Annotated in this window: 43 protein-coding genes and 2 pseudogenes (1 of these 45 only partly in view); 25 read left to right on the top strand and 20 right to left on the bottom strand. The window is 59.8% G+C overall.

Features of this window, described 5'->3' with window-relative positions:
* Positions 1-127, top strand: a pseudogene (locus NIM86_RS10945) (fructose-6-phosphate aldolase); the annotation flags it as partial.
* A gap of 28 nt (positions 128-155) precedes the next feature.
* On the opposite strand, the gene NIM86_RS10940 reads toward NIM86_RS10945, so the two are convergent.
* The gene (locus NIM86_RS10940) at positions 156-1,136 is read right to left on the bottom strand and encodes an aldose epimerase family protein (RefSeq protein ID WP_253381947.1); all 981 of its coding nucleotides are present in this window, start codon (positions 1,134-1,136) and stop codon (positions 156-158) included.
* Between the two features lie 224 nt (positions 1,137-1,360).
* Between NIM86_RS10940 and NIM86_RS10935 the strand changes: the two genes are divergently transcribed.
* The 6 genes from NIM86_RS10935 (at position 1,361) to NIM86_RS10910 (ending at position 7,409) form a co-directional block, all read left to right on the top strand.
* Positions 1,361-2,398, top strand: coding sequence for a LacI family DNA-binding transcriptional regulator (locus tag NIM86_RS10935; RefSeq protein ID WP_253381945.1), 1,038 nt, complete (start codon positions 1,361-1,363; stop codon positions 2,396-2,398).
* 106 nt (positions 2,399-2,504) lie between these two features.
* Positions 2,505-3,821 carry a sugar ABC transporter substrate-binding protein gene (locus NIM86_RS10930; protein WP_253381943.1) on the top strand — a complete coding sequence of 439 codons (1,317 nt, stop codon included), beginning with the start codon at positions 2,505-2,507 and terminating at the stop codon, positions 3,819-3,821.
* An 88-nt stretch (positions 3,822-3,909) separates the two neighbouring features.
* The gene (locus tag NIM86_RS10925) at positions 3,910-4,782 is read left to right on the top strand and encodes a carbohydrate ABC transporter permease (RefSeq protein WP_253381941.1); all 873 of its coding nucleotides are present in this window, start codon (positions 3,910-3,912) and stop codon (positions 4,780-4,782) included.
* A 10-nt stretch (positions 4,783-4,792) separates the two neighbouring features.
* Positions 4,793-5,623, top strand: a complete 831-nt coding sequence (locus NIM86_RS10920) for a carbohydrate ABC transporter permease (protein ID WP_253381939.1) — start codon at positions 4,793-4,795, stop codon at positions 5,621-5,623.
* An 11-nt stretch (positions 5,624-5,634) separates the two neighbouring features.
* The gene (locus NIM86_RS10915; protein WP_253381937.1) at positions 5,635-6,639 is read left to right on the top strand and encodes an ABC transporter ATP-binding protein; all 1,005 of its coding nucleotides are present in this window, start codon (positions 5,635-5,637) and stop codon (positions 6,637-6,639) included.
* Complete coding sequence (locus NIM86_RS10910; RefSeq protein ID WP_253381935.1) at positions 6,636-7,409, top strand: L-iditol 2-dehydrogenase; 774 nt, start codon at positions 6,636-6,638, stop codon at positions 7,407-7,409. The genes NIM86_RS10915 and NIM86_RS10910 overlap by 4 nt, the downstream gene beginning before the upstream one ends.
* 136 nt (positions 7,410-7,545) lie before the next feature.
* Here NIM86_RS10910 and NIM86_RS10905 read toward each other — a convergent pair whose 3' ends face one another.
* Positions 7,546-7,923, bottom strand: a complete 378-nt coding sequence (locus NIM86_RS10905; RefSeq protein WP_253381933.1) for a flagellar export protein FliJ — start codon at positions 7,921-7,923, stop codon at positions 7,546-7,548.
* Positions 7,924-8,371: 448 nt separating this feature from the next.
* Between NIM86_RS10905 and ctrA the strand changes: the two genes are divergently transcribed.
* A complete protein-coding gene (ctrA, locus tag NIM86_RS10900; RefSeq protein ID WP_094077414.1) occupies positions 8,372-9,067 on the top strand; it encodes a response regulator transcription factor CtrA in 696 nt (231 codons plus the stop codon).
* Positions 9,068-9,311: 244 nt separating this feature from the next.
* On the opposite strand, the gene NIM86_RS10895 is transcribed toward ctrA, so the two are convergent.
* Positions 9,312-9,722 carry a response regulator gene (locus tag NIM86_RS10895; protein WP_253381931.1) on the bottom strand — a complete coding sequence of 137 codons (411 nt, stop codon included), beginning with the start codon at positions 9,720-9,722 and terminating at the stop codon, positions 9,312-9,314.
* Between the two features lie 131 nt (positions 9,723-9,853).
* A complete protein-coding gene (gene chpT, locus NIM86_RS10890) occupies positions 9,854-10,483 on the bottom strand; it encodes a histidine phosphotransferase ChpT (protein WP_253381929.1) in 630 nt (209 codons plus the stop codon).
* 271 nt (positions 10,484-10,754) lie between these two features.
* Here chpT and NIM86_RS10885 point away from each other — a divergent pair, with 271 nt between their 5' ends.
* Positions 10,755-11,342, top strand: coding sequence for a DUF1134 domain-containing protein (locus tag NIM86_RS10885; RefSeq protein ID WP_253381927.1), 588 nt, complete (start codon positions 10,755-10,757; stop codon positions 11,340-11,342).
* A gap of 116 nt (positions 11,343-11,458) precedes the next feature.
* Complete coding sequence (locus NIM86_RS10880) at positions 11,459-12,523, top strand: hypothetical protein (protein ID WP_253381925.1); 1,065 nt, start codon at positions 11,459-11,461, stop codon at positions 12,521-12,523.
* 17 nt (positions 12,524-12,540) lie between these two features.
* Here NIM86_RS10880 and NIM86_RS10875 read toward each other — a convergent pair whose 3' ends face one another.
* From NIM86_RS10875 to NIM86_RS10865, 3 genes are all read right to left on the bottom strand, one after another.
* Entirely contained in the window at positions 12,541-13,338 is a 798-nt protein-coding gene (locus NIM86_RS10875) for an RNA methyltransferase (protein ID WP_253381923.1), read from the bottom strand.
* A 33-nt stretch (positions 13,339-13,371) separates the two neighbouring features.
* On the bottom strand, positions 13,372-13,686 hold the full coding sequence (locus tag NIM86_RS10870) for a helix-turn-helix transcriptional regulator (protein ID WP_253382045.1): 315 nt from the start codon (positions 13,684-13,686) through the stop codon (positions 13,372-13,374).
* A 199-nt stretch (positions 13,687-13,885) separates the two neighbouring features.
* The gene (locus tag NIM86_RS10865; RefSeq protein WP_253381921.1) at positions 13,886-16,069 is read right to left on the bottom strand and encodes an anthranilate synthase; all 2,184 of its coding nucleotides are present in this window, start codon (positions 16,067-16,069) and stop codon (positions 13,886-13,888) included.
* 539 nt (positions 16,070-16,608) lie between these two features.
* On the opposite strand from NIM86_RS10865, the gene NIM86_RS10860 reads away from it, so the two are divergent.
* From NIM86_RS10860 to NIM86_RS10850, 3 genes are read left to right on the top strand one after another with little or no spacing between them, the layout of a single operon-like run.
* A complete protein-coding gene (locus tag NIM86_RS10860) occupies positions 16,609-17,577 on the top strand; it encodes a L,D-transpeptidase (RefSeq protein ID WP_253381919.1) in 969 nt (322 codons plus the stop codon).
* Positions 17,578-17,585: 8 nt separating this feature from the next.
* Positions 17,586-18,536, top strand: a complete 951-nt coding sequence (locus tag NIM86_RS10855) for an extensin family protein (RefSeq protein ID WP_253381917.1) — start codon at positions 17,586-17,588, stop codon at positions 18,534-18,536.
* Positions 18,537-18,575: 39 nt separating this feature from the next.
* Positions 18,576-19,523, top strand: coding sequence for a cation diffusion facilitator family transporter (locus NIM86_RS10850; RefSeq protein ID WP_305884460.1), 948 nt, complete (start codon positions 18,576-18,578; stop codon positions 19,521-19,523).
* Positions 19,524-19,535: 12 nt separating this feature from the next.
* Here NIM86_RS10850 and NIM86_RS10845 read toward each other — a convergent pair whose 3' ends face one another.
* Positions 19,536-20,210, bottom strand: coding sequence for a DUF998 domain-containing protein (locus NIM86_RS10845; RefSeq protein WP_253381915.1), 675 nt, complete (start codon positions 20,208-20,210; stop codon positions 19,536-19,538).
* Positions 20,211-20,558: 348 nt separating this feature from the next.
* Between NIM86_RS10845 and leuA the strand changes: the two genes are divergently transcribed.
* The 3 genes from leuA to NIM86_RS10830 all read left to right on the top strand — a co-directional run bounded on the left by leuA (position 20,559) and on the right by NIM86_RS10830 (position 23,852).
* Positions 20,559-22,244 carry a 2-isopropylmalate synthase gene (gene leuA, locus NIM86_RS10840; RefSeq protein ID WP_253382041.1) on the top strand — a complete coding sequence of 562 codons (1,686 nt, stop codon included), beginning with the start codon at positions 20,559-20,561 and terminating at the stop codon, positions 22,242-22,244.
* Entirely contained in the window at positions 22,244-23,029 is a 786-nt protein-coding gene (locus NIM86_RS10835; protein WP_253381913.1) for an alpha/beta fold hydrolase, read from the top strand. Before leuA ends, NIM86_RS10835 begins: the two co-directional genes overlap by 1 nt.
* Before the next feature lie 100 nt (positions 23,030-23,129).
* Positions 23,130-23,852: a hypothetical protein gene (locus NIM86_RS10830; RefSeq protein ID WP_253381911.1), complete on the top strand. Its 723-nt coding sequence runs from the start codon at positions 23,130-23,132 to the stop codon at positions 23,850-23,852.
* Positions 23,853-23,860: 8 nt separating this feature from the next.
* On the opposite strand, the gene NIM86_RS10825 is transcribed toward NIM86_RS10830, so the two are convergent.
* The gene (locus NIM86_RS10825) at positions 23,861-24,829 is read right to left on the bottom strand and encodes a metallophosphoesterase (RefSeq protein ID WP_253381909.1); all 969 of its coding nucleotides are present in this window, start codon (positions 24,827-24,829) and stop codon (positions 23,861-23,863) included.
* A 51-nt stretch (positions 24,830-24,880) separates the two neighbouring features.
* Here NIM86_RS10825 and NIM86_RS10820 point away from each other — a divergent pair, with 51 nt between their 5' ends.
* Complete coding sequence (locus tag NIM86_RS10820; protein ID WP_253381907.1) at positions 24,881-25,354, top strand: NUDIX domain-containing protein; 474 nt, start codon at positions 24,881-24,883, stop codon at positions 25,352-25,354.
* A gap of 12 nt (positions 25,355-25,366) precedes the next feature.
* Here NIM86_RS10820 and NIM86_RS10815 read toward each other — a convergent pair whose 3' ends face one another.
* The gene (locus NIM86_RS10815; RefSeq protein ID WP_253381905.1) at positions 25,367-26,335 is read right to left on the bottom strand and encodes a glutathione S-transferase family protein; all 969 of its coding nucleotides are present in this window, start codon (positions 26,333-26,335) and stop codon (positions 25,367-25,369) included.
* A 286-nt stretch (positions 26,336-26,621) separates the two neighbouring features.
* Between NIM86_RS10815 and NIM86_RS17260 the strand changes: the two are divergent.
* Together NIM86_RS17260 and NIM86_RS10805 are read left to right on the top strand one after the other, a co-directional pair.
* Positions 26,622-26,963 (top strand): annotated as a pseudogene (locus tag NIM86_RS17260) (GNAT family N-acetyltransferase); the annotation flags it as partial.
* Between the two features lie 223 nt (positions 26,964-27,186).
* Positions 27,187-27,840, top strand: coding sequence for a metallophosphoesterase (locus NIM86_RS10805; RefSeq protein WP_253381901.1), 654 nt, complete (start codon positions 27,187-27,189; stop codon positions 27,838-27,840).
* A gap of 9 nt (positions 27,841-27,849) precedes the next feature.
* Here NIM86_RS10805 and NIM86_RS10800 read toward each other — a convergent pair whose 3' ends face one another.
* The 5 genes from NIM86_RS10800 to NIM86_RS10780 form a co-directional block, all read right to left on the bottom strand.
* Complete coding sequence (locus NIM86_RS10800; RefSeq protein WP_253381899.1) at positions 27,850-28,404, bottom strand: tetratricopeptide repeat protein; 555 nt, start codon at positions 28,402-28,404, stop codon at positions 27,850-27,852.
* 88 nt (positions 28,405-28,492) lie between these two features.
* Positions 28,493-30,577, bottom strand: coding sequence for a hypothetical protein (locus tag NIM86_RS10795; protein WP_253381897.1), 2,085 nt, complete (start codon positions 30,575-30,577; stop codon positions 28,493-28,495).
* Positions 30,574-33,435: a DUF4159 domain-containing protein gene (locus NIM86_RS10790; protein ID WP_253381896.1), complete on the bottom strand. Its 2,862-nt coding sequence runs from the start codon at positions 33,433-33,435 to the stop codon at positions 30,574-30,576. The genes NIM86_RS10795 and NIM86_RS10790 overlap by 4 nt, the downstream gene beginning before the upstream one ends.
* Complete coding sequence (locus NIM86_RS10785; RefSeq protein WP_253381895.1) at positions 33,435-34,337, bottom strand: DUF58 domain-containing protein; 903 nt, start codon at positions 34,335-34,337, stop codon at positions 33,435-33,437. The genes NIM86_RS10790 and NIM86_RS10785 overlap by 1 nt, the downstream gene beginning before the upstream one ends.
* 9 nt (positions 34,338-34,346) lie before the next feature.
* Positions 34,347-35,354, bottom strand: a complete 1,008-nt coding sequence (locus NIM86_RS10780; RefSeq protein WP_253381894.1) for a MoxR family ATPase — start codon at positions 35,352-35,354, stop codon at positions 34,347-34,349.
* Between the two features lie 142 nt (positions 35,355-35,496).
* Between NIM86_RS10780 and NIM86_RS10775 the strand changes: the two genes are divergently transcribed.
* From NIM86_RS10775 to NIM86_RS10760, 4 genes are all read left to right on the top strand, one after another.
* Positions 35,497-36,090 (top strand): DUF1285 domain-containing protein, encoded by a 594-nt coding sequence (locus NIM86_RS10775; RefSeq protein WP_253381893.1) that lies wholly within the window; start codon positions 35,497-35,499, stop codon positions 36,088-36,090.
* On the top strand, positions 36,087-36,737 hold the full coding sequence (locus tag NIM86_RS10770; protein WP_253381892.1) for a CoA pyrophosphatase: 651 nt from the start codon (positions 36,087-36,089) through the stop codon (positions 36,735-36,737). The genes NIM86_RS10775 and NIM86_RS10770 overlap by 4 nt, the downstream gene beginning before the upstream one ends.
* Positions 36,734-37,993 (top strand): CCA tRNA nucleotidyltransferase, encoded by a 1,260-nt coding sequence (locus tag NIM86_RS10765; RefSeq protein WP_253381891.1) that lies wholly within the window; start codon positions 36,734-36,736, stop codon positions 37,991-37,993. Before NIM86_RS10770 ends, NIM86_RS10765 begins: the two co-directional genes overlap by 4 nt.
* A gap of 115 nt (positions 37,994-38,108) precedes the next feature.
* Positions 38,109-39,365: an MFS transporter gene (locus tag NIM86_RS10760; RefSeq protein WP_253381890.1), complete on the top strand. Its 1,257-nt coding sequence runs from the start codon at positions 38,109-38,111 to the stop codon at positions 39,363-39,365.
* A gap of 54 nt (positions 39,366-39,419) precedes the next feature.
* Here the strand turns inward: NIM86_RS10760 and NIM86_RS10755 are convergent, their stop codons facing one another.
* On the bottom strand, positions 39,420-39,602 hold the full coding sequence (locus NIM86_RS10755; RefSeq protein ID WP_253381889.1) for a DUF1059 domain-containing protein: 183 nt from the start codon (positions 39,600-39,602) through the stop codon (positions 39,420-39,422).
* A 79-nt stretch (positions 39,603-39,681) separates the two neighbouring features.
* On the bottom strand, positions 39,682-40,599 hold the full coding sequence (hemF, locus tag NIM86_RS10750; protein ID WP_253381888.1) for an oxygen-dependent coproporphyrinogen oxidase: 918 nt from the start codon (positions 40,597-40,599) through the stop codon (positions 39,682-39,684).
* Positions 40,600-40,743: 144 nt separating this feature from the next.
* Between hemF and NIM86_RS10745 the strand changes: the two genes are divergently transcribed.
* Complete coding sequence (locus NIM86_RS10745) at positions 40,744-40,992, top strand: hypothetical protein (RefSeq protein WP_253382039.1); 249 nt, start codon at positions 40,744-40,746, stop codon at positions 40,990-40,992.
* On the opposite strand, the gene NIM86_RS10740 is transcribed toward NIM86_RS10745, so the two are convergent.
* The 3 genes from NIM86_RS10740 to NIM86_RS10730 all read right to left on the bottom strand — a co-directional run bounded on the left by NIM86_RS10740 (position 40,989) and on the right by NIM86_RS10730 (position 42,108).
* Positions 40,989-41,357, bottom strand: coding sequence for a PIN domain-containing protein (locus NIM86_RS10740; RefSeq protein WP_256478431.1), 369 nt, complete (start codon positions 41,355-41,357; stop codon positions 40,989-40,991). The two genes, NIM86_RS10745 and NIM86_RS10740, sit on opposite strands and share 4 nt — an antisense overlap.
* Complete coding sequence (locus tag NIM86_RS10735) at positions 41,354-41,551, bottom strand: type II toxin-antitoxin system VapB family antitoxin (RefSeq protein WP_253381886.1); 198 nt, start codon at positions 41,549-41,551, stop codon at positions 41,354-41,356. The genes NIM86_RS10740 and NIM86_RS10735 overlap by 4 nt, the downstream gene beginning before the upstream one ends.
* Before the next feature lie 71 nt (positions 41,552-41,622).
* Positions 41,623-42,108, bottom strand: a complete 486-nt coding sequence (locus tag NIM86_RS10730; RefSeq protein ID WP_253381885.1) for a tRNA (cytidine(34)-2'-O)-methyltransferase — start codon at positions 42,106-42,108, stop codon at positions 41,623-41,625.
* Between the two features lie 142 nt (positions 42,109-42,250).
* On the opposite strand from NIM86_RS10730, the gene NIM86_RS10725 reads away from it, so the two are divergent.
* A protein-coding gene (locus NIM86_RS10725; protein ID WP_253381884.1) for an ABC transporter ATP-binding protein crosses the window boundary here: on the top strand, positions 42,251-43,286 show its 5' portion. Its footprint extends 839 nt past the window's final position; the window shows 1,036 of its 1,875 coding nt (coding positions 1-1,036); it begins with the start codon at positions 42,251-42,253; its stop codon lies beyond the right edge, outside the window.

Here is a 43,286-nt window from a genome sequence, read left to right as displayed (position 1 = left end):
GATCGGCGCCGATGTGGCGACCGTGCCGCCCTCCACGCTCCACACCCTCGTCAAGCATCCGCTGACCGACAAGGGCCTCGACGCCTTCACCGCTGACTGGAAAAAAACCGGACAGAGCATCCTTTGAAAGGCCGAGGCGGCGAGACAAATTCTCTTTACGCCGTCTCGAACCGAAACGTGTGGCGAGCTTCGTAGCGCTCGCCAGGTCTGAGTTCGGCCTGACGGCGCCAGGGCCAGTTCGGCGCATCGATCCAACGATGCGGCTCCAGCGCAATGCCAGAGTTGGAGCCGTAATCGCGCCCATTCAGGCCAAGCCCTTCTATGGCAAGGCCCGCGCCGCCGTAGATTTGCAGCCCCGGTTCAGTCGAATGAAGGTCGAGGCGTAGCTTGCTGGCCTGCAGAATGGCGATGGGGCGCAGCTCTGTGACCTCCGGGCTCAGGCACAGATGATGATCGATAGAGGGTGGCACCGGCTTCGCGATACGGAAATCGAAAGGCGTTCCATCGACGGGTTCAGGACCGCTTATGGGCCACAATCGGTCATCGACCGGAATGAAATGATCGGCCTCGATCTGCAGGCGATGATCTGCGATGTCCGCACGTCCATCGAGATTGAAATAGAAATGCGGCGCAAAGCTGCAGAAGGTCGCGCGATCGCACTGGGCTATGATGGCGACCGATATCGCGTCATCCACAATCCGATAGGTGGTATCCACGGTCAGCCGACCGGGAAATCCCATATGCCCGTCTGGCAGCACGTCGCGGAGCTCGACTGACGAAGTGTCGTGTTCGACCACAGTCCAATTGCGATGGCTGGTCCCGTTTTTCCCACCATGAAGCGTCGTTCGCCCTTCCTCGTTCTTGTCCAGCTCATATGTATGGCCGCCGATGATGGCGCGGCCCATGGCGATGCGGTTGGCAACGCGCCCGACTATCGCTCCGAGATAGGAGGGATTAGCGAGGTAATCGCCGGGGTCGGACAAGCCGAGAACGAGCGGATGCGCCACGCCCGCCATGCGCAAATCCTGCAAGGCTGCGCCAAAGGTCAAAATTCGGGCATTCAAAACCGCACTGGCAATGTCGATGGCCTGAATGGGGCGGCCATCCTTATCCGTTCCCACTATCGATAAGGCCATCGTTCCTCCCGAAACTGACGTAGCCGCCGGTTCATTTCTTCAATGACAATAAGGACATCTGTCCTATGCATAACAAGCTTTCCCTAAGCACAAAATGGCTAACAGCACCGATGCAGCGACACAACTTTGACTCGTGTAAAATTTGGGCGGCATATTGTCGCTGATTTGACAGGCTCACTTTCGATGTAAAGGTACACAAAAAAGCGCGGAAATCTGGACGTGTCATGAAGAAGCAGAAAATCGATACGATGAAGGAATTGTCGGTGGCGATTGGCGTCTCCCGACCCACTCTTTCGCGCTATTTCCAGGACCCGTCGAGCGTGCGCCGCTCAACAGCGGCAAGAATTCAGCGCGAGCTGGAAAAAATCGAATATGTGCCGAATTTCTTCGCCACCCGGATGAACCGTAAAACCACCGGTCTGATCGGCGTTGTCATTCCGTACCTGAACGACCTCTTCTTCACCAAGCTGCTGCAGGCGATTGAAATCGCCGCCATGGATGCGGGCTTCACCGTCATCATGCAGTGTTCGCATTTCGATCCGGCCATCGAGGCGCGGGCCGCCGAAACCTTTATGTCGATGAGCGTGGACGGCGCATTGGTCGTGCCGCTGGGCAATCAGAGCGACCTAAGGGCCTATGAGAGACTGAAGGAGAGGCTTCCTTTCGTTCTGGTCGATTCGCGGCCTGCCACGATGCCGGACGTCGATTTTGTCGGCAGCGATCATCTTCAGAGCACAAGCCTGATAACGGAATATCTCTGCCGTGTCGGCGAGCCGCCGGTGTTTCTTGCCATGCCACGCGTGAACTTCAACGCGATGGAGCGTGAGCATGCCTATATCGATTGCATGCGAAAACTCGGCCATGAGCCGGAGATCATCGGTACCGAGCTGATCGAGGATTTCTGGTATTTCGAGGAGCATGGCGAGGCGGTTATGAACGCAGCGTTCGGCGGCGGAGAACTGACGGAACGCTCCATTCTGTGCGTCAACGATCGGGTTGCTATCGGCGCTTTGCGGGCGGCGTTTCGTCACGGACTCGTTCCCGGTCGGGGGGCGAAAGGCGGCTTACGCATCGCGGGTCATGACGATTATCCGCTGTGCCCCTTCACCGCGCCATCGCTGACAACGGTTGCCCAGAATGTCGACGAAATTGGCGAGGCAGCCGTGTCGCGCCTGGTCAAAAAAATGAGTGGCAATGTCGAGCCTGACCAGCCTGAAATCCAGCTTTTCAACGGCGCTCTGAAGTTGCGCGAGTCGGCCTAGGGCAGAGGACTCGTCGCAGCGGAGTGGCGCGGCCGCTGATTTACGGTTGACGCGCCACAATTTTCCTCCTTATATTTGTCCCGTGTAAAGTTTCTGGGAGGATACTATGATTTCGAAGCACACCCTACTCGGTTCTGCCGTGGGTTTCGGCCTTATCGCAGGCTTCGCGACAACGGCGATGGCCGAGACCATCACAATCGCGACAGTGAACAATGGCGACATGATCAAAATGCAGGGTCTCTCTCCCAAGTGGGAAGAAGAAACCGGCAACTCGATCAACTGGGTCGTTCTTGAAGAGAACGTACTTCGTCAGCGCGTGACGCAGGATATCGCGACCGGCGGCGGCCAGTTCGATATTCTGACCATCGGCACCTATGAGGTTCCGATCTGGGCGAAGCAGGATTGGCTGGTCGCGTTGGACGATCTCGGCGACGATTACGATGTCGACGATCTGCTTCCCGCAGTGCGTGAAGCTCTTTCTGTGGACGGCAAGCTCTACGCCGCACCGTTCTACGGTGAATCGGCGATGGTGATGTACCGCACCGATCTGGCCGAAAAAGCCGGTGTCGACATTCCCTCGCAGCCGACCTGGACCGATATCATGGCTGCCGCAAAGGCCATGACCGACAAGGACAACGAGGTTTACGGCATCTGCCTGCGCGGCAAGCCCGGCTGGGGTGAAAACATGGCGTTCATCAGCGCTATGGCGAACTCTTACGGCGCGCGCTGGTTCGACCCGGAGTGGAAGGCTCAGTTCGATAGTCCGGAATGGAAGGCGACGCTGAACGACTACCTGACCATGATGAACGAATATGGTCCTCCCGGCGCGTCCTCCAACGGCTTCAACGAAAATCTGTCGCTCTTCCAGCAGGGCAAGTGCGGCATGTGGATCGATGCGACCGTTGCAGCGGGCTTCGTGACCAATCCGGACGACAGTCAGGTGGCGGATAATGTCGGCTTCGCGCAGTTCCCTAACAAGGAAGGCGTGGACAATCACGGCAACTGGCTGTGGGCATGGAGTCTGGCCATTCCTTCTTCTTCGGAATCGCAGGACGCCGCCAAGGACTTCATCTCCTGGGCCACGAGCAAGGGTTACACCGAGATTGTCGCCGGTGAATCCGGCTGGCGGTCGGTTCCGCCCGGCACCCGTACCTCGCTTTATGAAAACGAGCAGTACACATCCGAAGCGCCATTTGCGGAAATGACGCTGAACTCGATGAATGCGGTCAATACGCAGAAGCCATCGGTTCAGGACATTCCCTACACGGGCGCCCAGTTCGTTGCGATCCCCGAATTCCAGGGTATCGGCACGGCGGTCGGTCAGCAGTTTTCGGCGGCGCTCGCCGGGCAGTCCTCGGCCGATCAGGCTCTGACAAATGCCCAGCAGGTCACCCAGCGTGAAATTGATCGCGCCGGATACTGACTCTATAAGAGCGATGGGATAAAAATCCGGAGCCGGCTACGGCCGGCTCCGGGCTGTTATTTGCCAGCCGGGGGAGGGAGGAGCCGCCATGGCGACCCAGCATTCCAAGGCCGCCGCGCGGCTGATGATTTCGCCTGCCGTCATCGTCCTTCTGCTATGGATGATCGTCCCGCTGGCGCTGACACTCTATTTCTCGACACTACGCTACAATCTGCTCATGCCGGGCGGCACGCCGTTTGTCGGGCTTGAGAATTACGAATATTTCTTCACCGATCCGGCATTCACCACTGCGCTTCTCAATACGCTGCTTCTGGTCGGGGGGGTGCTGCTGATTACCGTTGTCGGCGGGACGCTGCTGGCGCTGCTGCTCGACCAGCCGATGTTCGGACAGGGGATCGTCCGCCTGCTTGTGATTGCTCCGTTCTTTGTGATGCCCACCGTGTCGGCACTGGTGTGGAAGAACATGTTCATGAACCCGGTAAACGGGCTTTTCGCCTACATCGCCCGGTTTCTTGGGATGCAGCCTTTCGACTTCCTGGCCGTGGCGCCGCTGGCCTCGATCATTTTGATCGTCGCCTGGCAATGGCTGCCTTTCGCCACGCTGATCCTGCTCACCGCCATGCAGTCGCTCGATAGCGAGCAGATCGAGGCGGCGGAAATGGATGGCGCGAGCGCCTTCTCTCGCTTTTTCTATATCGTGGTCCCGCATCTTTCCCGAGCGGCGACGGTCGTCATTCTGATCCAGACGATCTTCCTTCTGTCGATCTTTGCGGAAATTCTTGTGACGACGGCTGGCGGACCGGGCGTCGCGTCAACAAACCTGACCTATCTTGTCTATATCCAGTCGCTTCTGCAATTCGATGTCGGGCTTGGCTCGGCCGGCGGTGTGGTCGCCATTATCCTAGCCAATATTGTCGCGATCTTCCTGATGCGGATGATCGGCAAGAACCTCGACGCTTGAGGAGGACACGATGGCACGCTCCGTTACCAACTCACGCAAGGTCTGGAACACAGCGATCGCATGGGCGATCGGCCTGGTCATCTTCTTCCCGATCCTCTGGACGTTCCTGACGAGCTTCAAGACCGAGGCGGAGGCGATCGCTTCGCCGCCCTCCATGTTCTTCTTCGACTGGACATTCGAAAATTACGAGGCGGTTCAGGAACGGTCGAACTATTTCCGGCACTTCTGGAATTCGGTCGTCATTTCCGTCGGATCGACTGTGCTCGGTCTGATTATCGCGGTCCCAGCAGCATGGGCCATGGCTTTTGTGCCCGGCAAGCAGACCCGCAACATTCTTATGTGGATGCTGTCGACCAAGATGCTGCCGGCTGTCGGCGTTCTGGTTCCGATCTACCTGCTGTTTCGGGATATGGGCCTGCTGGATACCCGCACCGGGCTGGTTGCGGTGCTGATGCTCATCAACCTGCCGATCATCGTGTGGATGCTGTACACCTATTTCAAGGAGATCCCCGGCGAAATTCTGGAGGCGGCGCGCATGGACGGGGCGACTCTTCGCTCCGAAGTTACCTATGTGCTTTTGCCGATGGCCGTTCCTGGTATCGCATCGACCTTGCTGCTCAACATCATTCTGGCTTGGAATGAGGCTTTCTGGACGCTCAATCTGACAGCATCGAACGCCGCTCCGCTAACGGCGTTCATCGCCAGTTACTCATCGCCGGAAGGCCTGTTTTACGCCAAGCTGTCGGCAGCTTCGACCATGGCCATCGCCCCGATCCTCATCATGGGCTGGTTCAGCCAGAAACAGTTGGTCCGCGGCCTGACCTTCGGCGCGGTGAAATAAGGAGACCTCCCATGGGACGCATTACCCTTGAGAACGTTCAGAAGAAGTTCGGCGATGTGGAGGTCATCCCGCCGCTCGACCTGACTATCGAAGACGGCGAGTTCGTTGTCTTCGTCGGGCCATCCGGCTGCGGCAAATCCACCCTTTTGCGTTTGATCGCGGGGCTGGAGGACGTCTCCGGCGGCGAAATCCGCATCGACGGTCAGCCCGCCACCGATCTGCCGCCGGCCAAGCGCGGTCTGGCGATGGTCTTCCAGAGTTACGCTCTTTATCCGCATATGTCGGTGCGCAAGAACATCGCCTTTCCCATGAAGATGGCGAAGGTGCCGGAGGACGAACAGAACAGGCGCATCGAGAACGCCGCCCGTGCGCTGAACCTGACCGATTATCTGGACCGGCGTCCGGGACAGCTTTCGGGCGGTCAGCGCCAGCGTGTGGCGATTGGCCGGGCGATCGTTCGGGAACCGGCAGCCTTCCTTTTCGATGAGCCGCTATCAAATCTCGATGCGGCCTTGCGCGTCGGTATGCGCCTTGAAATTTCCGAACTGCATTCACGGCTCGAAACCACCATGATCTACGTGACGCACGATCAGGTGGAAGCAATGACGATGGCCGACAAAATCGTCGTGCTGAGAGCGGGAAATATCGAGCAGGTCGGCAGCCCGCTGGAGCTCTACCGGACACCGCGCAACGTCTTTGTCGCCGGATTCATCGGATCGCCCAGAATGAATCTGATCGACGGTGCGGAGGCCGCCGAACACGATGCCCATACCATCGGCATCCGGCCCGAACATATCGACGTTTCGACCGAAGCGGGCCTCTGGAACGGCGTGATTGGCGTGGCCGAACATCTCGGTTCCGATACGTTCTTCCACGTGCACGAGACCGGCCTTGCCGAGACCATCACCATTCGTGCCGATGGCGAAATCGGGCTGCATCACGGGGACAGAGTGTATCTCACCCCGCAGGCCGACAAGCTTCATCGGTTCAACGATAAAGGTCTTCGGATCGCATGAAACGCCTGGAGGGCAAATCGGCCCTCATCACCGGGGCGGCACGCGGTATCGGCAAGGGTTTTGCGGAAGCCTACGTCCGAGAGGGTGCGACCGTCGCCATCGGCGATATCAATCTGGATGCCGCAGAAGCGGCAGCGGCAGCAATCGGTGAGGGGGCCTACGCGGTCGAACTCGATGTCACCCGTCAGGACAGCATCGATGCGGCTATCGCGACAGTCGTCGAAAGAACCGGCACACTCGATATTCTCGTTAACAATGCCGCGCTTTTCGATGCGGCTCCCATCGTCGACATCAGCCGCGAAAGTTACGAAAAGCTCTATGCGGTGAATGTCGCCGGCACGCTATTCACAATGCAGGCTGCCGCCAGGCAGATGATTGCGCAGGGCAATGGCGGCAAGATTATCAATATGGCGAGCCAAGCGGGCCGGAGAGGTGAAAGTCTTGTTGCCGTCTATTGTTCGACCAAGGCGGCTGTGATTTCGCTGACCCAATCGGCTGGGCTCAATCTCATCCGGCACGGCATCAATGTGAATGCCATCGCGCCCGGCGTTGTGGACGGCGAGCACTGGAAGCATGTGGATTCGATGTTCGCCAAGCTCGAGGGCAAGCCAATTGGGCAGAAGAAGGCCGAAGTCGAGGCCGGTGTGCCGGCGGGCCGTTTCGCGACGCCTGACGATCTGACCGGGATGGCCGTCTTTCTGGCGTCAGCCGAAGCAGATTACATCGTATCGCAGTGCTATAATGTCGACGGCGGGCAGTGGATGAGTTGATCGCGGGCACGGTCTCTTGTGTTTGTTCCTGCCCCGTCGCAACGCGCCTAAATCATTCGCCGGATAAGGCAAGCGCTGCCGGGCTTCGGTCAGGACGAAGCGCCGGCAGCAATTTCGCTGTGTCTGGAGACTGGCGTCAGCCGATCATATGGCGCCGATCGACCGCTTCTACGGGACGGACGCGCGCTTCACGGGCATCCAGCATCTCGGCGCGGGAAAGCTCTGCTTCTGCTTCGGCTAGTGCGGCTTCGGCGGCATCCCGCTGAATTTTCAGCTCGGCCTGCGATGTCAGCAGGTTTTCGCGGCGGACGCGCGCTGCTTTGGCGAAGGTTGGATAGGCGAAATGATCGACATCGGTGATATTCGCCTTCTTCTCTTCGGACTCGATCTGAAGCTCCAGCTCGGCGGCTTTGCGGGTAAACTCCGCCATCATGGTCTCAAGCTGGTCCAGCTGGCGCCGCTTTTCGTTGACGTGAAACTGGTTCAGACGGACAAGGTTATCCCTCGATTTCATCGGTGTACTCCTGACACTCAAACGCGATGCACCCGGCGAAACTAGCTCCGGGGACCCGTTTTTTCCGTCTTTCCGTCCCTTCGAACCGACCTTAAAAAAAGGTTGCGATTGGCAGGCTTTGGTAAGACTTCGTTTACGGGCGTCGTTAATCATAGTGGCTGGTCATTAAGGCGCGGTAAAAAAAATCGAACAGCGACGAAATGACCCGGAAGGCGAGTCCGAAGAATCACTTGAAGGCGTTTCTTCGTGTGGGGCCATGTGGCCTTTAACCTCAATTTCTGTTGTAGGATCATTGCGTTACGATAAGGTTTTCAGAGGTTCAGGGCAGGCTTGCCATCCCAATTCGGACTTTGTTAACCATCTTCGTGGCAGGCTCTACGCCAAGGCAAATCAGCTGTCGCCCGATGGGCAGGCTCAGGACCTCGGCGGCGAAAGAGGGGAAGACTGAATGCGCGTTCTGCTCATTGAAGACGATAGTGCGGTGGCACAGAGCATTGAATTGATGCTCAAGTCCGAAAGCTTTTATGTCGATACGACCGATCTTGGTGAAGAGGGTGTCGATCTAGGCAAGCTTTACGATTACGACATCATCCTGCTGGACTTGAACCTGCCGGACATGAGCGGTTACGAGGTGCTGCGCACCCTTCGCCTCTCCAAGGTCAAAACGCCAATCCTTATTCTCTCTGGCATGGCCGGTATCGAGGACAAGGTTCGAGGCCTCGGTTTCGGCGCAGACGATTATATGACCAAGCCCTTCCACAAGGATGAATTGGTCGCCCGTATCCACGCCATCGTCCGCCGTTCCAAGGGCCACGCCCAGTCGATTATCACGACCGGCGATCTGGTGGTGAACCTCGATACCAAGACGGTTGAGGTCGGCGGCCAGCGTGTGCATCTGACCGCCAAGGAATACCAGATGCTTGAGCTGCTGAGCCTGCGCAAAGGCACCACGCTCACCAAGGAAATGTTCCTCAACCATCTCTATGGCGGCATGGACGAGCCAGAGCTGAAGATCATTGACGTCTTCATCTGCAAGCTGCGCAAGAAGCTCGATATGGCGTCGGGTGGACAGTCTTACATCGAAACCGTCTGGGGTCGCGGCTATGTGCTGCGCGAGCCGGAAGAGGTTCGCGCCAGCGCCTGATAGGGCGTCATTCGCCACAATCGAAAATTTTGCAGAAAAGCCCGGTCGCGAATGCGCCGGGCTTTTTTGTTGCCTTGTCGGCGGGAAATTGCGCCAAGTCTTGTCGGATTAGAAGATCAGACAGAAGCTTGTTTGCCTTATCGCGAAACGCAGCAGGCAAACGTCGGACCGTATTGGCTCGACGATCTCGCCAACTCGATTGCCTGGATAAGGATTGTGGATGCCGTCGTTGGCTAACCTGGGTTTAGGCTGCCTGGACCTTCGCCGCGTTCTCTTCGCGTCGACGCATAGCCTTCTCGACGTTCTTTTCGATGGCTGACATCAGCAGCGGGCGATCGAAGGGTTTCAGTATCCAGCCTTCGGCGCCGGCGCGCTTGGCGCGCATGATCGGCACGGGATCGACCTCCACCACCATCAGAAAGACCATCGGCATCTGACCGCCGGTCATGCTTTGAAGACTTTGCAGAAAATCGACGCTGCGCATATCGGGCAGCCAGTCATCCAAGAGGATGATATCGGGGCGCATGTCGTTGAAAATGCTCAGCGCAGCGCTCGCGCTGTCGGCTACCTCCACTTCCATGCCCTCAGAGGACAGAATGCGCGAGGCGACTTTCCGGACGACCGGAGCATCGTCGATGACAAGACATCGGTTCATCACCTGTTGGGACCCTTACTTCTTCCCCAAATGCAACGCTCCAACATGCGCCGCACAGGAAGACTATCGTCCGCGGGTTAAAGAACCTGAAATGGTCTGTCTTTCATTTGATCCAGATTGAAATGAGTAGTCTATCGCGCCGTCAGCGTGACCGAATCGCCCGTCGTGGAAATGCCTATCTCCATCTTCGCTTCCGCAGCCATAAGGATGGTGTAGTAAGCTTGGATCGAGTGGGCATTGATCGGTTCGTCACCGACCGAACCGCCGTGCAATTCCAGAAAATGCGGGGGGACACGGATCATCCGCCCGGTGGCCTTGATGGTGAAAACGGGTGCGGTTTCCAGCGAGTCGAGTGAGACTTTGATTTCACCGCCGCGCGGAATAGCGGCATTGGCGATCAGTATCAGATTGAGCAGCAGCTTGACCTTCTGCTTGGGCAGAAGAGCCCGCTGGCCTTCCCAGATCAATTCCGGCTTTTCGTTGGCGATGAAGCTTTCTGCCACGGCTTGTGCATCGCCGGTATCGATCTGCGAGCCCGCGGAGCCGGCGGCGCCGAATGCGATGCGCGCGAATTGCAGCCGCGCCGACGCATTGGTGGCCGACGCACGGATCAGCATCATCGCGTCCTCGTCCGCGCCGCCTTCATCGAGCAATTCCAGGCCGTTATTGATGGCTCCGACAGGGGAGATGATGTCGTGGCAGACCTTTGAACACAAAAGCGCAGCCAGATCGCTCGCCGATAGGGTGAGAACATTTGCCATGGTTTAAAATCCCCGTCCTGAAGCCTGACACGCGCTGCACCTTTAACGAATCGCGTGCTCTTGCGTGGAGAACGGTTACCGCGTCGGAGGCGACCGGGGCAAGCGACAGCACTTCGATCAGAGTCGTGCTGTTCATTTGTCACAAAGCCGCCGCAAGCCTTTCATCGTCTATTAAACTTAAGAAAAGGATTATCGGCGATCATCATGGCAAATCGCTCCCAATCCCGGCGGGAAGGGAGATCTGCCGACAAGATGTCAGGAGTTTGCGGCTATGTTGAACCGGCTCGCCCTTACCGTTCTAACCCGAATTCTCGCGCCTTTTATCGTTGTATTGTCGTTTGCCATTGCCGTGGCTGGCCCTGTGCAGGCGGCGGGCAATGACTACAGCGCGCAGGAAATTGTCGATAACGGCCATCGTTTCTTCGGTTCCACATCGGGCGGCCTGGCGCAGGCCATTGAGACGATCTTCTCCAAATACGGCCAACCCAATGGTTATGTCTTGGGCGAGGAGGGATCGGGAGCCTTCATTGGCGGGCTGACCTATGGCGAGGGTGTGCTCTATACCAAGAATGCTGGCGATCACCCGGTCTTCTGGCAGGGACCGTCCCTCGGTTTCGACTTTGGCGGTCAGGGATCGAGGCTCATGATGCTGGTCTATAATCTGGACAGCGTGAATTCGCTCTATACACGCTATGGCGGCGTGGCAGGGGCGGCTTACGTGCTGGCTGGCGTCGGCATCAACGTTCTGGAGCGCAACAATGTCCTGCTTGTTCCAGTGCGCACCGGCATCGGCGCGCGTCTTGGCGTGAATGTCGGCTATCTGAAGCTGACGCCGGCGCCGACCTGGAACCCGTTCTGAGCGAGCGGCAAACTCTCTTTCCCTTTTTCGGGCTGCACAGAACGGCTCTCTTGCGTTAAACCGACGCTTGAGGGCCGTTCCGTCTTTCAGATGGCGGAAAAGAGAGTGAGTAGGCTGTGATCGAATTTGGTCTGATTTTTGCGGCGGGCTTTCTGTCGGCCCTTCTTCTGGCGCTTTTGCTGGCGCCGTTTTTCTGGAATCGCGCCGTTACGTTGACTGGCAAGCGGATCGCCGCTTCAGTGCCGACGACCGTGGCAGAGGCGCGTGCGGAAAAAGATCAGATTCGTGCCGATTACGCCATGCGCATGCGCAAGCTGGAGATTGGCATGGCGCGGGCGCGCGATAAGGTCGCGCTTACGGAAGCCTCGATCGGACGCATCCGCGAAGAGAACCGCCAGATCGTTCGCGACAACGGCCAGCATACTGAAACCATCGAAACGCTGGAAAGCGAAATTTGCGAGCGCAATCAGGCGGTCGCGGTTCGTGACCAGAGCATCGAGGAAATGAAAGGTAAGATCGCCGTTCTAGAAAAGCGTCTCGCCAAAAGCGAGTCCAGCCTCAAGAAGTCGCAGCAGTCGCTGGAGAAGCTGGAAGCTGAGCGGGACGATCTGCGTTCCGACCTCGATGTCGACCGCGTTCGTGTGGAGGCCGGGCGGCGTGAACGAGAACGGCTTGCAGAACGTCTGGCGTTACAGGACGGAGAATTGCAGAGCCTTCTGGACCGGTTGTCCACCGGCACACGCGAATTGAACCGTGAACGAGAGCGTCGCTCCGCACTGGAAGAGCGGCTCGAAGCGCTCGGCGAGACTGTCGATCGCTATGAGCCGGTTGCAGAGTCCGACGCTGCCGTTCCTGCTACTGATCCCAAACCATTGCCGTTGGAAGCAGAGAAATCTGTGGAGCCTGAAGAAAGCGATGCCACGGCCTATGCCAGCGCCTTGCGGGCAGAAAACGAATTGCTGCGCAGCCAGCTCGATCAGCTTCGTTCGATGAATGGATCGGGCGGAACGGAACAGATGGACGCTCTTCGCGAGGCGCTCGATCGCTTTGCCGAAGAGACGGTGGCTGCCGCTGCTGCGAAAGAGGGTGAGGGCGGCGCAATTCACCAATTGCTAGCGGATGAACAGGACAGCGCCGGCTTGTCCGGCCGCTTCGCGGCACGGCTCTCCGGAGAGCGCTGATACTGACCGAGTGATCTTCAGTCCGGCGTTTTTCGGAAGTGATGGAGCGCGATGGCCGAAGCAGCCGCGACGTTCAAACTGTCGAAGTCGTCCGACATTCCGATGCGGAGCCCTTCGGTTTGCGCCAAAATATCGTCGGGCAGCCCATCGCCCTCTGCGCCGAAGAGAAGAGCGATGCGTTCCGGACGCGTCGCTTCCTCAAGAATTAGCCTAGCCTTCGGTGTCATGGCGTAAATCGCGTATCCATCAGACTTCAATCGCGAAACCATTGCCGAGGTGGAACCCATATCGATGGATGGCAGTTTGACTGTTGCGCCGACAGACACCCTGATCGCCTTGCGGTAGAGCGGATCGCAGCATGTCTCGTCCAGCAAAACGGCATCGACGCCAAAGGCGGCAGCATTTCGGAAAAGCCCGCCCATATTGTCGTGATTGGCAATCCCCACCAGTCCCATGACAAGCGACGGACCAGGCGGTAATTGCAAGTCGTCGGAAGTCGGTTGTCGATAACCTAGCGCGAGGACGCCGCGGTGGATCGGAAACCCGGCCACAGCGTCCATCACTTCACGAGTTGCGACGTAGATCGGCACGTCTTCCGGGACTTTCTCCAAAAGTTGCGAAAGGCCGGCAAGCCTGTTTTCCAGCAGGAAGAGGGAGTGAACGGCGTGTCGCCCGCTCGTCAGCAGAACGTCGAGGACGACGGTGCCCTCTGCGACGAATAGATTGTGGCGGCCGGCAAGATCGCGCTCGCGAATATTGCGATAAGACGCGATGGCAGGATCGCCGCAATCGGTGATGCGGATAAGCTCGGCCATAAAATCAAATGTGTCGGGCGTGGAAGGGAAACGCTACAGCGCGGTGCAACGCTGGTCCAGCAGTTCCAGAAGCTCGCGAGCGAGGTTGGAGTCCAGGCTATAATAAATCGTCTGTCCGTCGCGGCGGGTACTGACGATGTTGCGGGCGCGCAGTTTCGAAAGATGCTGCGATAAAGCCGACTGGGACAGTTGCACGCGTTCGGCAAGGCGTCCGACGTTCATCTCGCCGGAATGGAGAATGCAAAGAATTTCGAGACGTTTGGCGTTGGACAGGGCGGCCAGGAAATTCGCGCTTTGGTCGATATTTTCGTTAAGATCACAAAACGTCAAAATCTGTTCGTCGGGCATGTCCCGAAATTGGTCAGTCGCCAAAGTCATATAAACGGCCTCGCCTAGAAGTTCCGCAGAACTTTGCGGTCGGAGACACGGTATGGGTGAACCCCCTATCCCCGACCGGTCCTCTTAGGTGAGGTGTGTATAACTTTTTTAGGGTTGACGCAATCCTGCCATTGCGCTGACACATTTTCGCCAAATCCGGATAAGTTTCTCAGGCTGTGTTGCCGCGTCTCCGCGGCAGATGCGCCACCACATTTTCGATCATTCGCATCCCGGCTTCGCCGCCAAGGCTCATGATCGATTCCGGATGGAACTGCACGGCGGCAACCGGCTCCTTCTTGTGCTCAATCGCCATGATCACCCCGTCATCTGTCTGCGCCGTCACCTCGAAATCTTTCGGCAGGCGAGCGAGATCGGCAAAGATGGAGTGATAGCGGCCGACAGTCACCTCTTCCGGCAGCCCGGAAAAGATTGTCCGATGCGCATCGACGCGGATACGCGAGGGTTTGCCATGCATGGGCACATGTAGCGTACGAAGGGAGCCGCCATAGGATTCCGCCAGTGCCTGAAGTCCCAGGCAGACGCCGAACACCGGTCGGTCGGCGTCGCGCGCCATTTTGATCGTCCGCTTGGTATCGAAGTCCTTCGGCATGCCGGGGCCAGGCGACAGCACAACCAGATCCGGATCGACCTTTTCGAACAGATCCTCCGGCACCGGGGTTCTGACAGTCGTGACTTCGGCGCCCGTCTGACGGAAATAATTTGCCAGGGTGTGGACGAAGCTATCCTCGTGATCGACGAGCAGAATGCGGATGCCTTCGCCAACGGCAGATGCCGCACGGGCGGACGCGTTGGTGTTGGAGGCCCCGGCTTCACGCACGGCTGCCCGAAGCGCGGAAGCCTTCAATTCCGTCTCGGCCTCTTCGTCTTCCGGTACGGAATCGAAAAGCAGGGTCGCGCCGGCGCGAACTTCGGCTATCCCGTCCTTTATGCGGATGGTTCGCAGGGTGAGGCCGGTGTTCATGTCGCCGTTGAAGTGCACCATGCCAACGGCCCCGCCGTACCAGACGCGCGGGCTTTTCTCATGCTCTTCCAGAAAGCGCATGGCCCATAGTTTCGGCGCGCCGGTCACGGTTACAGCCCAGGCGTGGGAGAGGAAGCCGTCATAGGCGTCCATATCCGGCCGAAGCCGCCCCTCGATATGATCCACAGTGTGAATCAGCCGCGAATACATTTCGATCTGGCGGCGGCCGACAACACGCACCGATCCCGGTTCGCACACCCGGCTCTTATCGTTCCGGTCGACGTCGGAGCACATCGTCAACTCGCTCTCGTCCTTCTTGGAGTTGAGCAATTTCAATATCTGCTCGGCATCTTCGATGGCGTCTGCGCCGCGCTTGATCGTGCCAGAGATCGGGCAGGTTTCGATCCGCCGTCCATTGACGCGAACGAACATTTCCGGCGACGCGCCGATCAGATATTCCTGCTCGCCGAGATTGATAAAGAAGGAATAGGGGGAGGGGTTCGTTTCCTTCAGCCGCCGACAGATGGCAGAGGGCGGTGTTTCGCATTTTTCGTAAAAAGTCTGGCCCGGAACAACCTCGAACAGATCGCCGCGCCGGAAATGTTCCTTTGCCTCGCCGACAAGGCGTGCATATTCGCCCGGCTTGTGATCGCTGCGCGGCGGATCGATCTCCGAGAAGCGGAATGGCTCCTGACCGTTGTCACGCCTAGAGCCTTCCGTCGTCCATCCGTTCCCGGAGAAAACATAGTCCTCGGTCCAGGCCGAGGCCGTGTAGTGGTCCACCACCAGTATCTCGTCGGGCAGGTAAAGCAAAAGGTCGCGCTGATCCTCAGGGCGGTCGAGCCGTTGCTTCACCGGATCGAACTGGAACGCCAGATCGTATCCAAACGCGCCGTAGAGGCCGAGATTGTCGTCTTCACCGGTATGAAAATGATCGGTGATCGCGCGCAGCACGGTAAAGACGCTCGGCATGCGCGACCGGTCTTCTTCCGTGAAATGGCCTTCGGGCGGCGCTATTTCTATCGTGACCTGATCGTCGCCTTCATTGGTGAGAGTGGCAGAATCCGGGCTGCAAGCCAGCTTCGTCAGAAGGGAAAGCATGGCTTTACCGCGCTCGTTCAGCGCCTGGATTGTCACCTTGCGGTTGCGTCCGGCAATGGCGATTGGCGGGTCGACAATAGCGGTGTCCCAGCGCGTATAGCGACCGGGATATTCGTAATTGGATGAGAAGACCGCACCTCTGTGGCTGTCCAGAGCATCGATCCAGCGTTCGATGGCGCCTTCATACTCGACCGGCGTGCGACCCCGCTCGATAATCACGCCTCCCTTGGTTTCGAAGCGGATCGGTGCTGATTTCGGTTTACTCGTCATAATCGTTCTGCCTGATCTGGCCAAAAGGTACCGGGCTCATAGCAAAAAGGCCGCCCGGATATCTCCATGGCGACCTCTTCCAAATTTCTTGCATCAAGAATGCATGTGGATCGGCTCGCCTCTCAGAGGCGCCACCAGTTCCGGTTCTCGATGCGGTTTGTTTTCATAACCTGCTCTTAGGCTGTTGCTACCCGCTTGTCCATCGGGTTTGGAGCGCGAATGGCGATAGGCGAAAAAAGGGCCTGTCCGGCTGGAATGACGGACAGGCCCTTTCTGCACAGTTTGCCCGGTGTGCAACCGGATCGGTCGACGCGGAGGTTAAGGGCAGTCCCGCGAAACCGGCTCTCGAAGCGGCGCCAGATTAATCCGCCGGCCAGAGCCCGTTTTCCATAAGATATGCACGCTTAGGATTTAATAAAACAAATATGCCCGTATAAGATGTAGATGGTTGCCGCCCACGTTCAGCGGCTTTGGCGAGGCAACGAAAAGGACCGTTTGGCGTTGGTCGGGACAGCTACTCCACTCAGAGGTTCTTCATAATGATGCGTCAGATTTTCGGTTCCGTCGCGGCCGGTGTTGCTCTCTTCTCTCTCACCGGAACGGCGATCTCGGCCGATCTGAGCATGCAATCCATCAACGAGGCATCTTATGAAGGGGGTGCTCTGCCAGAAGGACAAAGTCCGGTCACAACGCGGATTCAGATTTTGCTCGACCGCAATGGCTCGTCGCCTGGCGTGATCGATGGGTATTCGGGCGGCAACGTCCAAGATGCCCTGACCGGATTTGAAGAAATGAACGGCTTTGCCGTCGATGGCAAAATGGACGACGAGATTTGGAATGCTCTTGCCGGCAAGGATCAGCCGGCGATGATGGAATACACTATTCAGGCTGCCGATGTGGATCGCCTTAAAGAGAGCAATCCCGACGATTATGAAGAGATGGCAAAGGAAGACTGGCTTGGATTCACGTCGGGTAGCGAGGCGCTGGCCGAAAAATTCCACATGGATGAGGACTTTCTGAAGACCCTTAACCCGGACAGTCAGTTTAAGGAAGGCGAGACCATCGTGGTGGCGGATCCAGGGCAGTACAAGGCGGCTGACGTTGCGCGCATTGTCGCGGACAAGGGCCGCTCGCGCATTCTTGCCTATGACGGTCAGGACAAACTGGTTCTATCCTATCCGACGACCATCGGTTCGGATGACACGCCGAGCCCGTCCGGCACGGTCGAGGTAAACGCGGTCGCTGTAGAGCCGACTTACACTTTCGATCCGAAGAACATTCCTGAGTCCGATATTGAGGAAACGCTCGCCATTCCGGCAGGGCCGAACGGGCCGGTCGGTCTTGTCTGGATCGATCTATCGAAGCCCACCTACGGGCTGCATGGTACGCCTTACCCAGCGGAGATCGGCAAGACCGCTAGCCATGGCTGCGTCCGTTTGACCAATTGGGATGCCATGGAACTGGCCGAGGCCGTCGAGCAGGGCGCAACTGTCGAATTCAAGGATTGAAGCTTACGATGATTATGTTGCGCGCGCTGGCTATCGGTATTTGTTTTATCGCCGTTGGAACGCTTGCGTATCCGCCAATGTTGTTTGCGCAACAAAGCTCTGAGCCAGGCGATATAAATCCGCCGCTGCCGGAACCACGTCCGACAGAAGAGCCGGCGAAGGCTGAAAAGCCGGACGCCGCCTCCGCCGAGGCATCGCAAGATGTCCCGACAGAGAATGAGGTCGATGGAGAGGATGCCGAGCCGCCTCTTCCGCAGTCGCGGCCGGATGATGCTCCAGAAAGTAGTGCGCAAGGCGCCGAGGCTGACAAAGCCTCGAATGATGAGGACGGGACTGCGGACGATGATGCCGAAAAAAGTCCCGCAGCGCTGGCTCCACCGACAAAGACTGTGCCAGAGGGTATGTCGGCGGCGGAGATTACGCGTTGCGAAAAGGATTTGAAGGCGCTCGACGTGACATTTGAGGTGCTTGATCCGATAGCCGGGGAAAACGGTTGCGGTGTCGCGCGGCCCTACAACGTCACCGAGATCGATGGTGTCAAGATTCAGCCGAAAACGCAGATGACTTGCGACGCTGCACTGGCTTTGACGCGCTGGCTGCGCGGCGTGGTGCAGCCCAGCGCGGCATCGTTCGGCCCGGATGTTCGCCTCACCGAAATTACCCATGCCTCGACCTATGTCTGCCGCCGGCGAAACAACCTGCCGACCGGCAAGCTGAGCGAGCATGCCAAGGGGCAGGCCATCGATATCGTCCGCTTTGCTTTCGAGGGTCACAAGCCTCTGCCGATCAGGCCGCGCGCCGGCAAGGGGACGATAGAAGAGGCCTTTCAGCGCACTGTGCAGGCTGGCGGCTGTCTTCACTTCACGACCGTGCTCGGACCGGGCTCGGACGAGTACCATAACGACCATCTGCATTTCGATGTCATCGCGCGCCGCAGCGGCTACCGTCTTTGCCAATAGGCTCATGACGCTGCCAACGCACCGTGATAGGGAGCGCTCATGGCAATCGGCGGCGGCGGTTCATCAGGTGGTTCAGCGGACGGCTCTCTGAGCGACAGTCGTATCCGGGTGCGCCGTCTTGCCCTGATTTCGCTGGTAACGGCATTTTTGGTCATGGGCCTGAAATTTCTGGCCTGGTGGCTCACCGGCTCGGTCGCGCTTCTGTCGGATGCGCTGGAATCCATCGTCAATGTCGTGGCCGCCTGTGTGGCCCTGATGGCAATCTCCATCGCCCATAAACCTGCCGATGACGATCATCCCTTCGGGCATCACAAGGCGGAGTATTTCTCGGCCGTGCTTGAAGGCGTATTGATTACGCTGGCTGCCATTCTGATCGTCGTGGAAGCCGTTCCCGCTTTCTTCGACCCACGACCGCTCGACAATTCCGCGACCGGTATCGCCATCAACCTTGTAGCTACGGCGATCAACACCGCCTTGGCCGTCACGCTTTTGCGAGAGGGCAAACGCTATCGTTCTCCGGCCCTGGAAGCAGACGGCCGGCACATACTCACCGATGTCTGGACATCGGTCGGGGTTGTCGTCGCGCTCATTCTTTCGACATTGACCGGCTGGCTTTGGCTCGACCCCGTCTTGGCCATGATCGTCGCCGCCAATATTCTTTATCACGGCGCCAAGGTGGTGATGTCGTCGCTCGACCGATTGATGGATCGCGCCGTCGATGCCGATGAGCAAGCCATGATTGAGCAATCGATCCGCGAACAGGCAGAGGGCGCGATCGAGGTGCACGACATCCGGACGCGCATTGCCGGCCCCGTACGTTTCATCGAGTTCCACCTGGTGGTCGACCGCAATATGAGCGTCGCGGCGGCGCATGAAATCTGCGACCGCATCGAGACCGGCATTCGCCGAACGGTGGAGGGTGCCCGCGTAACCATCCACGTCGAGCCGGACCAGAAGAGCGAGCCGCACGGGCTGCCGCTCGCCTGATTGTTCTCATCCCTAATCGTCGCCACCATCCTCGTCCAACCGTCGCTCTTTGGTTAGTGAACGGGCGCAAACGGCGATCCAGACAATCATCACGGCAGCCAATGCGCGCTCGATCAGCCCGTCATAGGCCGTATCCATGAAGTAGAAGATCGGCGAACCGACGATCCAGAGAATCGTCAGAGCCGCGAAAAGGATGAGGATCGCCCTTGTTCGGTCGGATCGGTGGGCGATGTCCTTTCGCAACAATAAAAGGCTGGCTGGAACGAGCGCCGCCATGGCGTAGACCATCCAGTAGTGCAGAACCAGCCCGCCCTTGTCGAGGTCGCCATATTCGTCGCGCTTGGCGATGAAGAAGACGAGAATACCGGTCACGACCATCGCGGCCGCCCCGGCGATCCACCGACCGCCTGTACGGCGCGCCATTAGCAGTCCGATACCCGTCAGTACGATGGAAATGGCGAAGGCTTCCATGGCGAGATCCTGCCACTTCGCATAACGCCCACCCGCCGCCAGATCACTGATTGTATCGGAAATCGGCGAATAGTTCGGCTGGAGAAAAAAGCCGAGAATCAGATCGGTGCAAACCACCAGAAGACAGCAGACCAGGACAATCCAGCCAATGGTTTCGAGAACCAAGGGACTGGTCAGCGTTCTGGTGCCTCGTTTGGCGTTGTTGTCCGAAGACATTGCAGAATTCCTCGTATCCGTTGCTGCATGTCGGCCGATCAGTCATGTGAACTGGGCTTGTTCGCGCGAACATCTAGGGTTAGTGTCCGCGAATGAATGCGATTTCGGTCTCATCTTCGAAGCGCGCTGCGCGGCTTCTCCTTCTTCTCGGCGACCGTCGGGTCCGCTAAGGGGCGCCCGGCGGTCGATTGGCCGCCGCGCCGTTTGCCCCGGTTCACTTCAATTGAAATTTCCGGCCGAATGGCCGAAAAGACCCGGCAATTAGACGCGCGGATGCGCCGTCGGCCCGGCAAGACAGATGGACAACGAATAATGACCGAGATGAATGTTCCCGTTCGCCACCGGACGATGGACGATGCGAGCCGGAAATATCAGGCCTATCCAATGGTTGGATTAGATGACCGGACCTGGCCATCCAAACGCATCGAAGAGGCCCCGATCTGGTGCTCTGTCGACCTGCGCGACGGCAACCAGGCGCTGGTCGACCCGATGGGCCATGACCGGAAGGCGCGCATGTTCGCGCTGTTACTGGATATGGGATTCAAGGAAATCGAAATAGGGTTTCCCGCCGCAAGCCAGACCGACTTCGATTTCGCCCGCTGGTGTGTCGAGCAGGGCAATGTCCCCGATGATGTCTCGCTGCAGGTGCTGGTCCAGTGCCGCCCTGAATTGATCACGCGGACATTCGAGGCGCTGGAAGGCGCCAGGCAACCGATCGTCCATTTTTACAATTCGACGTCCGAATTGCAGCGCCGCGTCGTGTTCGCCAAAGATGTCGCAGGCATCAAGGAGATTGCGACCGATGCCGCCAAGATGATCACCGATATGGCCGCCAAGGCCGGCGGGGGTTATCGTTTCCAGTATTCGCCGGAAAGCTTCACCGGCACCGAGCTGGAGGTGTCGTTGGAGATTTGCAACGCGGTGATCGAGATCGTGCAGCCGACGGCCGACAACAAGCTGATCGTCAATCTGCCGGCAACGGTCGAGATGAGCACACCGAACATTCATGCCGACCAGATCGAGTGGATGTGCCGCAATCTCGACAATCGCGAAAATGTCATCGTCTCGCTGCACCCCCATAACGATCGGGGAACAGGCATCGCTGCAACTGAACTCGGGCTGATGGCCGGCGCCGACCGCGTCGAAGGCACGCTGTTCGGCAATGGCGAGCGGACGGGCAATGTCGATATCGTGACGCTCGCTCTGAATATGTACACGCAGGGTGTCGATCCGATGCTCGATGTGCGCGATATCAACCGCATCAAAGAGGTGTTTGAGTACTCTAACCAGATGCCCATTCCAGAGCGCCACCCCTATGTCGGCGAACTGGTCTATACGGCATTCTCCGGCAGTCATCAGGATGCGATCAACAAGGGCATGAAAGCCTTTTCACAAGCCAACAAGGAATTGTGGGAAGTGCCTTATCTTCCGATCGATCCGCAGGATGTTGGCCGCACCTATGAAGCGATCATCCGGATCAACAGCCAAAGCGGCAAGGGCGGCATCGCCTACATCATGCAGGCCGATTACGGTATGAACCTGCCGCGCAATCTTCAGGTGGAGTTCCGCCAGGATATTCAGCGTATTACCGATGAAGAGGGTGTCGAACTTCCGAGCTCACGCATCCATGAACGGTTCATGGAGCACTATGTCGAGCAGCCCGATGGGCGGCTGACATTCGTCGATCACCATACCTTTCCCGATACGGTCAATCCCGGCCGTCGCATGGTGGAAGCGACCATCGTCGATCAGGGACAGGAGATGCGCATCGCCGGAACGGGAACCGGACCGGTCGACGGCTTTATCGCCGCGCTTTCGGAGCATGTCGACATTTCGATGTCGGTCGTCGACTACTCCGAGCACTCGATTGGCAAAGGCTCGGACGCCGCCGCAATCTGTTACATGGAGATCGAACATCCGGGCGGGCGGCTCTTCGGTGTCGGCATCGACAAGAACATCGTCACAGCATCGCTTAAGGCGATCACGTCCGCTGCCAACCGCGTCGTCGCAAATGCACCGGGCGATAGCGGCTGATGGAGGGTGAGCCCGTTCACTCTCTTCATGCCGAGCATTTCGGCGCGAAGGGTGGAGGAGAGCCTCTGGTTCTCCTCCATGGCTTTGGCGGAACACATAAAGTCTGGCGCGCCGTTATCGGCGCGTTGGCCCGCAAGAACGAGGGCCTTTCAATTCTGGCTTACGATTTGCCGGGCCACGGCGCCAATCTCGACGCGCCGGGTGCCGGTCCGCCAAAGCGAAGCGCTGAACTTATTGCAGCCGACCTGAAGCGGCGCGGCATCGAGCGCTTCCATCTCGCCGGCCATTCGATGGGTGGCGCGATTGCTTCCCTCATCGCGTTTTCGAAACCGGATGCGACCGCCTCTTTGACGCTGGTTGCACCGGGCGGTTTCGGACCGGAAATCGATATAGAAACGCTTAAGAAGTTTGCCGCCGCGAAAAAGGATGACGAACTCCGGGAAAGCTTAAGTCGCATGAGCGGGCCACGGGTCGAAATGACCGATGACGATATCGCGCCGCTCGTCGCCATGCGCAGACAGCCGGGCCAGATGGATACGCTGAAACGGATCGCCGATGGGATGACACGCGATGGCAAGCAGGGCTGCTTGCCTGCCGAATGGCTCGAAAAGCTGTCCATGCCGGTAAATTTGATCTGGGGAACGGCCGACAGCATCTTACCTTATCGTCAGACAGAAAATGCGCCTGCCCATTTTGCCCTGCATACGCTTGACGGCGCCGGCCATATGCTGCCGGAAGAGCGTCCATCCGAGGTGGCGCAGGTACTCGTCGAAGCGATCCGTTAGTTAGCATTTGTGTCCCTTCGACTGATGGGTCGGTGCAAAACGTAGCCAGCACTGATAATACTATTCAGCGACTTAGAGTCTTTTAGACGAGCGAGGATCGATGGACGAGCAGAACGACCGGCCGGCCGGCGATCCGGTGCGCAAACGTCGACTTTCCGATGCCATCCGCGAAGTGAAGAATGCCGTCGCCGACCGATCCGACATTCTGGGTGATCTGCGCGAAGCGCGGCAGGCGCGGATCGATCTTCTCGTGCAGGAATTGCAGCCGCTGATCGACGATATTCCAGCCGAAGACGATCTGTTCGATCTGGCCGTTTCGTCCGGCGTTGAACCGCGTTTCTGGATTGACGCCGTTGCGCATGTCCATATCGGGCGTGACGGGCGGAGTTACTGCTTCGTGCGTGACCTTCGCCGTGGCCGTGAGGTGGTCGCCGAAGCGACCGATGTTCGCGAAATGGCGGAGTACGTAACTTTCTATATCGCTGAACGGATGGTCGAGCGGGAGCGGTTGCAGATGGAAGGCATTTCGTCGATCCGGCCCATGTCACCGAACCTTCCCAGGACGCCTGAACGATCCGATGATCGCGATAAAGAAAGGGAGGTCGCTGTTTCATCAGAGCCGGCTAGTGGATCGTCGCCACCCGCGCCAGCAGATGAGGCTGTCGAGCCTGAGCCCGAAAAAAAGGCCAGTCGGAGCATATGGATCACCATCCTTCTGGCGCTGATCGTCATCCTGCTGGGTATGGCGGTTGGCTTCGTCGCGATTGCTCTTTTCGTCGCGCCCGATCTTCTGCGGAATTTGCTGAGTTCGATCAGCGCCTAGTCCGTATCTTACGAGACTGTGGCGACCGGATTGCGCATATTGCTCCAGTCCGGATTCTCAATCGGCATGTCGAGCTGATCGAGTTGAATTTCGGCAACGCATTCGAGGGGCGTGGTTTCGCCGGTGACGGCATAGCGTCGCAAATTGATGGCCCAGCCATCATGATTGTTGGGCGCGATGTCGAACCTGTTCCAGCCCCCGGCGGGCTTGTTTCCACCCGGATGCTGACCGGTCGCGCTGACCCCGACAACCGGTACGGGCCCATCGGTGCCCTCGACGCAGTGAAGCGTCGGAAGATGGGTGTGACCGTGAAGGATGAGTTCGGCTCCATGCTGCGACACGACGCGCTGAAAAAGATTGATGCCGCTCAATCGCTTGTGCTGCTGAGCGGCTCTACGAACCGGTGGATGATGGATCATCACCACGCGGCAAAGGCCCTGCTGCCTGGCTTTGTCGAGCATTTGTGCCAGACCCGTCGCTTGGCGGCGGCGAAAATATCCCGTCGCCATGAATGGAGCGGATGCCCGCGCGGTTGAAATGCCGATGAGCGCCAGCGGACCGCGAACGCGCATATAGGGAAAGGACCGGCTGTTGATCGGCGTCGTCGCGCCGTCGCTGCCCATCCATTCGCTCCAGGCGCGACAGGCCTTGTCCAAAGCTCCGGGAACATAGGCATCGTGATTGCCGGGGACCAGTGAAACGAACTGGCCATTGCCGAAGCCTTCAAGCCATTGCCGGGCCGATTCAATTTCCGTCTCCAGCGCCAGATTTGTCATGTCGCCGGTAATGGCAACGTGATCCGGGCTGCTTTCCAGTATGTGTTCGGCGACGCGATTTAAAACTTCTTCGCCGAGAGCGCTGCTGCGGGTGCGGTGCCAATTGACATATCCGGTGATACGCTTGTTTGCCAGTTCGCGATACCGGATGTCGGGCAGCGGACCGAGATGGAGATCGGAAATGTGGCCTAGCGTGAACATCGCTGCTTATCCTAGTCAGCCTGAAGCAGTTTTCCAGATCGCGTGATGAAAATGAATTTGCCGCCTTTCATACGGCGTATCTGGGGAACGTTGCTGCAGACACTGTTTCTGTTTAAGCGGCCGATGACGGTCGGTGTGCGCATCATCGTGCATGACCCCGAAGCCGGTACGGTGTTTCTGGTCCGCCATACCTATGTGAGCGGTTGGCATCTGCCCGGCGGCGGCGTTGAGCGTGGTGAGACGGCAATGGAGGCGGTGCGGAAAGAACTGATGGAGGAGGGACGGTTGGAGCCGAGGACAGAGCCGGTATTGCTGGGAGTCCTATTCAACCGTGGGACACGGCACAACCACGTATTGCTATATCTCAGTGAAGATTGCGCCCAGATTTCTGACCCCGAGCCGAATTGGGAGATCGCCGAAGCGCGCGCCTTTCCATTGACCGAACTGCCGGAAGGAATGGCCCCCGCAACCGCTCGCCGCATCGCGGAATGGCAAGCGGGCCAATCGCCGGCCTCGGACTGGTAGCGTCGATTTACGTCATCCACGTCCATGTGGGCTGTCGAAATCGAGAACCGGCCCCTTCGGCACAATTCCCGTCGGATTCACGCCGGGATGGCTCGTATAATAATGTCCTTTGATGTGATCGAGATGGACGGTCTCTGCAATGCCCGGCATCTGGTAGATTTCGCGCATGAAACCGGAAAGGTTCGGCATATCGGCCAGCCGGTTGCGATTGCACTTGAAATGATAGTGATAGACCGCGTCGAAGCGGATCAGCGTGGTGAAAAGGCGGATATCGGCCTCGGTGAACCTGTCCCCGGTAAGATAGCGCTGCGATGACAAGCGGTCTTCCAGCTCGTCCAGCGCGCCGAAGAGATCCGCGTAGGCCTCTTCATACTTCTCCTGCGCTTTGGCGAAGCCTGCGCGGTACACGCCATTATTGACGTTTGGATAGACAAGATCGTTCACCGCATCGATCTCGCTTTTCAGATCGTCCGGGTAATAGTCCGTATCGTCGCTCGCCCATTCGGCGAAAGCGGAGTTCAACATGCGGATAATTTCGCTGCTCTCATTGCTGACGATAGTCTCCTTCTGCTTGTCCCAAAGCACAGGGACCGTGACCTTGCATGTCGCGGACGGATCGGCCTTCTGATAGATTTCATGCAGAAAAGCCTTGCCGTAAAGCGTATCGCCAGTCGCGCCATCCTCCTGCCGAAAGCTCCAGCCCTCATCACCCATATGCCAGTGGACGACCGAAGCCGAGATGACAGCTTCCAGCCCTTTCAGATGACGCATGATCAACGTGCGATGCGCCCAGGGGCAGGCGTGCGAAACGTAAAGATGGTAGCGGTCTGCGACCGCTGGAAAGCCTCCTTCGCCACTGGGGCCGGCGCTTCCGTCTTTCGTGACCCAGTTGCGGAACGTTGAAGCCTGGCGCTCGAAACCGCCATTCTTCACCGTCGCGACATCGCTGCTTTTCCATTCGCCGTCGACAAGCTGTCCCATCGAAACTCCTTTCGTCAGACAGCAAGAGCTAGGGTAGGTAAGACCGGCGGCACAGTGCCGCCGCGTGAACAGTCCGTTTCGTCATTGACGCAATGGCATGCGACGATTTTCGAGCGAGTGGACAGAGCGATGGCTTTGCGATAGCTGATGAGCAGGCCCGGCGCGCAACGCCCGGCATCGGGGATGAAACGGATGATCTTGCGACGAGGACGACCGACACAAAGGTAACGGCGCTGCATATGTGGCAGGCGCCACGTTTTGATGCACGCCTCCCGGATCGCCTACAATGTCCTCGATATTCTCGCCTAGTCTTTTCTCCAGTATCCAGTTTTCGCGCGAACTTCTATCTGATGACGCCCAGATCGAAGCCCTCCACGCCGATGTCTTCGGGCCGGGACGTTTCGTACGCGCGGCGTCCGCCATCCGCGAGCAGGGGCCGCACGATCGCGATTTGTCCTTTACGGCGCGGCTGGATGAACAACTGATCGGTTCGGTGCGCCTATCGTCAATTGCGGTGGGCGAAATGCGGGGGCATCTCCTGGGGCCTCTTGCAGTGTTGAGCGACAAGCGGAAGGCGGGTATCGGCAAGCACCTGGTCAATCTCGGTGTCGAGGCAGCGCGGAAAGCCGAAAGCAAATTTGTTCTTCTGGTGGGCGATGCGCCGTATTATTGGCCAATGGGATTTCGACCCATATCGGTTGAGGCGGTGCGGATGCCGTTGCCAGTCACACCGGGCAGGCTGCTCGTTTGCGAACTGGAAACGCGGGTCATGGAGCGTCTTGCCGGGAACGTTCGCCACGCTCATTGCATTGGTCGCTACTAGTACCCGCTGTTCTAACGGATCGGATCTCATGGCTCTCACCTTCGCGGTTGGCGATATTCACGGCGAAATTTCTAAAATGGATCTATTGCTGATGAATATCGAGCGACATGCCAGCGGCGGCACTGTCGTCTTTATCGGCGACTACGTGGATCGCGGCCCAAACAGCGCGGCAGTTCTTCAGCGATTGATCGATGGCCCGCCAGATGGCTGGCGATGGGTCGTATTGCCCGGCAATCATGAGGCGATGATGATCGATGGGGCGAGGGCCGATCCCGACTCGGACAAATCCAGTCTCTGGCTCATGAACGGTGGCGAAGAAACGCTGGCATCCTACCCGGACGGCAAGGTTTCAGACGACCATCTGCGCTTTATCGACGGGCTCGATCTTCTCTACCGCGACGAGCATCGCATCTACGGTCATGCCTATTACGACGCGGGACGCACCTATGAGGACCAACAAGCCAAGGCGGTTTTGTGGGAACGCTTTTCACCATCCGACACGCTGGACGCAATCGCGCCGCTTCATTTCGTCCATGGCCATACGCCGCGTGCGTCAAATCCGACCACCCGCGGCAACCGGACCAATGTGGATAGCGGCGCCGTCTATGGCGGTCCACTTTCGGCAGCCGTTTTCGACGATGAAAAGGCGGGGCCGCCAATCGGTCTTCTGCAAACGCGATAGGTCTCGACCCTAGAATAGCGGGCCGTATCTCCCTTTGTCGGCGTCGGGTGTTACTTCGTCGAGATCGTACCCCGAATCCCGAAGACGGATAGCGTCTTCGATCCCTTCATCGGCAGCCTTGTCGATGAAACTGCGACCGAGCGGCTCGTCGCGAGCAATCCCATGACCGCGCATCAGATTCAGGCCGTGGTTGAACTGTCCGACCGGATCGCCGGCTTCTGCGGCCCGGCGGTCCCATTCTGCAGAGGCGTCGGGATTATACTCTCCAGCCGGGCCGTTGTTCTCCAGCTGACTGATCCACATCATCGCCTTGGCATAGCCAGCCTCGGCGCATTTGATAGCGAGACGTCTCGCCAGCTCGTGATTGTCGTATTTGACGGCGTTGAAGCCCAGCGAACAGGTGACGGAGTCGATCGCGCCCATTTCTATCTTGCGTGCGAGCATTTCCGGGCCGGTATCGGGCGGATTGAGCGAACCCATATCGTCGTCGTTGCTCGACACCGGCTCGGCATGGAGAGCGTTGACCAGGAAGACCGCGCACAACCCAGCTAATATAGCTTTCATCGAAAATCCTCCCTTACGGAAGATTACGCGGGTATGCGGTTCGATGTCATTGGCACGAAAGTCCTAAGGGAGGCCGGCAAGCCGAAGCTCAACGCCCTTCGCGCCACCACATGCCGCCGAGCAAAAGGAGAATTGCGGTCAAACCGACGAAGCCGGCGAGCAATGGCATCCGGTCGACGCTTCTGAGAATCGTTTCGTCGGTTTCGCGCAGACCTAGGAAGCGGTCTGACCCTGCCGTGCCTGGCTTGATCGGAGCGACGGACGGCATTCCCTCGGCCAGGCGACGCACTGTCCCGCCCGTTTCTTTCGCCAGGCCAGCCAGTGTCTCGGTGGTTGAAATGGTGTCGGCAAATTCCGGAGCATTCACCGGACCGATATGAGCGATGGCGCTCATATCGCCGTTCTGCACACGGTGCAGTCCGATCGCCTGCATGGACCGCCGGGCTGAGAAAACGCCCGGGCCATCCATCGTCAGAGGAACCTCGATCCTTTCACCCGCTGGCCCGGTGATGATCGCTGGCGGCGCCTCGTCGGCCATGGTTTGCCGGACGATCTCCAGCACCATGCCGTCGCTGCGGGCGACGAGCCGCTCTTCTTCCAGCTCCGGTTGCTTCATCAGCCAGTGGGCCATACGGCGGTAAAGCTGGACATGAGGGCCGCCACCCTCGAAGCCGCGCGCCCAGAGCCAACCCTGGTCGGAAAGAAGCATCCCGACACGACCTTCGCCGACACGATCGAGGATCAGAAGCGGCGCGTCGTCGATGCCCTGCATGACAACCTGGCCGCGAGGCTGCTCCACAGCGATCTGCCGGAACCAGCGGCTCCAGGCGGGCGGTTGAGCGTTCGCGCCGTCAAGCCCTCTTGTGACCGGGTGGCGCTGGCCGAGTTCGCTCAGCATTGGCCGAAATGCCGCATTTTCGACCTCACCGGTCGGCAATGCCGGCAGGGCGGGAAGCAGCGGCGTACGGGATATCGACTGCTCGGAAGCATATTCCGGTCCGGCGGCAACGAGAAGCGCCCCACCGGCGCGCACATACTCCGCGATGTAGTCGTAATAGAGGATCGGCAGCACGTCCCGATGCTGGTACCGGTCGAATATAATCAGGTCGAACTCGTCGATCTTTTCGACAAAAAGCTCGCGCGTTGGAAAGGCGATGAGCGACAATTCGTTGATCGGCGTGCCGTCCTGCTTTTCCGGCGGACGTAAAATCGTGAAGTGCACCAAATCGACTGCGGCGTCGCTCTTGAGGAGGTTGCGCCAGGCGCGTTCGCCGGCATGCGGCTCGCCTGACACCAACAGAACACGCAGATTTTCGCGAATGCCGTCAATATTGGCGATGGCGGTGTTATTGGCTGTCGTCAGTTCGCCCTCGGCCTCTGCGACCTCCATTTCAACGATGGCGCGGCCGGCATTGGGCAATTCCACGGATGCGGATGTTTCCTCGCCAATGAAGGCGCGCTGGCGGCTTACTTCCTCGCCATTCAGGCGAATGGTGACATCGACGCCGCCGCTCTCTGGCCCGCTTGCGCCAGCAGGTGTGCCATCGGACATCACCCGATACGTCAGTTCGACGGGTTGGCCGACAAGCGCGAAGCGAGGCGCACGCTCCAGACGGATGCGGCGGTCGAACTCGTCCGGCTCGCCGGTAATCAGCCCATGCAGCGGCGCAGCGATGGCGGCTGTTGCCGCGTCGTCCGGAATATCGTGGATTTGCCCGTCGGTGATGAAGACGGCCCCGGCCACGCGTGCGGGCGGCACGTCCGCCAATAACGCATTCAGACTTTCGAACAGGCGTGTCTGGGTGCGGTCGGCGTCGTCGCCGGGCCCGCCGGATTCCGCCACGCGCAATTCGAATTGCGGCAGCGCGCCGATGCGTTCGCGCAATTGCTCCAAAGCTTCATCTGTCTGATCGGCGCGTACGCCAATTTCCTGGCTTTGGCTTTTATCAACAACGACGGCGACGATACTCGTCAGCGGATCGCGCTCTTCCCGCAGGACCACGGGGTTGGCAACAGCAAGAAACAGAAGGGCGGCGGCCAGAGCGCGAATAAAGGCGCCCCGCCTCCCGACGATAAAACCCAGCAGGATGAAGGCGATGAGCGGCAGTGCCAGAACAAGTAGCCAGAGAGCCGGAATCAGTGGCTCGAACGCAACGGAGAACTGGTCGGTCATTGGCCGAGCCTTTCCAGAAGCGTCGGCACATGCACCTGATCGGCCTTATAGTTCCCGGTCAGCATATACATCATGATGTTGGTGCCGACGCGGTAGGCATATTCGCGTTGCCGTTCGCCACCCGGTACGACCGGCAGAAGCGGGCGTCCCTCATCGGAAATAGCCCACGCGCCCGCCAAATCATTGCTGGTGATCAGAATGGGGGAAACGCCATCGGCCCGCCGCACCGGGCGAGAGGCATTGCCATCGGCCGCCGTGACCGCTTCCACCCAGAGCGGCCCGTTTGCGTATCGGCCAGGGAAGCTCGGCAGGATATAGAAGCTCTTCGTCAGGACATGATCGGTCGGCACCGGTTCCAGTGGTGGCACATTCAGCGTGGCCAAAATCTCACGCAGCTTGCGGGTGGCCGGTGTCAGCGTGCCGCTGCGGCGCAGGTTCTGCGAAAACTCGTCCTTGGTGTCGAAGAGCACGGTGCCGCCATTCGTCATATAGACATCGATCCGAGCGAGCGTAGCGGCAGATGGGGTTTCCGTATTGGCGACAACGGGCCAGTAAAGCAGTGGGTAGAAGGCGAGTTCGTCGCTTTCGATATCGACGCCCCGAGGCTCTCCGGGTTCCATCGCCGTCCGGCCAATCAGCCAGGCGGAAAGACCGCGCATACCGGCGCGGCTTATCCGGTCGGTTTCAGCGTCGCCGGTCAGGACATAGGCAAGTCGTGTGCGCGTCAGCGCCTCTACCGCGTCGGCGTCGGCGATCTCCGAGGCATTGTTCGATGACGGTTGGCTCGGCTCCTGCGCCAGAAGCGGCGATGGTGCGATCAGCGCTACGGCCAGTGCCAGCGTGAGCGATGCCGCTGCATGACCCGCCATTCGCCGGTTTCGTCGAAGTGATGACAGCGCGCCGGCCAGCCAGAGATTGACAAGCGTATCGATGGCCAGAAGCGCCAGGGCCAGGGCAAAGAGTGGTCCGCGAAGATCGACCTGCTCACCCGCGCCATAACCGATCTGCTGGACGTCGCCGGTTATTACGGGTGTCTCGATAGGCTCCAGCGTCGCGTCCGCTGCCATCAGATTGAGCGCGAAGACCGCTTCCTCATTGCCGTAAAGGCCCGGTGGGTTTGCGAGCGTTACGCTCTCTTCGCCCGGTTCCAGCGGCCGTGCCTCGGGGCCGGGCGCGACCAATGCGCCGCCAGCATCGAGAATGCGCCATGGCGGGATCGCTGCCGCCTGCGCTGTATCCGCCCCTGCATCGAGGCGTCCCTGATTGCGCGACAGCCGGGTCAGTTGCCGCAGCATATCGACGAAACTGCCCGAAAGCGGCAGATTTGACCAGCTTGCTTCCGGCGTAATGTGAAAGAGAACGAGCGTGCCTTCGCCTTCCGTCCGCCCGGTCACAAGGGGCGTGCCATCGTCCAGCGTCGCCCATGAGCGCGCGGCAAGTTCTGGCGAGGGCTGGGCAAGCACCTGCCGCTCGACCTTGACCTCGCGGGGCGCGATAAGATTGGCGAACGGTCCGTCCGCCGGAAAATCGGCGACAGGCTGCGGTTCGGTGAAGGAAAGCGCGCCGCCAAGCGCGCGCTCGCCGCTCCTTAACGTGACGGGTAAAAGCCGATCGGCAGATGGATCGGTGCCGGCCAGTCGGGGGCCGGCAAAGCGCACCAACATACCGCCATTACGGACCCAGCGCAGCAATTCGCGCTCCACCGTTTCAGGCAGGACACCGACATCGGCAAGGACGATCATGGCCGGCTTCTGCTCCAAGACGGCCGGTACCGCCTCACTCAGATCACCCGAACTCGGTTCGACGAGATCGGCAAAGGGCGCCAACGCCCGTCGAATGTAGAATAGCGGTGCAAGCAGGGGCTGACTGCCGGCGTCGGCGCCTCGACCACCGACAAGGCCGACACGTCGCCGCCGTGCATCGTCGTCGAGCAAGCGTACGGCGCCTGCCTGTTCCGCGCCATCGACAGCGATGCGCACAATATCGTTGCGCAGTTCGAAAGGCACGGCGAAGCTTGCCTGCGTTTCCATTTCGCTGGCAGCGAAAAGCGCTTCGGTCTCAGCGATACGCCGCCCCCGGCTGTCATATGCGCCGACGGCCATGAGGGCAGGGCCATTGTCCTCGTCCGGCCTGCGCAATATTACGACAAGCGCGTCAGCCTCGTTTTCGGCAGCGGTCGCGACAACGGAAGGAAGTCGATCCGGCTTACCCAATACGAGTCGGGTCGCGCCAGCACTGCCGATCACGGCGAAGGCGCCGGCGTCGTCCTTCGAAGCCAGCCCATCCGACAAAAGGACAAAGCTCATCGCTTCGCCGGTTTCGCCTGCCGTTGTTGCAAGACGCTCAAAGGTCGCCTGTCGATTGACCGGAACAGGGTGCGGCGTCGCAGCTGCCAGGCGCTGGCGGGCGTCCTCCTCGTTGAACGGACCGACTTCGCTATTGGCAGGATCGGCAGTGAAAGCCAGAAAAATCGGACGTTCGGCCTTGGCCGCTTCGTCGATGAGATCGCCGGCGGTCGTGGCGCGTTCTTCCCAGTCTTGAGCGCTGGCCCAGCCATTGTCGATCGCCAGCACCAGCGGGCCGGAATTGGAGATGACCGGAGGCCGTGGGTTCCAGAGCGGTCCCGCCAGCGCGAGAATGACGAAAGCTGCGATGAGAAGGCGCAGCGCCGTAAGCCACCACGGGCTTTTCTGTGGTGTTTCCTCCGTTTTCAACACGCGCGCCAAAATGCGTAGCGGGGGAAAAACCTCTTCCTTGGGTCGCGGCGGCGTGGCGCGCAGCAGCCACCAGATCACCGGCAGCGTAGCCAGTCCGGCGAGAAGAGCGGGAGCAGTGAAGGCGAGCGGCAAGCCGAACATCAAAGGGCGCTCCCATGCGGTGTCGTCATCGCCTGATGAACGTGAACCAGCGCTTCGCTGGCAAGCTGATCGGTATGGTTGAGCGTAAAGCTCCATCCGAGACTGCGGACCTTGCGAGAGATTTCGGCGCGCCGCGCCTGATAGATGTCGCGATAAGCGATGGCGGCGTCCTCCGCGCGACCCGCGGTCAGTCGCTCTCCCGTTTCTGGATCGATAAAGCGCGTCCGCCCGTCATAGGGAAAACTCTCTTCCGCCGGATCTGCGATCTCGATCAGATGGCCGCGGGCGCCCCGTTTTGCGACGGGTAGCCACATCTGCTCAAGAGCATCGGCATCGTCCAGAAAATCGGAGATCAGCACCACGTCGCTGCGGCCATTGACGCCAGAAAAATTCGGCCGCTCCGGAAGCGGCGCCATCATCATCCGCGTGGCGATACGCTCCGCGGCATTTCGCGCGGAGATCGGTTCCGACAGGCCAAGCCAACCGATCCGTTCGCCAGAGCGCGCCAGCAATTCGGCCAGCGCCAAGGCCAGCACGATCGCCCGCGACTCCTTGGAGACGCTCGCACCCTGCGACTGATACAGCATGGATGGCGACGGATCGGCCCAGAGCCAGACCGTGTGGGCGCTCTGCCATTCATTATCGCGGACATAGACGTGGTCGTCGCGGGCGCTTCGTCGCCAGTCGATCCGCGCCATGGTCTCGCCGGGCGTGTAGGGGCGGTACTGCCAGAAATCCTCGCCAATGCCTCGCCGCCGCCTGCCATGCCACCCGGAAAGAACGGCGGCGGCTATGCGGCGCGCCTCGACCAGCAGGTCGGGAACGAGAGCCGCACGTTCCCGCGCCCTTGCCAGAGCGTTTTGCGGCGCGACGGACGCGCTTATCGTGCCGATTGCCGCCAATCGTTCGTCCTATTGCAGTCCCTTGGTCAGGCTCGCGATCACATCGCGTATTCTGGTGCCCTCGGCGCGCGCTGAAAAGCTTAACGCCATACGGTGCTGAAGCACAGGTTCGGCAAGGGCGATCACATCGTCGACGGAAGGGGCAAGGCGTCCATCGTAGAGGGCGCGAGCGCGAGCGCAGAGCGTCAGCGCCTGACTGGCGCGCGGGCCGGGGCCCCAGGCCACCTGCCTGTCGATCTCGTCATTGCCATGTCCGGGCCGGGCAGACCGCACCAGCGCCAGAATGGCTTCGACCACGGAAGACGGCACGGGCATACGCCGCACCAGATCCTGAATTTCCATCAGCCGGTCTGCGGACACGACGCCGACCGCACGCCTGTTCGTCATACCGGTCGTGTCGGTAATGATCCGCCGCTCCGCTTCAAGGTCCGGATAATCAATATCGACCTGCATCAGAAAGCGGTCGAGCTGTGCTTCGGGCAGCGGATAGGTGCCCTCCTGCTCCAGCGGGTTCTGGGTGGCAAGCACGTGGAAAGGTCGGGGCAGGTCGTAGCGCTGACCGGCGACCGTCACATGATATTCCTGCATGGCCTGCAGGAGGGCAGACTGGGTGCGTGGACTGGCGCGGTTTATCTCGTCGGCCATCAGCAATTGGGCGAAGACCGGCCCGGCAACGAAGCGGAAGGCACGCTTGCCTCCATCGTCCTCTTCGAGAATTTCAGTGCCGAGAATATCGCCCGGCATCAAATCCGGCGTGAACTGGATACGGCGGGCATCGAGGCCAAGGACCGTGCCAAGCGTTTCGACAAGAAGCGTTTTCGCAAGGCCGGGAACACCGACAAGAAGCGTATGACCGCCGGCGAGCACAGCAACGAGAGTGCGTTCGACCACGGCCTCCTGACCGAAGATGATCTCGCCCACGGATTGCCTGATCTGGCCGATATCCGCCAACGCCGTCTCGGCGCTTGCCAGCATCTCCTCCTCGGTCATTGTTCGAGGCTCGGTCAATGCGCTCATGAGGGTCCGCCTTGCTTTTTCAGAATCATGGACCGCGCTCTGCGTCCCGCCTGCAAGCTTAAGCGAAGGAATAAGGCTGACAAGCGCGCCGGGCATGACTATTTCGTAAGCCATGACCATGCCGCGAACAGATAGGGCCGAAATGGCAGAAGACAGCACCGAAGCGCTCGAATCTCTGATTTCCCGAACGGTGCAGAATGGCCGCAAGCCCGCACCGGTCGAGCAGTGGGAACCTCAGAACTGTCGGGATATCGGTCTTGCCATCGCGGCGGACGGCACCTGGTCTTATCAGGGCTCGGCAATCACGCGCGAGCGCTTGGTGCAACTCTTCTCGTCGGTTCTTCGCAAGGATGAAGATGGCAAGACCTATCTCGTCACGCCGGTGGAAAAGGTGCTCGTAAATGTGGCGGACGCGCACTTCATGGCGGTCGAATGCGCATCCAACGGCAGCGGCAAGAGCCGCGTTCTGACGTTTCGGACCAATGTAGGCGATCTGGTCGAGGCCGGTCCGGACCACCCGATCCATTTCAATGGCGCGGAGGAGGACGGCCCGCTCAAGCCCTATTTGCGTGTTCGCGGACGGCTGACCGCGCTGGCCACGCGCGCCGTGACCTATCAGCTGATCGAAATGGCTGGGCCGATGATGGTTGGCGATGTCGAGGTGCTCGCGCTCCACAGCCGCGGTGCTGTGTTTCCGATCGCGCCGATGGACCGTATCGAGGCAATGGACGAATGAGCCACGCGCCAGAACGGGCCGGTTCAGGGTCGACCATTTATACGGCGGAAGAGTTTCGGCAAAGAGCGCGGAAAGAAGCCGGTCCGTTCGAGACCACGGATTGGGGCGATCACCGCTGGAATCTCGACATCGCCGATCATTTCTTCCGGCGGAAGAAGCGCGACGCCGCCGTTCTGATCGGCGTGGTCCAACGCCCGGAAGGCGCGTATGTGCTGCTGACCCGGCGTACCGATCATCTCAAGACCCATTCAGGTCAGGTGGCATTTCCGGGCGGACGGATCGATCCGGGCGATGACGGGCCGGTTGGCGCTGCGCTTCGCGAAGCGGAAGAGGAAGTGGCGCTACCGGCGAAGCGTGTCGAGGTGATCGGGCGCCTGCCGGACTATTCCACAGGCTCCGGCTTTCGGATCGTGCCGGTGCTGGCGCTTCTGCATCCACCCTTCGATCTGAAACCGGAGCCGGGGGAGGTCGCGGATATTTTCGAGGTGCCGCTCTCTTTTTTGATGGAGCAGGCCAATCACATTCAGGACAGCAGGTTATGGGAGGGCCAACGGCGCTTTTACTGGACCATGCCGTTTGACGACTGGCACATTTGGGGCGTAACCGCCGGCATCATTCGTATGATGCAGGAGCGACTTTACCCTTGAACCAGGCCATTTCCATTGCCGGCCGCGCGCCATGGCTGAAAGAGCCGGCGCTTCAGAGGCTTCTGGCTGCGCTGTCGGCGGGTGGCGAAGAGGCCCGGATCGTCGGGGGCGCGGTTCGGAATGTGCTTCTCGACCTGCCGGCGGGCGATATCGACATCGCCACGACGACGCAACCGGATGAAACGGTAAAGCGCGTCGAAAAGGCGGGTTTCCGTGCAATTCCGACGGGCATCGAGCACGGCACGGTGACGGCGGTCGCCGATGGCGCGGTGTTCGAGGTGACGACGCTTCGTACAGATGTCGCGACAGACGGCCGCCACGCCGAGGTTCGGTTCGGCACGGACTGGGAAGAGGATGCACGCCGGCGGGACTTCACGATCAACGCGCTCTATGCCGACGCGGACGGGCGGGTTTTCGACCTTATCGGCGGACTGCCCGATCTGGAGACCCGGACGATCCGCTTCATCGGCGATGCGCGTGCCCGGATCGAAGAAGACTATCTGCGCATTCTCCGCTTCTTCCGTTTCTTTGCGTGGTACGGCCATGGCCGGCCCGATGCGGACGGGCTGCGCGCCTGCGCCGCGATGAAAGGCGGGATGGATCGTCTGTCCGCCGAGCGGGTCTGGGCCGAACTCAGAAAGCTGCTGGCCGCGCCCGATCCGCATCGGGCGCTGCTCTGGATGCGGACGGCCAGCGTTCTGACGACCATCCTGCCCGAAAGCGAAAAATGGGGAATCGATCTGGTCGGCCCGCTCGTCGAGACCGGCAGGAATGCTGGCTGGGCGCCCGATCCGCTGCTTCGGCTCCTCGCCATGCTGCCGCCCGACGAAGTACGGATCACGTCGCTCGCCGGGCGATTGAAACTCGCCAATGCCGAGCGCGACCGTTTGCTGGCTTTTGCCTTCAACGCTGCTCCATCCGCCGAGATGACGGACAAGGCGCTGAAGGAATGGCTCTATCGGCAGGGCCAGCAGGCGGTGGCGGATCGGCTGCGATTGGCGCTGGCTTCCGCGCGGAGTCGCGCGGGCGGTGACGATGCCGCGCTGGTCGAAGCGGGTCGGTTTGCGGCGATGATCGAGACCGCCGAAAGCTGGCCGATCCCGCAATTTCCGTTGCGCGGCGCGGACCTGCTCGATGCTGGCATTCCCGCCGGGCCGGAAATCGGCGAACGGTTGAAAGCGGCGGAGGAAGCGTGGATCGCGAGCGGTTTTTCGGCGAGCCGCGAGGATCTTCTGGCGCAGGCGCAGAAAGCCTAGCAATCGGTTGTGGTTACATGCCGCACCCATGCGTAAGACCCACGAAATTTGGGCCATTGACGGCGGCGATCAAAAACGGCAAGGCGCGTTTTTGCGGGCGGGATCGGAGAACGCCATGTTGAAGCTTGTCGCGGGTGTCTGGGCGCTGCTTATCGGTGTGTTCCTGATTATGATCGGGAACGGCATGCAGTCCACGCTGATGGGCGTGCGCGGCGAAATCGAGGGTTTCTCGACCTTCGCGCTCTCCCTCGTCACCTCCGGCTACTTTCTCGGTTTTCTGGTCGGCTCACGGATCACACCGCGCCTGATCCACAAAGTCGGCCATGTTCGCGCCTTCGCCGCGCTCGGCTCGCTCATGTCCGCCGTTCTCATCGCTTACCCGCTGCTGACCGATCCCTGGTCGTGGACGGCGTTGCGCATCGTGCTCGGCTTTTGCATGTCGGGCATCTACGTCACGGCGGAAAGCTGGCTGAACGACCGGGCGACGAACGAGACGCGTGGCACGCTGCTATCGTCATATATGCTGGCGCAGATGGCCGGTCTCGTCGGCGCGCAGGGTCTTTTGAATTTCGGGGACGCGGCCGGCGCTTCCCTGTTCATCATGGCGTCCATCTTCGTATCGCTGGCGTTTACGCCGGTGCTCCTGTCCGCCGTGCCTCTGCCGGCGACGGAGGCGGTCAAGCCGATGACGTTGCGCGAACTCTACGAGCGTTCGCCGACCGCGACGGTCGGCACGGCGTTGATCGGTGCGGTGGTCGCAGCGCAGATGGGCATGGCTGCGGTCTATGGTGCAAAGATCGGTCTCAGCGTCCGCGACGTCTCCCTCTTCATCGCCTCGATCTTCATGGGCTCTCTCATCTTCCAATATCCGGTGGGCCGTCTGTCGGATCTGATGGACCGGCGCATTCTGATGATCTGCCTTGCCGTGATCGGCGCGCTGATGAGCATCCTGCCTTTCATCGTTCAGGGCAGCTTTATCGTGTTGCTGATCGCGGGTCTTATCGCCGGGGGCGTGGCGAGCCCGCTCTATTCGCTGATGGTTGCCTACACGAACGATTATCTGGAGCGCGAGGATATGCCGGCGGCGGCCAGCGGCATGATCTTCATCTACGGCGTCGGTGCGGTAACGGGGCCGGTGGTGATCGGCCAGACCATGGAACTGGCCGGGCCGGCCTTCTTTTGGGTGTTGCTGGCCGCACTATTCGCCGTGATAGCGGTCTATACGGGCTGGCGCGTAACGCAGCGGACCGCGCCGGTCGGCGACGATTCCGCCTATCTCAATGTGATGCCGAACTCATCCGCTGTCGCCGTCGATGCTGCTTATGAGTGGTATGAAGACGCGGCTTCGGACGGTGGGGAGGAAATTAAGTAATTGACCCCGCCGAGCAGGTGCCCGGCGGGTCTCTAGGTTGCTATGCGCTGCCCATCACGCCGCTTGCACGTCGCGAATGCGGCTTTTGATCTCATCGACCATATTGGGGCGGACATGGGTTTCGCCATGGGCGGAGCGCAGATGCTCGCTGGCGCGGCGGATGACTTCCGCCTCGTCCTCGGCCTGTGTGTGCCAGTTGCAGCCGGGAACCAGTGTTCCGCAATCGAAGCGTTTCATGTGAACCTCCTCTTTCGCGTTGTTGGTCTTAATCAACGCCAAGAGCCGGTCTGTAGTTCAAAAAAAATCGGCCTTTCGTTCACGGCCATTTCACCACGGGCGGCATGGATGAGAGGATCGAGGCGACATTACCGCCGGTCTTCAGGCCGAAGATCGTGCCGCGGTCATAGAGTAGATTGAACTCGACATAGCGCCCGCGGCGGATGAGCTGTTCCTCGCGCATCTCGTCGGTCCAGTCCTTGCCGAAATTCCTGCGCACCAGTTCCGGATAGACACGCAGAAACGCCTGGCCGACATCCTGCGTGAAGGCGAAATCTGCGGCCCAGCCGCCATCCTCATCGGCCGAGTGCTGCCAATCGTAAAAGATGCCGCCAATGCCGCGCGGCTCGTTCCGGTGGGCGAGGTGGAAATAGCTGTCGCACCAGGCCTTCATCTTCGGATAGTCGGCGACGGCATGGGCGCGGCAGGGCGCTTCCATCGCCTGATGGAAGGCGACGCTGTCCGGATCGTCCTGTGTGCGGCGCGCATCGAGCACTGGAGTGAGATCCGCTCCGCCGCCGAACCACCAGCTCGTCGTGACAACGAAACGGGTGTTCATATGCACCGCCGGCACGTTCGGGTTCCAGGGGTGGGCGATCAGGCTGATGCCCGACGCCCAGAAGCGTGGATCGTCCTCCGCGCCAGGTATCTGCTTGCGAAATTCCGGGGAGAACTCGCCATGGACGGTGGATGTATGGACACCGACCTTCTCGAAGACGCGGCCGGTCATCATGCTCATCACGCCGCCGCCGCCCTTGCCCTCATCACGTGCCCATGGCGTCTGGACGAAGCGGCCCGGCTCCTCCGCGCCTTCGGCAAACGGGCCTTCGGCTTCGTCTTCCAGCGTGACGAAGGCCGCGCAGATCTGGTCGCGCAGCGTTTCGAACCATTGGCGCGCGGTCTTTTTCTTCGCCTCGATATCGGGCGGCAGGCCCTGCGGCAGGGTGGGGCGCTCCATGGCTTATCCTCGGCTGGTCTCGCTCGTTTTAAACTGGCGCCGCCGGCGCGTGCGCGGCCTGCGATTCGCAATTTCGCTCGGCCATGCCTAATCTTCCGGTGCAGGGCAAGTCCAGTTCGGGCGCGCCCGATGACTGTGGAGGCCATGATGGGTCCGCCCAAACGTCCGGCTTTGAAAGGACTGTCGCGACAGATCGCCGCCGGACGCAACGGCGCGGGCGACAGCTTCGTGCGAGAGACCTTTCGCCTGCCGCGACCCGAGGCGCGGCAAACCGCGCGCGATTTCCTGCATCGCTGGCCGAAGGCGGCCTATTGGAGCGAGGTGGAAAGCTGGCGGATAGTCGGCGACGATGAGATCGAGTTCACCATGCGACGGCTGAAAAGCGCGGATTAGTCGAGGTTGAACGCAACGCCGCACTCCACCGCGGCATCTTTCAAGCGCCGGTCGCGTGTCCATAGGACCGTGCCGCTATTGATTAGGCAGGCAGCCAGAAGCGAAAGGTCGACGAGACCGATACCGCGATTGAACAGCCGACGGGTATCGATGAACTGTCGCAGCTCCGACAATTCCGCTTCAAGCAGCAGAGGCAACCCATCGAAAAAAGCCAGGGTGTTATTTCGATCCGGCAGCGATCCGAGTGCCAGTTCTATGACGACGTTGCGATGGCAAGCGATGATATTGTCATTCAACAGATCAAGCAAATACTCATTTCCGTAGCGGAAATGATGAACCCAAACGGACGTGTCAGCTAATATCATTCGACTTCCGCGCGACGCCGTGGGGGCGCCGTCATCTCCGGCGCAGTGCCTCCCAGGCGCGCCAGCCGCCGAGCCGATTCCTGAGCGATCAGAGCCTTCAGGGCTGTCCGCAGAAGGGGGCCGCGATCCGTTATCCCTGTCAACTCGCTCGCCCTGGCAAGCAGTTCGTCATCTATCGTGACGGTGGTTCTCATCGGACCATCCTCATGTATATCTGCATCATATGATGCAGATATGTATGCATTTATGCATCGTTGTCGAGTGGTCAGGGGGTCGAAAGGCGCCGCGCGAGTTCACCCGCAACCATTGCCGCGCTGATGGCGAGGTTCAGGCTGCGCGCGCCATTTCGCATCGGAATTGTCAGGCGTTCGTCGGCGGCGTCGTGCACATGGTCCGGCACGCCGGCGCTTTCGCGGCCAAACAGGGCGATATCGTCGGCACGCCAGTCGAAACCGTGATAGGGCGTATCGGCCTTTGTAGTGAGAAGAACCAGCCGCCGGCCTTCGCTCGCGCGCCATGCCTCAAAGGCCGCCCAGTCGTCGAAGCGGCTCAGGGTGGCCTTCTCAAGATAGTCCATGCCGGATCGCTTCAGTGCGCGGTCGGAGAGATCGAAGCCCGCCGGCCCGATTACCGCCACCGGCAGATCGAGGCAGGCGCCCATCCGCAGAATCGTGCCGGTATTGCCGGGAATATCCGGCTGATAGAGGGCGATGAGGGGCTTGCCTGCCGGCGGAAGAAAGTCGTCTGTCATAATCGATCCATGAGCCAGTCGTATCGATGGGCGGCTGGCATGCGTGGAAAATGGTTCGGACCCGCCTTATATCGTTCCGGCGTGACGCGCCAAGCGTGCGCCTTCCACATCCATCTTTCACCATCGAACGGGCGGAGAGCAAATGATCCATTCTCTATTCCGCCGGTTCGAGCGGTTTGCCGATCCTTTTCCCGACATTGCAATCGAACGCCCACCAACCGGGCTGTTTCCCTTCATCTGGCATCATACGAAACCGGTCTGGCATCTGGTCGCACTTGGCGGCATTCTGACGGCGCTCATTTCGGTCGCCCAGATCGTCATCTTCAGCTTCATGGGCGATGTCGTCGACTGGCTGGCAGGGCGGCCGCCGGATGAATTCTTCACCGAGGAGTTCTGGACGCTTCTGGGTATGGGCGCGCTGATTCTGATCGCCATGCCGATCCTCGGTATTCTGCACGATCTGCTGCTGTTCCAAACGCTGGCCGGCAATTTCCCGATGATTATCCGCTGGCAGGGACATCGCTATCTGCTGCGGCAATCCGTTAGCTTCTTCGCCGACGAGTTTGCCGGCCGCGTCTCCACAAAACTGATGCAGGGCGCGCTCGGCATTCGCGAAGTGGTGATGAAGACGGTCGACGTCTTCGCCTATGTCGCGATCTACTTTGCCGGGGCGGTGATCCTGATGGCGACGTTCGATCCTGTTCTGATGATCCCCTTCATGGTGTGGATCGTGCTTTACTTCGCCATACTGGGCTATTTTCTGCCACGCCTTCGCAAGACGTCGGAAGTGCAGGCGAATGCCCGAAGCGAAATGACGGGCCGGGTCGTCGACAGCTACACCAATATTGCGACGATCAAGCTCTTTGCCCATGCCGGGCGCGAAGAACGCTATGCGCGCGATGCGATGGATCGTTTTCTGCACACCGTATTCCCGCAGATGCGGCTGGTCACGCTGCTCAATACCAGTCTTGGCCTTGCCAATGCGCTACTGCTCTTTGCCATCGGCGCGCTTGGCCTATGGTCATGGTCGCTCGGCGCGGCGTCTGTCGGTGCGGTCGCCGTCGGGCTCGGGCTCGTCATGCGGTTGGAAGGCATGAGCCATTGGGTGATGTGGGAACTGGCGGGTCTGTTCGAAAATCTCGGGATGGCAGAAGACGCCGCCTCGATGCTGGCGAAGC

Origin of the sequence: Notoacmeibacter sp. MSK16QG-6 (assembly GCF_024158145.1) — a bacterium.
In the GTDB taxonomy this organism is placed as follows: Bacteria; Pseudomonadota; Alphaproteobacteria; order Rhizobiales; family Rhizobiaceae; genus Notoacmeibacter.
This window is presented reverse-complemented; position numbering and strand designations above follow the sequence as displayed.

What these genes read in the sequence shown, in the direction of transcription:
- NIM86_RS10940 (WP_253381947.1), bottom strand. Translation starts at nt 1,136, where the DNA reads ATGGCCTTATCGATAGTGGGAACGGATAAGGATGGCCGCCCCATTCAG.
- NIM86_RS10935 (WP_253381945.1), top strand. Translation starts at nt 1,361, where the DNA reads ATGAAGAAGCAGAAAATCGATACGATGAAGGAATTGTCGGTGGCGATT.
- NIM86_RS10930 (WP_253381943.1), top strand. Translation starts at nt 2,505, where the DNA reads ATGATTTCGAAGCACACCCTACTCGGTTCTGCCGTGGGTTTCGGCCTT.
- NIM86_RS10925 (WP_253381941.1), top strand. Translation starts at nt 3,910, where the DNA reads ATGGCGACCCAGCATTCCAAGGCCGCCGCGCGGCTGATGATTTCGCCT.
- NIM86_RS10920 (WP_253381939.1), top strand. Translation starts at nt 4,793, where the DNA reads ATGGCACGCTCCGTTACCAACTCACGCAAGGTCTGGAACACAGCGATC.
- NIM86_RS10915 (WP_253381937.1), top strand. Translation starts at nt 5,635, where the DNA reads ATGGGACGCATTACCCTTGAGAACGTTCAGAAGAAGTTCGGCGATGTG.
- NIM86_RS10910 (WP_253381935.1), top strand. Translation starts at nt 6,636, where the DNA reads ATGAAACGCCTGGAGGGCAAATCGGCCCTCATCACCGGGGCGGCACGC.
- NIM86_RS10905 (WP_253381933.1), bottom strand. Translation starts at nt 7,923, where the DNA reads ATGAAATCGAGGGATAACCTTGTCCGTCTGAACCAGTTTCACGTCAAC.
- ctrA (WP_094077414.1), top strand. Translation starts at nt 8,372, where the DNA reads ATGCGCGTTCTGCTCATTGAAGACGATAGTGCGGTGGCACAGAGCATT.
- NIM86_RS10895 (WP_253381931.1), bottom strand. Translation starts at nt 9,722, where the DNA reads ATGAACCGATGTCTTGTCATCGACGATGCTCCGGTCGTCCGGAAAGTC.
- chpT (WP_253381929.1), bottom strand. Translation starts at nt 10,483, where the DNA reads ATGGCAAATGTTCTCACCCTATCGGCGAGCGATCTGGCTGCGCTTTTG.
- NIM86_RS10885 (WP_253381927.1), top strand. Translation starts at nt 10,755, where the DNA reads ATGTTGAACCGGCTCGCCCTTACCGTTCTAACCCGAATTCTCGCGCCT.
- NIM86_RS10875 (WP_253381923.1), bottom strand. Translation starts at nt 13,338, where the DNA reads ATGGCCGAGCTTATCCGCATCACCGATTGCGGCGATCCTGCCATCGCG.
- NIM86_RS10870 (WP_253382045.1), bottom strand. Translation starts at nt 13,686, where the DNA reads ATGCCCGACGAACAGATTTTGACGTTTTGTGATCTTAACGAAAATATC.
- NIM86_RS10865 (WP_253381921.1), bottom strand. Translation starts at nt 16,069, where the DNA reads ATGACGAGTAAACCGAAATCAGCACCGATCCGCTTCGAAACCAAGGGA.
- NIM86_RS10860 (WP_253381919.1), top strand. Translation starts at nt 16,609, where the DNA reads ATGATGCGTCAGATTTTCGGTTCCGTCGCGGCCGGTGTTGCTCTCTTC.
- NIM86_RS10855 (WP_253381917.1), top strand. Translation starts at nt 17,586, where the DNA reads ATGATTATGTTGCGCGCGCTGGCTATCGGTATTTGTTTTATCGCCGTT.
- NIM86_RS10850 (WP_305884460.1), top strand. Translation starts at nt 18,576, where the DNA reads ATGGCAATCGGCGGCGGCGGTTCATCAGGTGGTTCAGCGGACGGCTCT.
- NIM86_RS10845 (WP_253381915.1), bottom strand. Translation starts at nt 20,210, where the DNA reads ATGTCTTCGGACAACAACGCCAAACGAGGCACCAGAACGCTGACCAGT.
- leuA (WP_253382041.1), top strand. Translation starts at nt 20,559, where the DNA reads ATGGACGATGCGAGCCGGAAATATCAGGCCTATCCAATGGTTGGATTA.
- NIM86_RS10835 (WP_253381913.1), top strand. Translation starts at nt 22,244, where the DNA reads ATGGAGGGTGAGCCCGTTCACTCTCTTCATGCCGAGCATTTCGGCGCG.
- NIM86_RS10830 (WP_253381911.1), top strand. Translation starts at nt 23,130, where the DNA reads ATGGACGAGCAGAACGACCGGCCGGCCGGCGATCCGGTGCGCAAACGT.
- NIM86_RS10825 (WP_253381909.1), bottom strand. Translation starts at nt 24,829, where the DNA reads ATGTTCACGCTAGGCCACATTTCCGATCTCCATCTCGGTCCGCTGCCC.
- NIM86_RS10820 (WP_253381907.1), top strand. Translation starts at nt 24,881, where the DNA reads ATGAATTTGCCGCCTTTCATACGGCGTATCTGGGGAACGTTGCTGCAG.
- NIM86_RS10815 (WP_253381905.1), bottom strand. Translation starts at nt 26,335, where the DNA reads ATGGGACAGCTTGTCGACGGCGAATGGAAAAGCAGCGATGTCGCGACG.
- NIM86_RS10805 (WP_253381901.1), top strand. Translation starts at nt 27,187, where the DNA reads ATGGCTCTCACCTTCGCGGTTGGCGATATTCACGGCGAAATTTCTAAA.
- NIM86_RS10800 (WP_253381899.1), bottom strand. Translation starts at nt 28,404, where the DNA reads ATGAAAGCTATATTAGCTGGGTTGTGCGCGGTCTTCCTGGTCAACGCT.
- NIM86_RS10795 (WP_253381897.1), bottom strand. Translation starts at nt 30,577, where the DNA reads ATGACCGACCAGTTCTCCGTTGCGTTCGAGCCACTGATTCCGGCTCTC.
- NIM86_RS10790 (WP_253381896.1), bottom strand. Translation starts at nt 33,435, where the DNA reads ATGTTCGGCTTGCCGCTCGCCTTCACTGCTCCCGCTCTTCTCGCCGGA.
- NIM86_RS10780 (WP_253381894.1), bottom strand. Translation starts at nt 35,354, where the DNA reads ATGAGCGCATTGACCGAGCCTCGAACAATGACCGAGGAGGAGATGCTG.
- NIM86_RS10775 (WP_253381893.1), top strand. Translation starts at nt 35,497, where the DNA reads ATGGCAGAAGACAGCACCGAAGCGCTCGAATCTCTGATTTCCCGAACG.
- NIM86_RS10770 (WP_253381892.1), top strand. Translation starts at nt 36,087, where the DNA reads ATGAGCCACGCGCCAGAACGGGCCGGTTCAGGGTCGACCATTTATACG.
- NIM86_RS10760 (WP_253381890.1), top strand. Translation starts at nt 38,109, where the DNA reads ATGTTGAAGCTTGTCGCGGGTGTCTGGGCGCTGCTTATCGGTGTGTTC.
- NIM86_RS10755 (WP_253381889.1), bottom strand. Translation starts at nt 39,602, where the DNA reads ATGAAACGCTTCGATTGCGGAACACTGGTTCCCGGCTGCAACTGGCAC.
- hemF (WP_253381888.1), bottom strand. Translation starts at nt 40,599, where the DNA reads ATGGAGCGCCCCACCCTGCCGCAGGGCCTGCCGCCCGATATCGAGGCG.
- NIM86_RS10745 (WP_253382039.1), top strand. Translation starts at nt 40,744, where the DNA reads ATGATGGGTCCGCCCAAACGTCCGGCTTTGAAAGGACTGTCGCGACAG.
- NIM86_RS10740 (WP_256478431.1), bottom strand. Translation starts at nt 41,357, where the DNA reads ATGATATTAGCTGACACGTCCGTTTGGGTTCATCATTTCCGCTACGGA.
- NIM86_RS10735 (WP_253381886.1), bottom strand. Translation starts at nt 41,551, where the DNA reads ATGAGAACCACCGTCACGATAGATGACGAACTGCTTGCCAGGGCGAGC.
- NIM86_RS10730 (WP_253381885.1), bottom strand. Translation starts at nt 42,108, where the DNA reads ATGACAGACGACTTTCTTCCGCCGGCAGGCAAGCCCCTCATCGCCCTC.